Source organism: Subtercola sp. RTI3, assembly GCF_035018625.1.
Taxonomy (GTDB): Bacteria; Actinomycetota; Actinomycetes; order Actinomycetales; family Microbacteriaceae; genus Subtercola; species Subtercola vilae.
The window spans coordinates 1-45,927 of record NZ_JASJXO010000027.1 but is presented as its reverse complement, the minus strand read 5'-3'; the positions used below and the strand labels follow the sequence as shown (position 1 = coordinate 45,927).

The 45,927-nt window shown below is 66.8% G+C and carries 44 protein-coding genes, 2 tRNA genes and 1 pseudogene; 18 read left to right on the top strand and 29 right to left on the bottom strand.

Annotated elements, in window-relative coordinates:
* From QN358_RS11455 to QN358_RS11445, 3 genes are all read right to left on the bottom strand, one after another.
* Nucleotides 1-251, bottom strand: a 251-nt coding sequence (locus tag QN358_RS11455) for a hypothetical protein (RefSeq protein WP_323512423.1), incomplete at its 3' end; no start/stop codon positions are given.
* Nucleotides 252-748: 497 nt separating this feature from the next.
* On the bottom strand, nucleotides 749-1,408 hold the full coding sequence (locus QN358_RS11450) for a DUF305 domain-containing protein (RefSeq protein WP_136640801.1): 660 nt from the start codon (nucleotides 1,406-1,408) through the stop codon (nucleotides 749-751).
* Nucleotides 1,409-1,512: 104 nt separating this feature from the next.
* Nucleotides 1,513-2,037 carry a hypothetical protein gene (locus tag QN358_RS11445; protein ID WP_136640802.1) on the bottom strand — a complete coding sequence of 175 codons (525 nt, stop codon included), beginning with the start codon at nucleotides 2,035-2,037 and terminating at the stop codon, nucleotides 1,513-1,515.
* Between the two features lie 236 nt (nucleotides 2,038-2,273).
* On the opposite strand from QN358_RS11445, the gene QN358_RS11440 reads away from it, so the two are divergent.
* Complete coding sequence (locus QN358_RS11440) at nucleotides 2,274-3,644, top strand: hypothetical protein (RefSeq protein ID WP_323512422.1); 1,371 nt, start codon at nucleotides 2,274-2,276, stop codon at nucleotides 3,642-3,644.
* Nucleotides 3,645-3,705: 61 nt separating this feature from the next.
* On the opposite strand, the gene QN358_RS11435 is transcribed toward QN358_RS11440, so the two are convergent.
* Nucleotides 3,706-5,196 carry a polysaccharide deacetylase family protein gene (locus QN358_RS11435; RefSeq protein WP_323512421.1) on the bottom strand — a complete coding sequence of 497 codons (1,491 nt, stop codon included), beginning with the start codon at nucleotides 5,194-5,196 and terminating at the stop codon, nucleotides 3,706-3,708.
* Between the two features lie 400 nt (nucleotides 5,197-5,596).
* Here QN358_RS11435 and QN358_RS11430 point away from each other — a divergent pair.
* Nucleotides 5,597-6,513 (top strand): annotated as a pseudogene (locus QN358_RS11430) (IS3 family transposase); the annotation flags it as partial.
* A 180-nt stretch (nucleotides 6,514-6,693) separates the two neighbouring features.
* On the opposite strand, the gene QN358_RS11425 reads toward QN358_RS11430, so the two are convergent.
* Nucleotides 6,694-6,766: transfer RNA gene (locus QN358_RS11425), tRNA-Glu, on the bottom strand.
* 102 nt (nucleotides 6,767-6,868) lie between these two features.
* On the opposite strand from QN358_RS11425, the gene budA reads away from it, so the two are divergent.
* On the top strand, nucleotides 6,869-7,591 hold the full coding sequence (budA, locus tag QN358_RS11420) for an acetolactate decarboxylase (RefSeq protein WP_323512420.1): 723 nt from the start codon (nucleotides 6,869-6,871) through the stop codon (nucleotides 7,589-7,591).
* Nucleotides 7,592-7,625: 34 nt separating this feature from the next.
* Here the strand turns inward: budA and QN358_RS11415 are convergent, their stop codons facing one another.
* On the bottom strand, nucleotides 7,626-8,528 hold the full coding sequence (locus tag QN358_RS11415; RefSeq protein WP_136640808.1) for a diacylglycerol/lipid kinase family protein: 903 nt from the start codon (nucleotides 8,526-8,528) through the stop codon (nucleotides 7,626-7,628).
* Between the two features lie 120 nt (nucleotides 8,529-8,648).
* On the opposite strand from QN358_RS11415, the gene QN358_RS11410 reads away from it, so the two are divergent.
* From QN358_RS11410 to QN358_RS11400, 3 genes are all read left to right on the top strand, one after another.
* A complete protein-coding gene (locus tag QN358_RS11410) occupies nucleotides 8,649-9,287 on the top strand; it encodes an MBL fold metallo-hydrolase (protein WP_323512419.1) in 639 nt (212 codons plus the stop codon).
* Between the two features lie 8 nt (nucleotides 9,288-9,295).
* Nucleotides 9,296-9,628, top strand: coding sequence for a hypothetical protein (locus tag QN358_RS11405; RefSeq protein ID WP_323512418.1), 333 nt, complete (start codon nucleotides 9,296-9,298; stop codon nucleotides 9,626-9,628).
* Between the two features lie 77 nt (nucleotides 9,629-9,705).
* Nucleotides 9,706-10,557, top strand: a complete 852-nt coding sequence (locus tag QN358_RS11400; RefSeq protein WP_323512417.1) for an META domain-containing protein — start codon at nucleotides 9,706-9,708, stop codon at nucleotides 10,555-10,557.
* A gap of 12 nt (nucleotides 10,558-10,569) precedes the next feature.
* On the opposite strand, the gene QN358_RS11395 is transcribed toward QN358_RS11400, so the two are convergent.
* On the bottom strand, nucleotides 10,570-11,565 hold the full coding sequence (locus tag QN358_RS11395) for an NAD-dependent epimerase/dehydratase family protein (protein WP_323512416.1): 996 nt from the start codon (nucleotides 11,563-11,565) through the stop codon (nucleotides 10,570-10,572).
* Nucleotides 11,566-11,751: 186 nt separating this feature from the next.
* On the opposite strand from QN358_RS11395, the gene QN358_RS11390 reads away from it, so the two are divergent.
* The gene (locus QN358_RS11390; protein WP_323512415.1) at nucleotides 11,752-12,396 is read left to right on the top strand and encodes a lytic transglycosylase domain-containing protein; all 645 of its coding nucleotides are present in this window, start codon (nucleotides 11,752-11,754) and stop codon (nucleotides 12,394-12,396) included.
* Nucleotides 12,397-12,430: 34 nt separating this feature from the next.
* Here the strand turns inward: QN358_RS11390 and QN358_RS11385 are convergent, their stop codons facing one another.
* The 3 genes from QN358_RS11385 to QN358_RS11375 are packed head-to-tail and all read right to left on the bottom strand — an operon-like array spanning nucleotide 12,431 to nucleotide 16,061.
* Nucleotides 12,431-13,858 (bottom strand): glycosyltransferase, encoded by a 1,428-nt coding sequence (locus tag QN358_RS11385; RefSeq protein ID WP_323512414.1) that lies wholly within the window; start codon nucleotides 13,856-13,858, stop codon nucleotides 12,431-12,433.
* Complete coding sequence (locus QN358_RS11380) at nucleotides 13,855-15,072, bottom strand: hypothetical protein (protein WP_323512413.1); 1,218 nt, start codon at nucleotides 15,070-15,072, stop codon at nucleotides 13,855-13,857. The genes QN358_RS11385 and QN358_RS11380 overlap by 4 nt, the downstream gene beginning before the upstream one ends.
* The gene (locus tag QN358_RS11375; protein ID WP_323512412.1) at nucleotides 15,069-16,061 is read right to left on the bottom strand and encodes a WcbI family polysaccharide biosynthesis putative acetyltransferase; all 993 of its coding nucleotides are present in this window, start codon (nucleotides 16,059-16,061) and stop codon (nucleotides 15,069-15,071) included. Before QN358_RS11375 ends, QN358_RS11380 begins: the two co-directional genes overlap by 4 nt.
* A gap of 144 nt (nucleotides 16,062-16,205) precedes the next feature.
* Between QN358_RS11375 and QN358_RS11370 the strand changes: the two genes are divergently transcribed.
* The 5 genes from QN358_RS11370 (at nucleotide 16,206) to QN358_RS11350 (ending at nucleotide 20,771) form a co-directional block, all read left to right on the top strand.
* On the top strand, nucleotides 16,206-17,357 hold the full coding sequence (locus QN358_RS11370; RefSeq protein ID WP_323512411.1) for a hypothetical protein: 1,152 nt from the start codon (nucleotides 16,206-16,208) through the stop codon (nucleotides 17,355-17,357).
* Complete coding sequence (locus QN358_RS11365) at nucleotides 17,354-18,562, top strand: glycosyltransferase (protein WP_323512410.1); 1,209 nt, start codon at nucleotides 17,354-17,356, stop codon at nucleotides 18,560-18,562. Before QN358_RS11370 ends, QN358_RS11365 begins: the two co-directional genes overlap by 4 nt.
* A gap of 14 nt (nucleotides 18,563-18,576) precedes the next feature.
* Nucleotides 18,577-19,746 (top strand): glycosyltransferase, encoded by a 1,170-nt coding sequence (locus tag QN358_RS11360; protein WP_323512409.1) that lies wholly within the window; start codon nucleotides 18,577-18,579, stop codon nucleotides 19,744-19,746.
* Between the two features lie 41 nt (nucleotides 19,747-19,787).
* Nucleotides 19,788-20,660, top strand: a complete 873-nt coding sequence (locus QN358_RS11355; protein WP_323512408.1) for a glycosyltransferase family 2 protein — start codon at nucleotides 19,788-19,790, stop codon at nucleotides 20,658-20,660.
* Between the two features lie 39 nt (nucleotides 20,661-20,699).
* Nucleotides 20,700-20,771: transfer RNA gene (locus tag QN358_RS11350), tRNA-Gln, on the top strand.
* A gap of 139 nt (nucleotides 20,772-20,910) precedes the next feature.
* Here the strand turns inward: QN358_RS11350 and QN358_RS11345 are convergent.
* From QN358_RS11345 to QN358_RS11330, 4 genes are all read right to left on the bottom strand, one after another.
* The gene (locus tag QN358_RS11345) at nucleotides 20,911-21,357 is read right to left on the bottom strand and encodes a VOC family protein (RefSeq protein ID WP_136643261.1); all 447 of its coding nucleotides are present in this window, start codon (nucleotides 21,355-21,357) and stop codon (nucleotides 20,911-20,913) included.
* A gap of 63 nt (nucleotides 21,358-21,420) precedes the next feature.
* Nucleotides 21,421-22,341 carry an NAD(P)/FAD-dependent oxidoreductase gene (locus QN358_RS11340; RefSeq protein ID WP_323512425.1) on the bottom strand — a complete coding sequence of 307 codons (921 nt, stop codon included), beginning with the start codon at nucleotides 22,339-22,341 and terminating at the stop codon, nucleotides 21,421-21,423.
* Between the two features lie 149 nt (nucleotides 22,342-22,490).
* Complete coding sequence (gltX, locus tag QN358_RS11335; RefSeq protein ID WP_136643262.1) at nucleotides 22,491-24,056, bottom strand: glutamate--tRNA ligase; 1,566 nt, start codon at nucleotides 24,054-24,056, stop codon at nucleotides 22,491-22,493.
* 60 nt (nucleotides 24,057-24,116) lie between these two features.
* Entirely contained in the window at nucleotides 24,117-24,845 is a 729-nt protein-coding gene (locus QN358_RS11330) for a TetR/AcrR family transcriptional regulator (protein ID WP_136643263.1), read from the bottom strand.
* A 106-nt stretch (nucleotides 24,846-24,951) separates the two neighbouring features.
* Between QN358_RS11330 and QN358_RS11325 the strand changes: the two genes are divergently transcribed.
* Nucleotides 24,952-25,326: a VOC family protein gene (locus QN358_RS11325; RefSeq protein WP_136643264.1), complete on the top strand. Its 375-nt coding sequence runs from the start codon at nucleotides 24,952-24,954 to the stop codon at nucleotides 25,324-25,326.
* A gap of 67 nt (nucleotides 25,327-25,393) precedes the next feature.
* Here the strand turns inward: QN358_RS11325 and QN358_RS11320 are convergent, their stop codons facing one another.
* The 4 genes from QN358_RS11320 to QN358_RS11305 form a co-directional block, all read right to left on the bottom strand.
* A complete protein-coding gene (locus QN358_RS11320; protein ID WP_323512407.1) occupies nucleotides 25,394-26,155 on the bottom strand; it encodes a fumarylacetoacetate hydrolase family protein in 762 nt (253 codons plus the stop codon).
* 83 nt (nucleotides 26,156-26,238) lie between these two features.
* On the bottom strand, nucleotides 26,239-27,357 hold the full coding sequence (locus tag QN358_RS11315; protein ID WP_136643266.1) for a branched-chain amino acid aminotransferase: 1,119 nt from the start codon (nucleotides 27,355-27,357) through the stop codon (nucleotides 26,239-26,241).
* An 8-nt stretch (nucleotides 27,358-27,365) separates the two neighbouring features.
* Nucleotides 27,366-28,496, bottom strand: a complete 1,131-nt coding sequence (locus tag QN358_RS11310) for a 3-isopropylmalate dehydrogenase (protein ID WP_136643267.1) — start codon at nucleotides 28,494-28,496, stop codon at nucleotides 27,366-27,368.
* Nucleotides 28,497-28,550: 54 nt separating this feature from the next.
* Nucleotides 28,551-30,095: an MFS transporter gene (locus tag QN358_RS11305; protein ID WP_136643268.1), complete on the bottom strand. Its 1,545-nt coding sequence runs from the start codon at nucleotides 30,093-30,095 to the stop codon at nucleotides 28,551-28,553.
* 136 nt (nucleotides 30,096-30,231) lie between these two features.
* Here QN358_RS11305 and QN358_RS11300 point away from each other — a divergent pair, with 136 nt between their 5' ends.
* The gene (locus tag QN358_RS11300) at nucleotides 30,232-30,777 is read left to right on the top strand and encodes a TetR/AcrR family transcriptional regulator (protein WP_136643269.1); all 546 of its coding nucleotides are present in this window, start codon (nucleotides 30,232-30,234) and stop codon (nucleotides 30,775-30,777) included.
* A gap of 115 nt (nucleotides 30,778-30,892) precedes the next feature.
* Here the strand turns inward: QN358_RS11300 and serA are convergent, their stop codons facing one another.
* From serA to QN358_RS11285, 3 genes are all read right to left on the bottom strand, one after another.
* On the bottom strand, nucleotides 30,893-32,482 hold the full coding sequence (gene serA / locus QN358_RS11295) for a phosphoglycerate dehydrogenase (RefSeq protein ID WP_323512406.1): 1,590 nt from the start codon (nucleotides 32,480-32,482) through the stop codon (nucleotides 30,893-30,895).
* A gap of 76 nt (nucleotides 32,483-32,558) precedes the next feature.
* Entirely contained in the window at nucleotides 32,559-32,957 is a 399-nt protein-coding gene (locus tag QN358_RS11290; RefSeq protein WP_136643271.1) for a hypothetical protein, read from the bottom strand.
* Between the two features lie 6 nt (nucleotides 32,958-32,963).
* Nucleotides 32,964-33,623 (bottom strand): hypothetical protein, encoded by a 660-nt coding sequence (locus QN358_RS11285; protein WP_323512405.1) that lies wholly within the window; start codon nucleotides 33,621-33,623, stop codon nucleotides 32,964-32,966.
* Between the two features lie 42 nt (nucleotides 33,624-33,665).
* Here QN358_RS11285 and QN358_RS11280 point away from each other — a divergent pair, with 42 nt between their 5' ends.
* Nucleotides 33,666-34,043: a hypothetical protein gene (locus QN358_RS11280; protein WP_136643273.1), complete on the top strand. Its 378-nt coding sequence runs from the start codon at nucleotides 33,666-33,668 to the stop codon at nucleotides 34,041-34,043.
* 91 nt (nucleotides 34,044-34,134) lie between these two features.
* Here the strand turns inward: QN358_RS11280 and ilvC are convergent, their stop codons facing one another.
* The 4 genes from ilvC to ilvD are packed head-to-tail and all read right to left on the bottom strand — an operon-like array spanning nucleotide 34,135 to nucleotide 39,277.
* Nucleotides 34,135-35,160, bottom strand: coding sequence for a ketol-acid reductoisomerase (ilvC, locus tag QN358_RS11275; protein WP_136643274.1), 1,026 nt, complete (start codon nucleotides 35,158-35,160; stop codon nucleotides 34,135-34,137).
* Between the two features lie 59 nt (nucleotides 35,161-35,219).
* A complete protein-coding gene (gene ilvN / locus QN358_RS11270) occupies nucleotides 35,220-35,729 on the bottom strand; it encodes an acetolactate synthase small subunit (protein ID WP_136643275.1) in 510 nt (169 codons plus the stop codon).
* 3 nt (nucleotides 35,730-35,732) lie between these two features.
* The gene (locus tag QN358_RS11265) at nucleotides 35,733-37,550 is read right to left on the bottom strand and encodes an acetolactate synthase large subunit (RefSeq protein WP_136643276.1); all 1,818 of its coding nucleotides are present in this window, start codon (nucleotides 37,548-37,550) and stop codon (nucleotides 35,733-35,735) included.
* 32 nt (nucleotides 37,551-37,582) lie between these two features.
* Nucleotides 37,583-39,277, bottom strand: coding sequence for a dihydroxy-acid dehydratase (ilvD, locus tag QN358_RS11260; protein WP_136643277.1), 1,695 nt, complete (start codon nucleotides 39,275-39,277; stop codon nucleotides 37,583-37,585).
* A gap of 154 nt (nucleotides 39,278-39,431) precedes the next feature.
* Between ilvD and QN358_RS11255 the strand changes: the two genes are divergently transcribed.
* Entirely contained in the window at nucleotides 39,432-40,445 is a 1,014-nt protein-coding gene (locus QN358_RS11255; protein WP_161580471.1) for a GGDEF domain-containing protein, read from the top strand.
* 23 nt (nucleotides 40,446-40,468) lie between these two features.
* Here the strand turns inward: QN358_RS11255 and otsB are convergent, their stop codons facing one another.
* On the bottom strand, nucleotides 40,469-41,224 hold the full coding sequence (gene otsB, locus QN358_RS11250; RefSeq protein WP_237280493.1) for a trehalose-phosphatase: 756 nt from the start codon (nucleotides 41,222-41,224) through the stop codon (nucleotides 40,469-40,471).
* Nucleotides 41,225-41,301: 77 nt separating this feature from the next.
* Nucleotides 41,302-42,873 (bottom strand): alpha,alpha-trehalose-phosphate synthase (UDP-forming), encoded by a 1,572-nt coding sequence (locus QN358_RS11245; protein WP_237280494.1) that lies wholly within the window; start codon nucleotides 42,871-42,873, stop codon nucleotides 41,302-41,304.
* 103 nt (nucleotides 42,874-42,976) lie between these two features.
* Here QN358_RS11245 and QN358_RS11240 point away from each other — a divergent pair, with 103 nt between their 5' ends.
* Both QN358_RS11240 and QN358_RS11235 read left to right on the top strand, forming a co-directional pair.
* The gene (locus QN358_RS11240) at nucleotides 42,977-43,849 is read left to right on the top strand and encodes a sugar phosphate isomerase/epimerase family protein (RefSeq protein WP_136643279.1); all 873 of its coding nucleotides are present in this window, start codon (nucleotides 42,977-42,979) and stop codon (nucleotides 43,847-43,849) included.
* A gap of 68 nt (nucleotides 43,850-43,917) precedes the next feature.
* Nucleotides 43,918-44,109, top strand: a complete 192-nt coding sequence (locus QN358_RS11235) for a hypothetical protein (RefSeq protein ID WP_136643280.1) — start codon at nucleotides 43,918-43,920, stop codon at nucleotides 44,107-44,109.
* 124 nt (nucleotides 44,110-44,233) lie between these two features.
* Here QN358_RS11235 and QN358_RS11230 read toward each other — a convergent pair whose 3' ends face one another.
* A complete protein-coding gene (locus tag QN358_RS11230; RefSeq protein WP_323512404.1) occupies nucleotides 44,234-44,971 on the bottom strand; it encodes a FadR/GntR family transcriptional regulator in 738 nt (245 codons plus the stop codon).
* Between the two features lie 11 nt (nucleotides 44,972-44,982).
* On the bottom strand, nucleotides 44,983-45,756 hold the full coding sequence (locus QN358_RS11225; protein WP_323512424.1) for a 3-oxoacyl-ACP reductase: 774 nt from the start codon (nucleotides 45,754-45,756) through the stop codon (nucleotides 44,983-44,985).
* Nucleotides 45,757-45,927 lie beyond the last annotated feature (171 nt).

The following is a 45,927-nucleotide window of genomic DNA, read 5'->3' as shown; positions in this document are numbered from 1 at the left end:
TTATACCCCACAGTCAAAAACAAAACAACCGCACGGGGGGGCGGGGGGCGGGCGCGGGTGTAGCCGCCCCCCCCGACAGCGGCAGCCGTGCCACTTTCTGCCTGGAGGGTCTGCGCATTCCCCTCAGTCAAGGATCCAGCGTTGGCCCACTCGGTGGGGTGCTGGTTGATCGCAGCAGCAGGAATGGAAACGGCGATGGCAAGAAACGCAGCGAATGCCATCGCGACGACCGTCACGAGTCGGCGGGGCACGGAACGATGACCGTTGGTTGCAGACCGTTGAGCCAGAACTCGCGGAGCCGCTATGAGGGCTGGCGCGCCCTGTCGCGCCTTCGAACCAGGCTGATGCGGGATCACGACCGGAGCAGCTCCGAGATGCGGTGCAGGGTGGTGGTGTTCTGGCACCTGGCCTTGCTCGGGCTGGGTGCCAGTTTCGGGGACTGCTTCGTCTGCGCGTTCCTGGCTCCGGGCGGTCTCGGCAGCTCTCAGTTCGCGGCGGGTTAGAGAGCGTCGGCTGGGGGTCTCAGTCGTTGGCGTTTCTGCTCGTTGTCGTTCCGCGTCCCGGTCAGCACGACGCGTACCGGGTTTGGTATTCGTGGGGTGTTCGTTCTCTGTCAAGACTCTCGATCTCGTTCACTAGCCCTGAAGGGTGCTGGGGTGCGCACCGCGCGCAGCTGTTCTCAGTGAGGAGCCGGGTAGCCCAACTCGTTTTTCAGGTCAGGCTGCCCGGCTCGTCAGAGTTATGAGGGTTACAACGTCGCGAGCATGGTCTGCATTGTGCTGATCTCCGCGGTCTGGGAGCTGACGATGCTTTGCGCGAGGGCCTTCGCATCAGCGTTCTGCCCGGCAGTGAGTTCCGTTTTGGCCATATCGACCGCGCCGGTGTGATGCACGATCATCTGCTGCAAATACAGCTTCGCCGCATCGTTACCGGTCGCGGCGGCGAGCTGGTCCATGTCAGCCTGCGACATCATCCCGGTACCCATACTCATCCCCGACATGTCCGTGCTACCTGGTGTGCTCATGCCACTCATCTCTGTGCTGGTCGGGGTGCTGATGTCGGTGGCACCCCAAGCGGCGAGCCACCCGTTCAACTTCACAATCTCTGGGGATTGCTCTGACTTGATCGTGTTCGCCAGCTGCAAAACGGTCTCCGGGACGTTGCCTTTCGCGAGCAGGGTGTCACTCATCGAAACCGCCTGCTCATGATGGGGCACCATGTCCTGGGCGAAGGTGACGTCAGCAGCGTTGAAGTTCGCTGCCGCTCCCATGGTGGGTGCCGCGCTATTCATCGAGCTGCCCCCCATGTCCATGCCGGACATGCTTCCCGTTGAGCCCGCGCAGGCGCTGAGCGTGAGTGCTGCAGCGATCGCTGCCGCGGAAATGATACTGGTTCGTGAAATATTCATGGAGAATGTCCTATTCGTCATCGCAGAAAAAGCCAAAACTGGGTGGCGCATAAAAGCGCCACAGGTGTGTTCGGGGGTGAGCCCGGGCAGACAGTTTCGGTTCTTCAGGTGCGACTGATCGATAAGGCGATCAGCGAAGGTCTCAGTACGCACCTCCGTGCTGCGTGCAGAACATGCAGCAACACTGGTACGGCCAGCCGGCCTGCAGAGCCGGTCATCGGGAATCTGCCGAAGAGCACAAGCAGACTGAGCACGATCAGGATCACGCAATTCATGGCGTAAATCGCGCACTGCATCGCGCAACCGGGGCAGCCCTGCATATTCGCCATACTCATTTCCTGAAAGAGAGGCAAAGCCAAAGCCGCAGCAGCAGCCGCAACAGGAACGACAGCGCCGGCCGGGAGATGAGTAGTAATCGGAGCCGGGTCGGTCATCGCACCAGCTGGGTCAGCATGGCTGATCCCAGCTGACATGCTTCCGGAAGTCATGGTGTCGTGATCGGTCATCGCATGAAGGGCGAAGAGCCCCATCAGCGCGGCAGCGATGGCGAGAATGGCGAGCACGCGGGCAGAAAAGCTGCGGAATGTTCGCGCGGCAGAAGACGTGATAGCCACTTGCACGATTTCCACTCTTCTCCGCACCTTTCTCTGCGAGGCGTCGGGCCCACGGCAGATACCCCCTCAGGGTACGTGACGATCATCCGAATTCTCAAGGCCAGGGCATATCTTGGCCGGCCGACGGGAGTATGAGAGTCGGGTCCGCGTTCGGCGTGGTGATAGCCGGATCGGGTTTCCGCGGGTAGCGTCAGGCGGAGCACCCGTGATCCTGCCCCGTGGATCGAAGACCTACCCGATTCGGATTCCCTATGCCAGCCGCCGCTTCTTCGTTACCGGCTCACCGTCTGCCGGTGTGGCGACTCGTCACGACCTTCGTCGTGCTTGTCGGCCTGATCGCCGCCGGCGGCGCCACCGCCCCGGCCGCGTTCGCCGATGATTATCCGACCTGGAACGACGTGCAGGCTGCCCGACAGAGCGAGAGCGCAAAACAGACCGAGGTGGCCACGATCATCGCACTGATCGCGCAGCTACAAGCCCAGGTGCAGGCCGCTCAGGCCGCAGCGACGGCGGCGACCGCGCAGAACGCTGCAGCGCAGGAAGCTCTTCTAGCCGGTCAGGCCCACGCCGATCTGCTCACCAATCGTGCCGCTGCCCTACAAGCGCAGGCCGACAAATCGCACAAGCAGGCGGCGCAGCTCACCGCCCAGCAATACCGAGACGGCGGTCAGAACCTTACCGGGACGCTGCTGACCAGCAGCTCCGCTAATGTTCTCGATTTGTTGTCCCGGCTGAGCAGCATGGGCAAGCTCAGTTCCACGATCAACGGTGTGTACGTCAAAGCGGTACAGGACACCAACACAGCCAAAGCGGTCAGTGATCAAGCCGGTGTTGCTCGGGATGCTCTGGCCGGGCTCGCGGCCGCAGCGCAAGCCGCGCAAGATGCCGCCGTGCAGGCCCAAAAAGACATGGTCGCAGCCCTTGATGCGCAGACCACGCACGAAAACGAGCTCCAAGCCCAACTCGCCTCCTTGACCGCTGCGACAGCGACCACCGAACAGCAATACCAAGCCGGCGTCGCCGCACGCGCAGCCGCGGCAGCTGCTGCCGCAGCCGCCGCCCTTGCCGCCGCGCAGGCCGCAGCTGCGTCTGCAGCTGCTTCCGGGGCCCAGTATTCCGCCGGGCCGGTATCCTCGGACGCGCAGACCTTGGCGCAGCAACTGATGGTGTTCGTTGACGGCGGTCAACTTTCCGGGTCCACACCGGACCACATCAAAGAGATTCGGTGGATCGCGCAGGGTCAGTCGGTGCCGAACTGCGGTATCGACGTGAAAGTACTCCAAGCGATCCTGATCGCGGTGCAAACCTTCGGCAGCGCGGGCGTCAGCGACATCAACCGGCGCTGCACCGGCCAGATCGAGGGTGCCGGGATTTACTCCGCGCATTACCGAAACGGTGGCGGCCATGCGGTGGACTTCTACAGCCTCGGCGGGCGGGCAGCGACCGGCGCCGACAGCAACTCGCTCACCTTGATCGGTGTTCTAGACCCGATCATGCCGAACGGGTCAGGGCTTGGCCAAAACAATTGCCGCCGCGCCGCCGGCGACGAACCCCGATTGCGCAACTTTCAAGACTTCTACGACACCTGCGACCACCTCCACATCAACGACCCCATCACCTAACTCACCCCCGGCCAGGGTGGGGAGTTAGGCGACGGACCGCGCGGGCGACGGCCAGGGGTTCCTATTTCGGCGGTGTTGCGTCTCCGGGAGGTGCGACTTCAACTTTCCCGGAAACCGGCGGAGCGATTTGCGGTGTCGGCGCGGCAACGACGGGACCGGCGATCGCCGGCGCACCGACGGTGTCGTAGAGGGCGTAGTCGTCGGTGCTCAGGGTGCCGTTTCGGAACAGGTTCAACCCGAAGCTGATGCCCGTCATCCCGGTCGGGATCGCCGGTGTAGTCCAGAGCGCTTGGGTGTACGCGGCAGTTGCCGGGAACCACGGACTTGACGTCCAATAACGCCACGTTCCGAGGCTGCTTCTGAGATACACGGCGAACTGGGTGACTGCGGTGGAACTGTACCAGGTCCGAAGCGAATACGTGTGCCCGGCGACGACCGATGGCGCGCACGCCCCGAGATCGAGGGTGGGCAGCAGCTTGCCGTCACCGTCGACGTAATTGGTCATCGTGAGTTTCTCCGCTTTCACCCCGGAATGTGTTGGGGTAACAGGAGCGAAAGCGGCTGTGTTATTTCCGTACCCTCCTGTTGTCCAGCAGGACGGCACCCCCGTCGACGCTGTCATTTCCAGCCCCGGGTTCACGACACCGTTCTCACCCGGTCCGGCAGCGGCCACCGCGGGACCCATGACGAGGGGCTTCACCACCCCGCCGATGACCTGCCCGACAGTTTTCGTATGCGTGTTGCCGCTCGTAGCTCTGGCCGCCAACCACGAGGTGAATTGATCAAAGATGGTCGTACTCACGGAGAGGGAATCACAGTTGTTAGCACACACGTGATGGAACGTCAGCTGTACCCAACCGCCTGCGGTTTCGGCGTTTGTGACCGAGTCCTGCAGATCCTTCAACGTCCACGTGTTGTCGGCCTCATCCAACGCCGCCGTCGCGAACGGATCAGCCGGCGGCGTGGTCTCTGCGTAATCGCAGTCCGTGCAACCGAACCGAGACTTAATGTCACCGAGCATTCGCGCGCTGTTGTACCCGCAGCCGGCGGCGATCTGTTCGGTCTGAGCGTTGGAGCTCGCGAACGGGTACGCGAAACTGGTGAGTTTGAATCCCCAGTTCGTCAAATTCACACGGTCATTGCAGATCTGCCGTTTCTGCTCATCAACGCTCAACGTCGGCAGATCAGGATGACTGACGGTATGCCCACCGATCTCGTTACCTGCAGCGGCAATATTCTTCAAATCAGCAACCGTGAGGAACCCGTCCGCGCCAACACGGCCGGAGTTCATATAAAAGGTGCCTACCACCTTGTACTTCGACATGATTGCCAACGCGTTCAACTGATCCGAGAAAGTGTCATCGAACGTCAAACTCACCACCGTCAACGGCTTCGTCGTTGCCGCGATCGCCGACGGTGCCGCAACACCCATCACCGCGAAACCCGCCAGCAGACCGGTAGCGACCGCGATCGCAGCAAACCGAGGCGCACGGTGTCGCCCACCCCTTTGGGTCGTTCCTGCACCGTCCGTGACAACAACATTGTTGCGCATTTCGCACCCCATCAAGTGACAAACATTCACAAGGCTCCCGACACGCGTCTAGCCTCAGAACGTTCATCCACAGCGAAAACAGGATGCCGGTAGAAGCTTAGGCGGGTCACTCGGGACTGATCTGACCACTTTGTCGGTCAGACGAGCTCACGCGCAACGCATTTCGGTACCCCTCCGCATACACTGCGGGTTTCCGACCGACGACTGTGGAAAGCCGCCCAAGTATGCGGAACCGGGTCGGTCGTAATGGCCCAGCACTGACCGTTCAGTGCTATGTTGCGCACGTGTCGGATGGGACCATCGCGCACCCGTTACTGATACAGAACCGCCGCGCTTCGTCGGCACTTTTTCCGAGGGGGGTCTGTTGCACGGATAGATGACATCTGAGTTCGGCGACAAACCAGGTCAGACCAGAACCGACGCCGCGGAACTCCGTGAAGCACGCAAACGCATTCGGTGGCTCGAGCAGGAGAACGAAGTATTGCGGAGAGCGGCGGCGTACCTGTCGCAGGCGAACCTGCCGGGAAAAGGCTCTACCCGCTCGTGACTGAGCTCGCCGCCTCGAGGATTCCCGTGGCGGTGGCGTGTCGGGTACTCAAGCTCTCTCGCCAGCCGTACTACCGGTGGCTTCGTGGCCCTGGCTGACCGGACTGCGTGGCCGATCGTGTCAGAGAACGGCTGGTGGAGCGCGTTCGGGAAGAAGCGCGGCAAGAACGGCAAGAAGCCCGGCCCAGCCGTTCACGACGACCTCTGCACAGTCACCGACGAGAACGGTCGCACCCGACACGAATTCACCGCCGACGGCCCGAACCAGCTGTGGTTGACCGATATAACCGAGCACAAAACCACTTGGATCCCAGCCAGTGAGGGCAAGTTGTATCTCTGTGCTGTCAAAGACGTGTTCGGGAACAAGATCGTCGGCTACTCGATCGACTCGCGAATGAAGTCGGCGCTGGCCGTGAACGCACCGAATAACGCCGTCGCGATGCGCGGCGACGTTGCCGGCTGCGTCGTCCACAGCGACCGAGGCACGCAGGCCGGAAGTTCCTCCGGGCCTTGGCCACTCACCGAATGGTCGGATCCATGGGACGGGTAGCGTCCTGCGGGGACAACGCTGCGATGGAGAGCTTCTTCAGCCTGCTGCAAACGAACGTCCTCGATCGCCGGTCCTGGACCACCCGCGATCAGCTGCGCATCGCGATCGTGACCTGGATCGAACGCACCTACCACCGCAGACGACGCCAAGCCGCCCTGGGTCGTTTGACGCCCATCGAATACGAGACCTTCATGAACACGTCAGCCGCAATAGCGGCATGACGAGAAAGTGTCACCTACTCGTGCAGCAGACCCGCTCGTCAGTATCGGAAGTTGCTTTTCGGCCAGGTTGATAGAACAGACCCTGTTTCACGATGGTGCCGCTCGGCCGATTCGATAGCAACATTGAGCAGAAACGAAAATGCCCGGTTCCCCTTTGTTTGCAAGGGAACCGGGCTGTTGTGACCCCAACCGGATTCGAACCGGTGTTACCGCCGTGAGAGGGCGATGTCCTAGGCCGCTAAACGATGGGGCCGTGTAGACAACTAGACGAGTATGCCACACCATCAGCGGGTCTACCAATTCGAGCGGGGCCACCGGGGCAATACGCTGGGTCGTACCGAGCGAGAGGGTCGCCATGCCGCACGTCAGACACCGCGTTTTTCAGGCCAGTACGATGAGCGCGCTGCTCGACGGAGTGTACGACGGCGACCTCAGCGTGGGCGAGTTGTTAGAGCAGGGCGATTTCGGGTTGGGTACGTTCAACGCGCTTGACGGCGAGATGCTGGTACTCGACGGTGTGTGCTGGCGGCTGCAGGCCGACGGCACGGTGAGTGCTGCGGCACCGGATGCCCTCACCCCGTTCGCCGTCATCACTCGGTTCGAGGCGCAGCAGAGCATCCGGGTGCCTGCGCCCATGTCACGGGCCGAAGTGGTTGCAGCGATCAACGCGGCGGTGTCGTCGCAGAACTACCTGTTCGCGGTGAAGGTGAGCGGGCGGTTCGAGTGGGTGCGCACGCGCACGGTGCGGCGGCAGGAGAAGCCGTATGTTGCGCTGCGGGAGGCCGTGAAAGATGAGGCCGAGCTCGAGTTTCGTGACCTCGACGGAACGGTGGCGGGGTTTCGAACGCCGCTGTATGAGAGGGGTATCGGGGTTCCGGGCGGGCATGTGCATTTCATCGATGACGAGCTGAAGCAGGGCGGGCATGTGCTCGACTTCTCGATTGCGAGTGGTGTGATCGAGATCTGCCAGGGCACCGACCTCGAGCTGCGACTGCCGCTGACCGGGGCGTTCGAGCGGGCAGATCTCGACCCGGGCGACCTTGACGCGCAGGTCGAGGAGACCGAGAACCGGCACTGAGGGCTGGTCCGCAGCTGCGGCGACGGCTGCTGAGTTACGCCAGAACCTGTAGCGCCCCGGGCACCACGGTGACGGTGACGGGCAGAGGGCCCACCCGCTCGCCGTCGGCATAGGCCACGATGTCGCGGGCGTCGATGCTCACCTCGCGCACCTGCGTCAGGGTGACGATGGGCAGGCCAGAGTGGGTGCCTTTGAAGACCTTCGGAAAGATACGCAGAAACGTCAGGCGTTTCACGGGCGCGACGATGAAGAGGTCGAGAACGCCGTCGTCGAGCAGGGCGGCGGGGGCGATGAGCATGCCGCCGCCGATCGAACGGTTGTTGGCCACGGCGAGCAGTACCGAGGAGACCGTGCGCGGCTCGCCGTCGACCACGAGCGAATATGTTCGCGCTCGTAAGCCCAGCAGCTCGATGAGCAGGGCGATTGTGTAGCGGGAGGCTCCGCGCGGGCGCCGCATGAGGTTCGCGCGCTCGTTCACGAGGGCGTCGAAGCCGGCCGAGAGGGCGCAGGCGAACCAGAGGCTGCCGCCCTGGTGGGTGAGGCGGCCGAGGTCGATGGTGCGGGGCCCGCGCGCGAGAGCGGCGCGGAGGTGCGCGATGGCGGCCGCGAGATCGAACGGAATGCCGAGCCCGAGGGCAGCGTCGTTGCCCGTGCCGGTGGGAACGATGCCGAGCGGCACGCCCGACTCGGCCAGCAGGTTGACGCCGAGGCTGACCATTCCGTCTCCCCCGACTACGATGAGGGCATCCGGATGCCCGGCGAGCGCCGCCCGCGCCTCGGCCTTCAGCGTGTCGAAGTCGGCGGCCCGCAGTTCGTCGACGTGATGGCCGTCGGCCCGCAGCGCTTGCACCACCTGCTCGCCCGCAGCCGAGGTGCGCCCGAACGAGGCCGTCGGGTTGATGGCGACGACCAGCCGTCGCGGCGGAGTAGCCGTCACCCCCCTGATTATTCACCAAGCAGGGCCAGCCGTTCGCTCACAGGCCACTCTGTTCGCGGGTTCTGCACAGATTGGCCGAACCGATTTGCTGCCGGGGTCGGGCAGGTATTAGCTGAGAGCATGAAACTCACGAAGCGCGAACACGCCACCCTCATTCTCGAGAAGTCGGGAAAGAAGCTCATCGTCGACCCGGGTTCGTTCACCGAGCCGCTGCCCGACGCGTCGGAGGCGGTCGCCATCGTGCTGACCCACGCGCACGCCGACCACTGGACTCCCGAGCACCTGAGCAGCATTCTCGCGGCGTCTCCCGGCATTCCCATCTACGCGCCAGAGGGTGTGGCAGCGGCCGCCAGCGACTTCGACGTCACGGTGGTGAAGGCGGGCGACGAGATCGTTGTCGAACCGTTCACGCTGAAGTTCTTCGGCGAGAAGCACGCGGTCATCCACTCGTCGATTCCCGTGATCGACAACGTGGGCGTGCTGGTCGACGACACGCTGTACTACCCGGGCGACTCGTTCACGGTTCCCGAGGGGGTCGAGGTCGACGTTCTCGCCGTGCCGGTGGGGGCTCCGTGGCTGAAGATCGGCGAGGTCATCGACTACGTTCTCGAGGTGAAGCCCAAGCGCAGCTTCGCCACGCACGAAATGGTGTTGTCGCCGGCCGGCACGTCGATGGGCCGCGACCGCATCAAATGGGCGACCGAGCAGGGCGGCGGTGAGTCGTTCGTGATCGCGCCGGGCGACTCGATCGAGCTGTAGTCAGCGCTGTGAGCAACACCGTCGGCGCGATCGTCGTCTTCGTGCTGTGCCTGGCGATATTGGCGCCGTTGTTTCGGCTCGGGCTCGGGCAGGTAGGGCGAGCCAGGGCGGCGACCGACGACGATGTGAGCTCGAACTTCCTGGGCGGGGTGGCGTTCGTTTTCGCCTTTCTGGCGTCGCCGCTCGGCATACTCTTCTCGCACCTGTCGCTGCGGCAGATCGCGCGAGCGGGCGCATCCGGGGCCGGCCTCGCGGTCGCCGCATTCTTCATCGCCTATGCGCTCACAGTGATTCAGCTCGCACTGCTGCTCTGGGGTTCACTCACAGGCTACTTTCACTGACGCCGCTGTCAACCACAAGCGCGCACGCAGGTCGGGCCGCTATCGTGAAGTGTTATCACGCGAAATCGGAGAAGTCTGTGTCGACGCTACGAGTATTCGCGCTGGCCGTGCTGGGCGCTCTGGCCCTGGCACTGACAGCGTGCTCTGCCCCCGCGGTTCCGACCCCGGATGCCCCGCAGTTCACCCCCACGGCGGCGACCACGTTCGCGGGCGGCACCTGGGTGGTCTCGGCGACCTACAAGTCGCCCGACCAGCCCTTTCTCACGTTCGCCACCGACGGCACGTGGACGGGTTCTGACGGCTGCAACACGGCCGCGGGTACCTGGGTCATGGATTCGAACGGGGGGCTCACCACCACCTCTGGGCCGCAGACGCGCATCTACTGTGACGGCGCGCAGCTTCCGCTCAACCTCGTCGACGCGGTGTCGGCCAAGTTCGACGGCGCCACGCTCACGCTGGTGGGCCACGACGGCAGCGACCTCGTGAAACTCGAGAGGCGCACGGCGGCCGAGATTCCGGCGGCCGGCGGAACCGACGTGGTGGTTGGCCTCTGGACCAAAACCGAACCGGGCCGCAGCCGCCTGCTGCAGCTGAAGATGTTCGACGACGGAACCGTGGTGGGCAACGACGGCTGCAACGACTTCACCAGCACGTGGCGGTTCGCCGAAGACGGTTCGGTGTCGTTCGGCAAGCTCGTCAGTACGACGCGCACCTGCGAGGGTGTCGTCACGTGGCTGAGTGGGGCGTCGACGGCGGTGCTCGACGGCACCACCATGGTGATCCGCTCGCAGTACGCCGCGCAGCTCGGCACTCTGACCTACCACGGCACGGTCGCGTCACCGGCGCCCGGCACCTCGACCGCAGTGGGCGGCGCGAGCGGGTCGACAGCCACCCCGGCGCCGACAGCCACGACTACTCCGACCCCGTAGGTCGGCTCGAGTTCAGGCCCCGGCCGGTGCAACCCGCGCGATGAGGGCATCGACCCGGGCATCCAGTGCCGGGTCGTTCTGCCGACGCGACCCATCGGCATCGAACCACTCGACGATCTGCCTGGCGCCCTGCCAGAACGGAACCGTCGCCACCCAGCCGGGTACGAGCGCCTTCACCTTGCTGTTGTCGAAGATCACCGAATGCGCCTTGTCGCCGACGAGGCCCGGGCCCCACTCAGGAAAGTCGGCGGCGATGGTGTCGGAGGCCACGTGCACGAGTGTGGGAAGCGCACCGGCGGCGCGGCCGAGGGTGCGGTAGATCTCGTTCCAGGTCAGAACCTCGTCAGAGGTGATGTGCACCGTCTCGCCGACAGCGGCGGGATGACCCAGCAGCCCCACAAAGGCGCGGGCGAAGTCGGTGTGATGCGTGAGGGTCCAGAGACTGGTGCCGTCGCCGTGCACAAGCACGGGCATCCCGCGCCGCATGCGCTCGATGGTGGGCCAGCCGCCCTCGAGGGGAACGCTCGACTCGTCGTAAGTGTGCGATGGTCGAACGATTGTTGCCGGGAAACCTGACGAACGGTAAGCCGCCACCAACAGGTCTTCGCAGGCGATCTTGTCGCGGGCGTACTGCGAGTACGGGTTTCGTAGCGGCGTCGATTCGGTGATGGGCAGCCGCGACAGCGGTTTCTGGTACGCCGACGCCGAGCTGATGAACACGTACTGCCCGCAGCTGCCGCCGAACACGTCGATATCGGCCGCCACCTGCTCTGGCACGAAGGCGCGAAAGTTGACGACCACATCGAATTCGCGGCCCTGCAGTGCGGCGGCGATGGATGCCCGGTCGCGGGCGTCTGCCCGAACAGACTCTGCCCCGGCGATGGCTGGTCGCCCGCTGCTCACCCCTCTGTTCAGCAGCGTCAGGTCGATTCCGCGCTCAACCGCGAGCCTGCTGCATGCCGCGCTGATCGTGCCGTTTCCACCGATGAAGAGCGCCGAGAGTGCCATTTCACCAGCGTAGCCCGAGGCCAACTTCGGCGACAGCTTGCCTCTGGCGCGAATGATCAGTAGGTTTTCAGGTTGAAGGTGCATTATCGATGGTCACGTTTTTATAACATGTGGCCGAGAGAAACGGACTACCGGATGGGTTTGCAGAACGGAACAGCGCGTCGTCGTCTCATGCAGGGATTTGCAGTGATTGCAGCCCTGGGTCTGGCGGGAACCGTCGCTCTCCCCCTTGCAAACGCCGCAAGTCTCGATTCGGTACCCGTTCAGAAGTCCATGGCCGAGGGCCAGGTCTTCGCCGGAACACCCGCGGGGGCCATCGTCGCCCAGCGTGACGAGTACACGGCCACCGACCCCGCCGTCATCATTGCCCAGCGCGCAGCTGCCGCCGCTGCGGCTGCGGCCGCCGCGAAGGCTGCCGAGGCTGCGAAGACGGCCGCCCAGGCTGCCGCGAGCGCCGCCGCGAGCAACTCGAGCTCGTCGAGCTCGAGTTCGTCGAGCTACACCGTGCCGGCCGCCGCCGTGCCCGACCCCGGGTCAGCACAGGCCATCGGCTTGGCGCAGGTCACCGCGCGCGGCTGGGGTTCTGACCAGTACTCGTGCCTCGTCTCCCTGTGGAACCGTGAATCGGGCTGGCGCGTCAATGCCTACAACGCCGGTTCGGGTGCACAAGGCATTCCGCAGGCACTCCCCGGCAGCAAGATGGCCAGCGCCGGCGCCGACTGGGCCACGAACCCCGCCACCCAGATCACCTGGGGCCTGAACTACATCTCCGGCGTCTACGGCACCCCGTGTGGCGCGTGGGCGCACAGCGAGAACTCGGGCTGGTACTGATCCGGTCGGTCGTCTGACTGGGCGGCTGCGCGAGTTACGGGCGTAGTTCTTCGGGCTCCCACCCACCGAAGTACGCCGCAAGGCTCGGCTCCCCTGAAATGATGCGAGCCCGGATGCTCGTGCTCTCGCGCGCGAACAGATCGGTTCGGCCCCACCGGCCTTCTCGCCGGGCCGCGCGTTGCAGTGTGATGAGCGCGACAGGCTGAGGCGAGTCGCTCTCAGAGACATGCTCTAAGACAGGCCCTGCGACACGCTCTGAAACACCCGCCACCTCTCCCGCCACCTCGGAGACAGTGAGACTCAGCGATCCGAGCTGCTTCGTCGTGACCCGCAGCACGCTGGCGCGAAGTTCGTCGGCGTCGAACCGCACGGGCAACGGCAGCTCGACGACGAGTTGGGCAGGAGAAGGGCGAGACAGTGGTGTCGGGAGAAGGCTGATACGGGCATCCGGAGCCAACGAGTCGAAGAACTCGGCGGGAACAGCGACCGTAGCCAACGGCAATGCCGTCAGCAGCGAGTCGACGGCGATGAGGAGGGCGGCGAGCGAGTCTGCAGCCGCGATGCGAACCTCGACGGCCGGAGCCTGGGCGCCGAGACGCAGGGCGAAGGGCACCGCGCCGGCGACCGGGATGCGGGTGGCCAGGCTGAGCGTCTCGAGGTTCTTGGCGCGCTGACGCTCGTCGAGGTCTGCGGTGCGCGCCACCCACTCGGGGCCGTCGTGCCAGGCGATCGCGTCGGGAACATGTGCGAACAGAGCCCCCTCAGACCAGGCTCGGTGCGCCCACTCCCAGTCTTCGCCGCCGTACGAGGTGAACGACTCGTCGAATCCGCCGACCGTGGTGAAGAGGGAGCGGCTGCAGCAGACGACGGCTCCGATGACGAAGCGGTACGAACGGTCATCCGAGTGCAGCAGGTTCGCCGAGCGCACGTACTCGTCGATGAGCCAGGCCGGCGCGGGCAGCTCACGGGCGGGCGCGACCTCTTCGACCGGAGCCCCTGGCGGCAGACCCGTGAAATCGGCGTGACGGCGGGCGCCGACCGTCACCACGTCGGGCGCGAGGCCCGGCAGCCGGGTGATGGCGCGCAGGTAGTCGGGCTCGGGAGCGGTGTCGGCGTCAAGAAAGCAGAGCACGTCTCCGGTGGCGGATGCCGCACCGAGGTTACGCGCAGCCGACGCCCGAAATCCCGCGTCGGCCTGGCAGAGCACCAGCACGCCCTCGGGCACGCTCGGCGGCTCGGGCGACCCGTCGTCGACCACGATGATCTGGGTGCGGTCGGCGGGGTGCGTCTGGCGCGCGAGGGCGGCGAGAGTGCGGTCGAGCTCGTTCTGCTGGCGGTAGTGCACAACCACGACGCTCACCGTCGGCGCGGTGGCGGGCCAGACGCCCTCGAGGAGGTTCCAGGCATTGCCTGGTAGGGCAATGGGGGCGTGCGCGGTCTCGGCGGCGGGCTCGGAGCTCACGCGACCCTCCCCCACCAGTCGATGTACTGCGCCGCCACGTCGGCCAGGTCGGGTGCTGTTCGGGTGCCCGGCGCCAGCCACGTCGACTCCGGATGCTCGATCGCGAACCCGATCGCCTCGCTGAGTTCTGCGGGCTCGAACAGCGTCACGGTGCCGGGGCGGAGCTCCGCCATCTCGGCCGAGTAGCGGCTTGCGAGCACCAAGGGGCGGCGCCCCGCAGCGATCCACGTGTTGATCGAGGCCGACGCCGACAAGTGTTGGTGCGCGGCCACTGGCACTGCCGCCGCCCGGCACCGCGCGAGCAGTTCGTCGTCGTCGAGGTACCCCGTGGCGCCGAAGGTGACGCCGAGGGTCGCTGCCTCCGCGACGGCCGCCTCGAGTTCGGCTTCGTGCCCGGCTGAGGCGGCTCCGAGAGCGACGACCGCTGGCGCGACGGCACGAGGCGCGGTCGCGGCTGGCGCGGCGGCACGAGGCGCGGCCGCGGCTGGCGCGATGGCGGCTGGCGCGACGGGCCCCGGCACGGCCGCCTCCGGCACGTCGTCGTGAGTCGCGAGGCGGGCGTTCAGCTCCACCACTGCGCGCACGACCTCGGCGTGGCCCTTGCCGGGATAGAAGTAGCCGAGCAGCGCCACCTCCGGCCGCAGAACCGAGGGCTCGGCGGCTGCAGCTCCAAGCCGAGCGCCGAACACGGGCAGCGGAATCACCTCCACCGCGTGCCGAAGCCGCGGCCGGCAGAATTCCTCGAGCAGCAGCGCCTCGTGCCGGCTGTTGCACACCACGCCGACCGCCGCCTCCGCCACGAGCCGGTACGCCCGCGAGCGCCGCACCAGGTTTCGTGCCCCGTCAGACGGCTGCGGAAGATCGTGCAACGTCACCGTGACCCGCGTGCTGCGCGCGAGCTGCTGAACGAATTCGGCGGCCAGTTCGGGCGTCGTGCCGAACAGTCGGTCGGTGAACTGCAGGTGCAGGCTCCGGATGCCCGGGGCGGCGCCGAGCAGATTCCGGAGGTCGTTCGAGACCAGCCCGCGCGGGGCCGACGCGGTACCGAGCGTCTCGCATTCGGCGGCCAGTGCGCTGGCGTAGAACGCCACCGCGTGCTGCGGAGGGCCGACGATGAGCTGCCAGCCCCGGGCATCCGGAGCCAGCGGCAACGACGACAGGGGCGTTGGCAGTCGCGCGGGAACAGGAGCGGGCACGGGCACACGCGCGCTCACGGCAGCAACCCGAGGGTCGCGAGGGTGTGGGCGTGCCGGGTGAGGCCCACGTCGATGATGCCCGGGTTGGCGGCGTACCAGTCGAGGTGGGCGAGGCGCACGGCGGTGGCGGAGACGGGGGTGCCGGAGACGATCCAGTCGGGGCGGGGGTCATCGTTGAGGTCGAAGGCGGCGATGACGGCAGCCTCGCGGGGGGCATGCACGGCGTCGAGCAGGGGGCGTCCCGGGTCGACGTCGTGCTCGGCGAGGCCGAGTCGGTGGCGCACGCGGCGGGCTGCCGCGCTCCAGACGGCATTTCCGGGGTGGTTGATGGTGCGCATCAGGTCGAAGGTGGGGCGGGCGAACAGGTCGGAGACGACCACGGTGTCGTGGTGGGTCTCGCGCCGCTCGAGCTCGGCCACCGAGTCGGCCGCCACCTGCCGGATGCGTTCGACGAGGTCGCGGGTGGGTGCGGCGGGTTCGGCCGGCTCGGCAGGCGCGGCGGGCTCGGCGAAGTCGGCGGGTTCGGGCACGACCGAACCGTCACCCCGCCGCCGGTGCAGGCGGCGCAGCCGGTGCGCCTCGACCAGCGTGCGCAGGTCGTGGTACGGCACCACCGGCGGCACCGCGCCCGGATCGGCGGGCGGCCGCACGATGGCCTGAAACGGGTAGAGCCCTGCGAACCGGATGACCGGCATACGCACCACGCGAGCGCCACCGGGCAGCACAGCCGTCAGCTGCCGGGTGCCGAGGGGCAGGTCGTGGTAGTCGTCGCGCACGGGCTGGGTGATGAGCAGAGTGGTGCGGGCGAGCATCCGTTCGAGAAAAGGCAGGTCTGCGGCGACGAGTTCGAACACCGGCGGAACCCGCACCGTCTGAACGTCGGGCCCCTCGAGCATGATGCGCAGCGACTCGGCCTGGCAGTTGCCGAAGACCATGGCCAGCGGGCCGCGGTCGTCAACCGGCTTGAGCTCGTAGAACTCCCCGTAGTGCGCCCGCCGCGAATGCATTTGCGCCCTTCTGTTAGTCGAAATCTGCCAATAGTCAACCCTCGATTCGGGTTCGTTCGCACAGTCTATGTTGGAGATATTCAGCGGTTGTGCGTCGCACCCGCGTCTCTTCTCCCTGCCTCCTTTCGAAGGAATACCGCTGCAATGACCGTCGAATCCGTGCCCAAAACGTCGCCCGTGCGCGTCGCCGCGGTTCCGGCGGGGCACTCCTACGTGCAGAACATCGTCGACCGCGAGGCGGCCTGGCCTGCCGACGGCGTGACAGTTCTCGCCGACCCCGTGCGTGCGTCGACTCCAGCCGGCCAGTGGTGGCCGCCGGTCATGCTCGATCCGCGCTGGGTCGCCGAGAACGCCCACCGATTCGACCTCATGCACGTGCACTTCGGAACCGAGTCGTTCACCGTGAGCGAGCTGCAGGCGGTTCTGGATGCCCTCCGAACCGCCCAGCGACCCGTGGTGTTCACCGTGCACGATCTCACCAACCCGCAGCTCATCGACCAGGCTCCCCACCTCGCGCAGCTCGACCTGCTGATCGGTGCCGCCGACGAGGTGGTGACGCTCACGCCGGGCGCCGCGGCCGAGGTGCGCGCGCGGTGGGGCCGGGAGGCGACGGTGATCGCGCATCCGCGGATGCGGGGCGCCGGGCATGTCGTAGCTGCTGGTGCGGGAGCAGGGTCGTCGCACCTCGCGGTCGGCATGCACCTGCGCGACCTGCGCCCGAACATCGACGCGGCGCGAGCGGTCGCGACGCTGATCGGTGCCGCCGCGATGCTGCGCGCCGACGGGTTCGGGGTCGACGTGACGGTGGAGATCAACGAGAAGGTTCGCGACGAGAAGCTGCGCGAGGAACTGCGGGCGATGACCGCCGGGGTGGCGGGGCTGGTGCTGAGCGAGCATCCACGGCTCACCGACGTCGAGTTGGAGAGCGCCCTCGCGGCGACAGATATCGAGGTGCTGCCCTACGGCCACGGAACCCACTCGGGCTGGCTCGAACTCTGCTGGGATCTGGGGGTGTCGGTGGCGGCTCCGGCCGTGGGGTTCTACGGCGAGCAGCACACCGAGCCCGGAGCGGTGGCGACATTCACGCCCGGGTCGGTGGGGTCGCTGGCGGCGGCGCTTCGGCTGCTCGCCGAAACACGGCAGCCCGCGGTGGCACGGCAGCCCACGGAGGCGCAGGGCGACCCGGCGAGCGCACTGCGTGCCGAGCGAGCAGCCCTCCGGCGCGAACAGCAGAGCCAGATTCACACAGCCCATCTCGCGGTGTACCGACGCGCGCTCGCCGGTGCCGCCCGATGAGCGCAGCCCACCTGAACATCGTCGTGATCGCGCCGCTGCGCTACCCCATCACCGAACCGCATGCGGGCGGCCTCGAGTCGTCGATCTGGCACCAGGTGAACCAGCTGCGTCAGCGTGGGCACCGGGTGACACTGTGCGCAGTCGAGGGTTCGGATTTCATGCAGCTGAGTCCGCCCGAATTCGTCATGCCGCCCGTGGTGTGGGCGCCGGGCGAGCTGCCCAACGACGTGGACTACCCCGCGGGCTACCTCGACACCGCCCTGCCCGCGCTCGAACGGGCGCTCGCGTTCATCGCCGCGCATCCGGGCCGCTTCGATCTGGTGCACAACCACAGCCTGCACGGCACTCCCCTGGCCTGGGCCGGGCGACTGGGGGTGCCGATGGTCTCCACACTGCACACGCCCGTGCTGCCCGGCCTCGTGGCCGGCCACGCGCTGAGCGACGGCCCCGGCAGTCGGTTCGTCGCCGTGAGCTCGCACACGTCGGCTGAATGGATGCCCGCCGGAATCGTCTCAGACGTACTGCCGAACGCGGTCGACTCTGAGCTCTGGCCGGCCGGCGCGGGCGGTTCTGACCTGGTGTGGTTCGGGCGCATCGTGGTGGAGAAGGGTGCGCACCTGGCCATCGACGCGGCCCAGCTCCTCGGGCGCCGCATCGTGCTCGCCGGGCGCGTGGGCGACCCCGAATACTTCGAGAACGAGATTCGGCCCCGCCTGGGAACTGAGGCGGTGTACGTGGGTGAGCTGCGCCAGCCCGAGCTGGCCGCACTGGTCGGCCAGAGCGCCTGCGCCCTGGTGACGCCCGTGTGGCAGGAGCCGTTCGGGCTCATCATCGCCGAGACGCTGATGACCGGAACCCCGGTGGCGTGCTTCGAGACCGGCGGGGTGGCGGAGGTGGTGGCCGGCATGCGGGGAGCAGGGTTGGCGCCCGTCGGGGATGTGCCCTCGCTCGCGGCGGTGGCTGACGAGCTGATCGGGTCTGAGCTGCAGAGGCGGGGCATCCGGAGCCTGGTTCGAGCCGAGGCTATTGCGAAATATTCGTTGGCCGCGCGAGTGCTCGAACTCGAGGAGTTGTACGAACAGTTGGTCATGGAGTGGGCAGCCGTGGGGCCGGTCGCAGCTGCGAATGCAACGCCGTTGGCGAAAGCGCAGTGGGCTGCCGCCGGTACTGAGTTCGAAGCGGCGATCGCCGAGCGCGCGCTGTGAACCGGCGGCCGCTGGTGGGGTGGTACGTGCACCATCACGGCGCCGGGCATCGAACCAGGTTCGAGGCGATCAGGCGGCACCTCGACGCCGACGTGATGGTGTTTTCGACGCTGGAGGCTCCTGCGGTGATGGCCACGGGCACCGAGTGGGTGCGGCTCGACCGCGACGACCGTGTCGAGCGAACCGAGACCGGCGAGCTGCTCGACCCCGCCGCGCCAGACGCCGATGCGAGCGTTGGCGGACTGCTGCACTGGGCCCCGCTCGGGCACAGCGGGCACGCATCGCGGCTCGGGATGATCGCGGCGGCGCTCGCGTCACACCGGTTCGACGCGTTCGTGGTCGACGTGTCGGTCGAGGTGACGCTGCTGGTGCGGCTGTTCGGTGTGGCGACGGTGGTGATGACGCAGCCAGGCGAGCGGGTCGACCAGCCGCATCAGCTCGCGTTCGCTGCTGCGACGCGCATTGTGGCGCCGTGGCCGTCAGCGCTCATGCTGCCGCGGGCGCTTGAGGAGTTTCGGGAGAAGACGCGGTTCGTGGGGGGCATCAGCCGGTTCGATGGGCGGCTGGCGGCGGGGCAGGGTGTGGTGTGGGCGGGCAGCGGTAGCAGCAGCAGCGGCGGTAGCGATGGCGGTAGCGATGGCAGCAGCGAGAAGCGGGATGACCGAGGCGGGCTGTTTTCGGTGCTGGTGCTGGGCGGCGGAGGCGGTTCGGCGGTGGGGCCAGCGGAGGTACGGGCTGCTGAAGAGGCGACGCCCGGGGTGCGGTGGCGTGTGCTGGGTGTGGGCGGTGGCGAGTGGTGCGACGACCCGTTCGAGCTGATGTGTGACGCTGATGTGGTGGTGTCGTGGGCGGGGCAGAACGCCGTTGCCGACCTGGCTGCGGCCCGCGCGCGGGCAGTGGTGCTGCCGCAGGAGCGTCCGTTCGGGGAGCAGGATGCCACGGCTGGGGCACTCGAGGCCGCCGGGCTCGCGGTGGTGGTGCGGCAATGGCCGGAGCCGGCCGAATGGCCCGTGCTGCTCCGGGAAGCGGCCGAGCTGACGCCCGACTGGGGCAGCTGGCTCACGGCGGGCGCGGCGGCGCGGGCCGCAGCGGTTGTGGCTGAGGTGGCGGGTAGCACCGAACGCCAGAACGGCCTGGTGGCGGGCGATACGAGTGCGGTGGTCTCAGGGAGTGGGGCGCAGTGACGGGGGTGGGTGCGACAGGTGGGCACGATCCACTTGTGGGCGTGGTGACGCTCTTTTCGGCGGCGAGGCTGGGGCACGCGCTGAACCAGATGGCGGCGCTGAAGGGCAGCGGCGTGCGGCACGTGGGAGTGTGGCTCGATGAGGCGGAGGCGCCGACGATTGAGGGGGTGACGAGCATCCATGTGCCCCCAGGTGCAGCGGGAATGCGACTCGCGGCCGGGCGAAACGCGGGTGCCAGGGCCGCCATCGATGCGGGTGCCGAGCTGCTCGTGTTTCTTGACGCCGACTGTCTGCCCGGGCCGGAGCTGTTGCGCTTGTACGGCACGGCCGCGGCACAGCACCCGGGGGCGGTGCTCTGCGGGCCGGTGACCTATCTAGCCGAAGGCTTTCAGGGGCAGACGCCTGACGAACTCGCGGTGGCGACTGCGCCGCACCCTGCTCGCCCGAATCCGGCCGCGGGCGAGTGTGTTGTGGCGCCGGCCGGGCAGCATGCGCTGTTCTGGTCGCTCTCGTTCGCCGTGACGCCGGCAACGTGGATGCTCAGCGGTGGCTTCTCAGAACTCTACGAAGGCTACGGAGCAGAAGACACCGACTTCGCCGCACGCCTCGGCCCGGCGGGGCTCGACCTGGTGTGGGTGGGAGGGGCGCACGCGTACCACCAGTACCACCCCACATCGACTCCGCCGTGGCAGCACCTCGACGACATTCTGCGAAACGCCGGTATTTTTCGGCGGCGGTGGGGGTGGTGGCCCATGCAGGGGTGGCTTGACGCGTTCGCTGCGGCGGGGGCGATTGAGCTGGTCGACGGGGTGTGGCGGCAGGTGGTCGAAGACGCTTCGGATGCGCCGGAGTCGCCGGAGTCGTCAGCGGCAGGAACCCGACAAGGGCTCGGTTTGGGCATCGGGCCAACGTAGGCTAAAGTCAATACTCGGCCCGCACTTCGGTTTGGGCATTGGGGTATGGTGTAATTGGCAACACGGAAGATTCTGATTCTTTTGTTCTTGGTTCGAGTCCAGGTACCCCAGCTCAAAAAGCCCTCCGCTTCGCGGGGGGCTTTTTTCGCGTTCCTACGGCTTCGCCCGCCCCTGGCGGGCGAACGCGAATGAAGCTCCTACCTCCGTGAGACGTCGGGCCGAACAGGTGCGGCCGCCCGTTCAGTGAGGTTCAGGCAGCGGCGGGGGCAGCAGGGGCAGCGGGCGCCGCCGAGATGTTCACGAGCCAGTTGATGCCGAAACGGTCGATCAACATGCCGAAGGTGTCGCCCCAGGGCGCGACGTTCAGCGGCGCGGTGATGGTGGCGCCCTCGGTGAGGGCGTGCCAGAAGCCGGTCAGCTCGGCACTGTCGGGGGCGAAACCACTGAGCGAAACGGAGATGTTGTTGCCGGGGGTGTACTGCATTGTCGCGGGAGTGTCTGAGGCCATGAGGGTGAAACCTGAGGGCGTGGTGAGCTGCGAGTGCATGATCTTGTCGGCGTCAGCCGGGTCTTCGTTGGGGTTCATGTCGCCGAAGGTGCTGCGCACGATGTCGCCGCCGAAGACGCTCTGGTAGAAGTCGAGGGCCTCGCGCGCGGTGTCACTGAAGCTGATGTAGGGGTTGAGTGTGCTGGTCATGATGGTCTCCTCAGGTTCACGAAATCCCCCGGCACCCAGTATGGCGCGGCGGGCCCCGGCGCGCTACAGAATTCCGATGAGGTGACGGTTGACGGCGGCGGCGACTTTTGCGCCTTCTCCGGCTGCGACGATGAGCTGTTGGGCGCCCGGAGGTGTGGAATCCCCGGCCGCGAAGACCCCAGCCACCGAGGTACGACCGTGCAGGTCGGTGACGATGAGGGTTTCGGCGTCGATTTCGAGGCCGAGCAGGGCGTGGTAGTCGAGAGCCGTTGTCCACACCGGGCGCACGAAGCCGCCGCTTCGCAGAATGACGGTTCCGTCGGCCAGTGAGACACCGGTCATGCCGGTGCGGTCACCTTCGATGTCGGCGAGGGGCCTGCGTTCGACGCCGATTCCGCGGGCATCCAGAGCCTGTTCGTCGGACTCGGTGATCTGGCCGATGCCGTTCGTGAACACGATCAGGTCGTTCGACCACTGTGAGAGCAGCAGCGCGCGCTCGGCGAGGTCGTCGGTCTCGCCGATGAGGGCGAGGGGGGCATCCGACTTCTCGTAGCCGTCGCATTCGGTACAACTGTGCAGGCTGGTGCCGTAGTAGGCGCGCATGCTGGGCAGTTTCGGCAGGGTTTCGAGCAGGCCTGTTGCGATGAGAACCGTGCGCGCGGTCGCTGTGCGGTCGCCGCTGCCCCGGATGCCCTTCGCCTCAACCACGAACAGTTCGCCGCTCGGCTCGTCGATGCGCCGGATGCTCGCCACCATGCCTTGGTGAAAACTGGCCTCGGGGTAGCTCATGAACTCTTCGCGGCCGAGCCGGCGGAGGTCAAGCGGAGCGACGCCGTCGCGGGTGAGAAAGCCGTGCGAGAGCAGCGTGGCCGAGTGCCGCGGGCGATTGCTGTCGAGCATCAGCACCCGCCGCCGGGCGCGCACGAGGTTGAGGCCTGCGCTGAGGCCCGCGGGGCCCGCGCCGATGATGATGACGTCGAAGATCTCGTCAGGGTCAGGAGGCTGTACACCCTGAGGCGCGGTCGAGGGGTCGGCAGCGGCACCGGGGTTCTGGATGCCCGGGCCTCCGCCTGCCGTCGAGCGGATGATCACCGTGCGCGGCGTGTGCGGCGCCGCGAGGGGTGCTCCCACGGTTACACCTCCGAGCCGGAGGCGGAGGCGGAACCAGAACCGGAGCCGGGCTCGGCGCGGTGCTCGGCGAGCCGCACCAGGCGCGCCACGGTCTCGGGTTTGCCCAGAATCTGCATCGACTCGAACAGCGGCGGCGAGATCTTGCGCCCGCTGAGCGCGACCCGCAGCGGGCCGTATGCGATACGCGGCTTCAGCCCGAGCCCGCCGATCAGCGCGGCGGCGAGGTCGTCTTTGATGCGGTCGTGGGTGAAGTTCGTCTCCTCGATGAGCTCGAGGGCGCCGACCGCAGCAGCCAGGATGACGCCGGTGTTCTCGGGCAGGCTGGCCAGGGCATCCGGTTGGTAGTCGATCGCATGCGCCTGCTGAAACAGAAACCCGAGCATGGCGGGGGCCTCGCCGAGCAGCGCCATGCGCTCCTGCACGAGCGGGGCGGCTTCTCTGAGGGTGGCGAGCTGGGCATCCGGTACCGGCAGGCTCAGGATGCCCGCGTCGACCAGATACGGAACAACCCGCGCCGCGAAGTCGTCAACCGCCAGCAGCCTGATGTGGTCGCCGTTGATCGACTCGGCCTTCTTCAGGTCGAAGCGGGCCGGGTTCGGGTTCACGTCGACGATGTCGAACGCCGCCACCAACTCGTCGATCGAGAACACGTCGCGGTCGTGGGTGAGCGACCAGCCGAGCAGGGCCAGGTAGTTCACGAGCCCCTCGGGAATGAAGCCGCGGTCTCGGTGGTGAAAGAGGTTCGACTCGGGGTCGCGCTTCGACAGCTTCTTGTTGCCCTCACCCATCACGTAGGGCATGTGCCCGAAGCGCGGGATGAACGTGGTGACCCCGATGTCGACGAGCGCGTCGTACAGGGCGATCTGCCGCGGGGTCGAGCTCAGCAGGTCTTCGCCGCGCAACACGTGCGTGATACCCATGAGCGCATCGTCGACCGGATTCACGAAGGTGTAGAGCGGTGCCCCATTGGGGCGAACCACCACGAAGTCGACGAACGAGCCGGCGGGGAAGGTGATGGGCCCGCGCACGAGGTCATCGAAGCTCAGCTCGGAGTCGGGTACGCGGAGGCGGAGGGCCGGCAGCCGGCCTTCGCTGCGGTAACGCTCGCGGTCGGCGTCGGTGAGGCCGCGGTCGAAGTTGTCGTAGCCGAGCTGCTTGGCGCGGCCGTTGGCCTCGTTGCGCGCGTCGATCTCCTCGGCAGTCGAGAAGCTCTCGTAGAGGTGGCCGCTCGCCTTCAGCTTCTCGATGATCTCGAGGTAGATGTCGCCGCGCTGAGACTGCCGGTAGGGGGCGTGCGGGCCGCCCACGTTGACGCCCTCGTCCCAGTCGATGCGCAGCCAGGTGAGCGCATCGATGAGCTGCTCGTAGCTCTCTTCGGAGTCACGGGCCGCGTCGGTGTCTTCGATGCGGAAGACAAGTTTGCCGCCGGTGTGCCTGGCATATGCCCAGTTGAACAAGGCCGTGCGAATGAGGCCCACGTGCGGGGTGCCGGTGGGCGACGGGCAGAACCGAACGCGAACGTCGGCGCCGGTGGCAGTCGAGAAAGGAGGGAGCTGTGTAGTTGACATACTGTCGTCAATTGTACGCGCTGGTGCTGCAGTTGCCCGCCGAATCGGCGTGCGCCTGGGTTACAGGCCGCGTTCGACCATGTCGAGGAGGCGGGAGGTGGCCGCGGTGACCATGTCGGCGCTGAGGCCGCGGAGGGGGCCGTCGATGACAAGCATGCCGAGGCCGTGCACGGCTGACCATGCGTAGAGTTCGGCGTTGGCGCGGCGCTCGGGCGGGAGAATGCCGGCGGCGGCCCATGCGTCGAGGGCGGCGCCCAGAATCTGGAACGGTGTACGCCCCAGCGCTCCGGCCTTCACGGGGTCGGCGCTGTTCGCGAGGTGGTCGGGCACGCTGAATGCCGTGCGGAAGAGTCCGGGCTGTTCGCGGGCGAAGGCGATGTAGCCGGTTCCGACGCCGCGCAGCATTCGGCGGGCGTCGGCGGCGAGGCCCGCGGCCGGGTCGAAGGCGGTGTCGGCGGCCGGGTCTTTGGCGAGGCCGATGGTCGGGCCGGCCACCACGTCGGCGGCGGGGCCGGCCACGCGCGCCGCCGCCGCCACGGCCTGCTCCATACGGTCGGCCGCGAGCCCCTGCGCCGCATCGGCCACGGCCCGCAGCAGCGCGTCACGGTCAGCGAAGTGCCGATACGCCGCGTTGGGCGTCACACCCGCGCGCCGGGTCGCCTCCCGCAGCACGACGGCGGCGGGTCCACCGGCCTCCGCCATCTGCAGCCCGGCCGCCACGAGGGCTTCGCGCAGGTCTCCGTGCCGGTATGTCGCTCGCACGGCAGGCGGGGACGCGTCAGCGCTCATCGACATCTCCCCCACACCTGCAGCCGGCCATCCGGTACTGGACACCACCGCCGAAACGTGTGATTGTAAACATTGTACACTTAGCCATTTCGACTTCGGAGGCGCCATGTTCGACCCCACCAACGCGTTCAGCGGATTCTCGGTGAACGACATCGACGCCGCCCGAAAATTCTACGGCGAAACCCTCGGGCTGACCGTGACCGACAACGAGATGGGCTTTCTCGAGCTGCAGCTCGGCAGCGGCGCGAAGGTGCTCGTCTATCCGAAGCCCGACCACGAGCCGGCCACGTTCACGATCATGAACTTTGCGGTGCCCGACGTCGATGCGGCCGTGGATGATCTGCGGCAGCGCGGCGTCGACACCAACCCCTACGCCGCCAGCATGCCCACCGACGAGAAGGGCATCATGCGCAATATGGGCCCCACCATCGCGTGGTTTCTCGACCCCGCCGGAAACGTTCTCTCGGTGCTTCAGGGCTGACGCCCCGCTCCAAGGCTGCCGCCGTGGCGACCCTCGCCGCACGCCGCTCACCCCGCAGAGCCAGCGCTCAGCGCGCGAGGTTGCTCAGCGTGCCGATGCCGTCGACCGAGATCTCCACCGTCTGGCCCGAGACGAATGGCCCCACGCCCGCCGGCGTACCGGTGAGAATCACGTCTCCGGGCAGGAGCGTGAAGACCCGTGACACGAAGGCCACGATTTCGGGTATCGAGAAGATCATGTCTTTGATGTTGCCGAGCTGGGTGACGGTGCCGTCGACGCGAGCCTCGATGCGGGCATCCGACCAGTCGAATTCGGTCTCGATGATCGGGCCGAGGGGGCAGAAGGTGTCGTAGCCCTTCGCCCTCGTCCACTGCCCGTCGAGCTTCTGGATGTCGCGAGCCGTGACGTCGTTCGCCACCGTGTAGCCGAACACGACATCGGCGTAGTCTTCGGGCCGCACGTTCTTCGCCACGCTGCCGATGACGATGGCGAGCTCAGCCTCGTGCTCGACCTGGTTGCTGTCGGGCGGCAGCACGATGGTGTCGCCCGGCCCGATGACGCTCGTGTTCGGCTTCAGAAAGATGATGGGGTGATCGGGCGCTTCGCCGCCCATCTCGCGGGCGTGCTCGGTGTAGTTCTTGCCGATGCACACCACTTTCGAGCGCGGAATGACCGGGGCAAGCAGCTTCACTGCCCCGAGCGACACCCGCTCTTCGGTCGTCTCGAAGCCCTGGAACATCGGGTCGCCCGCCAGAACCACCAGCTCGGTGCCGTCGACGATGCCGAACCGCGGGTCGCCGCCCTCTGTGCTGAACCGTGCAATCTTCACGTGAGTGTCTTTCGTTGATGATGCGGCGAACGGGGGTCGGGCGCGGGCTCAGACGCACAGGCGGCGGGCCCGTGAAGCCCGGCTCAGGCGAGGCGCGTGAGCCAGTTGTGGCGGTCAGGCACGCGGCCGTACTGAATGTCGGTGAGCTCCTGGCGCAGCGACATGGTCAGTTCGCCGGCGGGCGCGCCCGCGGTGCCGAGCGCGAAGTCGTCGGCCAGCAGCTGGGCGACGGGCGTGATGACGGCAGCGGTTCCGCAGGCGAAGACTTCGACGATGTCACCGGATGCCGAGCCTTCCTTCCACTCCTCGATGCTGACGCGGCGGAGCTCCACGTTGTGACCACGGTCGCGGGCGAGCTGCATGATGCTGTCGCGGGTGATGCCCGCGAGAATGGAATCGCTCTCGGGCGTGACGAGCGTGCCGTCTTTGTAGACGAGGAAGAGGTTCATGCCGCCGAGCTCTTCGAGGTATTTGCCCTCCTGCGAGTCGAGGAAGAGCACCTGCGCGCAGCCCTTCTCATAGGCGAGCTCTTGCGGCAGCAGCGAGGAAGCGTAGTTGCCGCCGGTTTTGGCTGCACCCATTCCGCCGTGGCCGGCGCGGTTGAACTCGGTCGAGAGCCAGATGTTCACGGGGGTGACCCCACCCGTGAAGTAGGCGCCGGCGGGCGAGGCGATGAGGTAGTAGCCCACCTTCTGGGCCGACCGCACGCCGAGAAAGCTCTCGGTTGCCATCATGAACGGGCGGAGATAGAGGCTCGTCTCCGCGGCGTCGGGCACCCACGACGCATCGACCGCGACGAGCTGCTTGAGCGACTCGATGAAGTCTTCGGTCGAGAGCGGCGGCAACGCGAGGCGGGCGGCCGAGCGCTGCAGGCGGGCGGCGTTCGCCTCGGGCCGAAAAGTGTAAATGGCGCCGTCGGCGTGACGATAGGCCTTCAGGCCCTCGAAGATCTCTTGCGCGTAGTGGAAGACCGACGCGGCCGGGTCGAGCGAGATGGGCCCGTACGGCAGAACCTGGGCCTCGTGCCAGCCACCGGCGAGGGTCCACTCGATCGAGACCATGTGGTCGGTGAAGTGCTTGCCAAAACCGGGGTCGGCGAGGATGGCCTCGCGCTCGGCTGTGGCCCGGGCATCCGTCGACGGGGTCAGAGCGAATGAGAGCGGAAAACCGGTGGTGGCGGGGGTCGGTGCGGTCGTGGTCATCGTGTTCCTTACGAAACGAGGGCTGCCGAGGCAGCAAGCTGGGAGACGATGGCGTCGCCCACGGCGGCAGTGGTGCGGGCCGTGGGTGCGTCGACGTCGGCGGAGGGGGAATCGGCGGTGGCGGCAGCAACGCGTGCCGCCCGGTCGGCAAGATCGGTGGTCACCGCGGCGCGAACCCTCGTCGCCGCCTCTGCCATACCCTGCTGGTCGAGGAGAAGCGCTACCGAGAGAATCGCGGCCGTGGGGTCGGCGATCTGCTGGCCAGCAATGTCGGGAGCGGAACCGTGAACCGGCTCGAACATGCTGGGGAAGGCGCCAGACGGGTTGATGTTGCCCGAGGCTGCCAGACCGATGCCGCCGCTGATTGCGCCGGCCAGGTCGGTGAGAATGTCGCCGAAGAGGTTGTCTGTGACGATGGTGTCGAACTTAGCAGGGTTTGTGACGAAGAAGATCGTTGCAGCGTCGACGTGCAGGTAGTCGACCGCCACATCGGGGTAGTCGGCGGCGACCGCCGTGACCGTGCGCTGCCACAGGCTGCCCGAGAAAACGAGCACGTTGGTCTTGTGCACGAGGGTGAGCTTCTTGCGCGGGCGGCTGGCTGCCAGCTCGAAGGCAAACCGAACGACACGTTCGACACCGTACGCCGTGTTGACCGACACTTCGTTGGCGATTTCGTGCGGTGTTCCCGCGCGAATGACGCCGCCGTTGCCGACGTACGGGCCCTCGGTGCCTTCTCGCACAACCACGAAGTCGACTTCTCCGGGGTTGCTCAGCGGGCTCGTCACCCCGGGGTAGATGGTGGTGGGCCGCAGGTTCACGTAGTGGTCGAGCGAGAACCGCAGCTTCAGCAGCAGCCCACGCTCGATGTTGGCGTCTTTCAGGCGCGGGTCGCCGGGCACGCCGCCCACGGCGCCCAGCAGAATGGCGTCGTGTGAGGCGATGGATGCGAGGTCTGCGTCGGTCAGCACGTCGCCGGTCTCGAGAAAACGGGCCGCCCCGAGCGAGAAGTGTGTCTTCTCGACGGTGACGCCCGACGGGTCGGCGGCGACGACCGCGTCGAGAACCTTCAGCGCCTCGGCAATGACCTCGGGGCCGATGCCGTCTCCGGGAATGACGGCAAGGCGGATGACGCGAGACATAGGGGCTCCAACGCTGGACGAGTGTGTGCCTCCCAGATTACCAACTCGGGCGGGTCAGCCGCGGGCTTTGCGGAGGGTGACGAGCGCGAGGATGGTCGCCGCCACCATGAGCGCCGCCCCGATGGCCGACGTGGTGACCACTCCGCTGTCGAACGCGTTGCGCGCCGAGTGCAGCAGCACCTGGCCGAGGCTCCACGGGAGCTCGTTCGAGACGCTCACCGCTCCCCCGAGGGTCTCGCTGGCGGCCGTCGCCTGCGTGTCTGAGAGCCCGAGCGGCAGCACAACTCCCGACCGATAGAACGCGGTCAGAATACTGCCCAGCACCGCGGTGCCGAGCACGGCACCGAGTTCGTACGCCGTCTCGGAGACAGCCGAGGCGGCCCCGGCCTTGTTCTCGGGAACCACGGAGATGATCAGGTCGTTCGAGATCGTCTCGGCCGCGCCGATACCGAGGGCGAGCACCGCGAACGCGATCGACAGGGTCGCCGCGCTGGCGTGCTGCCCGGTGAGCATCACGATGATGTAGGCCACCGCTGACAACGCGAGCCCGAGAGCCACGACGATGCTGGGTTTCACCCGCCGAACGACGGGCACCACGGCGAGGCCGGCCACAACCATGACGATGAGGCCGGGCACCAGCGCGAGGGCGGCATCCAGTGGCGACAGCCCCAGCACCAGCTGGAGGTGCTGCGACACGAAGAATAGGAAGCCCACCAGCGCCACGACGCTGAGCAGGTTCACGAGCACCGCGCCCGTGAAGGCGCCCACGCGGAACAGGCGCATGTCGAGCATGGGGTTCTCGCGCCCCAGCTGGCGCCGCACGAAGGCGAAGCCGGCCGCGAGCCCGAGCGCCACCAGGCCGAGCGCTGCGAACGAGAAGCCCTCTGTGGCCACCTGCTTGATGGCGAACACGATGGGAACGATCATCACCAGCGAAAGGCCGATGCTGACGAGGTCGAGCGGGCCCGGGGTGGGGTCTTTCGACTCGGGAATGACGAGCGGGGCGAGAATCAGCAGCGGAATCAGTACCGGCACCGCGATGAGAAACACCGATCCCCACCAGAAGTGCTCGAGCAGCACACCGCCCACGATAGGGCCGAGGGCCGCGCCGGCGGCGAAACCGGCCGCCCAGATGGCGATGGCGAGGCGGCGCTGGCGGCGGTCGGCGAAGATCGTGCGGAGCAGGCTGAGGGTCGACGGCATGAGCATGGCGCCGAAGAAGGCGAGCCCCGCGCGGGCGGCGATCAGCAGCTCGGCGGTGGGGGCGAAGGCCGCGACCATTGAGAGCGCTCCGAAACCGACGGCGCCGATGAGCAGCAGCTTGCGACGGCCGACGCGGTCGCCGAGGTTGCCCATGGCCACGAGCAGGCCGGCGAGCACGAGGGGGTAGGTGTCGATCATCCAGAGCTGCGCGGCGGCGCTCGGGTGCAGCGTCTCGGAGATGACCGGCAGCGCGAAGCTCAGCACGGTGTTGTCGATCGACACGAGCAGAACCGGCAGCATGAGCACGGCGAGCGCGAGCCAGCCGCGAGCGCCGACGCGGAGGTCGGGCGTGCCGGTGCCGGTCGCTAGCGAACGGGTGGAGGTGGAGCTGGACATGACGTTTCCTGGCAGATTGTGGGTGAGACTTTAGTATACCGTCCAGTCGGTACAGTAGCAAGCTTCTGGATGCTCGGCCCGCGTCACCCGCACCCTCAGACGCCCGGGGGAGGCCGGCCCTCTGTACGATGAACTCATGCCTTCCGCGCCCTCCGCTCGTGATCGGGTGCTCGACGCATTCGAGAACATCCTCATCACGCAGGGCGAACGTACGGCCACTCTCGATGCCGTCGCAGCCGAAGCGGGCGTCAGTAAGGGCGGCCTGCTCTACCATTTCGGGTCGAAAGACGCGCTCGTCGAGGGCCTGATCGACCGGCTCGGGGCACTCGTGGTCGACGACCTCACGAACATCCGCACTGCCCCGGCCGGCGTGGTCGACTACTTCCTTCGCAGCTCGGTCAACACCGAGAGCCCGCTCGACCGGGCCATCATCGCGGCAACGCGCCTCGCGCAGGGCTCACAGCCCAAGGCGCAGGAGGCGCTCAAGTCGATGCAGCGGGCCTGGTTCGATGTCGTGAACGAGGCCGTCGGCGACGAAGCGGTCGCCCGCACCATCATGCTCGTGAGCGACGGCCTCTACTACAACTCGGCCCTGCTGCCCACGGCCCTCAGCGAAACCTCGAACCGCGCCCTCGCAAACATGGACGAGCTCGTCGCGATGGTCTCCCGCCTCACCCGCTGACGGCGCTCACCTCGCCGCTTCAGGGTCGTTCGCCCCTCTCGCTGGCGCCCTGCAGCCACACCACCGCAGAGGGCCAACCACCGCGGCCAGCTGCAGTTCGGCGAAGCCGCAACCGCTACGCGGTGACGTCGATCTCGGTCAGCACGTCGGCGTCGATGGCCACGCGCACCCGCTCGAGCAGGCTCTCGGGCGCCGGCGAGTCGATGGTGAGAACGCTGAGCGCCTTGCCACCAGCGGTGGTACGGGCGATCTGCATACCGGCGATGTTGATCGACGCGTCGCCGAACTCTTTGCCGTAGACCGCAACGATGCCGGGGCGGTCGTCGTAGATCATCACGAGCAGGTGCTCGGCGATGGGAACCTCGACGTCGTACCCGTTGATCTCGACGATCTTCTCGATCTGCTTGGTGCCCGTGAGGGTACCCGAGACCGAGATCTGCGTGCCGTCGGCCAGCGCGCCGGTGAGGGTGAGGATGTTGCGGTACTCCTCCGACACCGGGTCGGTGATGAGGCGCACGGTGACACCGCGCTGCTCGGCGAGCAGGGGCGCATTGACGTACGACACGGTCTCAGAGACCACGTTCGTGAAGATGCCCTTGAGAGCGGCCAGCTTCAGCACGCTCACGTCGTAGTTCGCGAGCTCGCCGCGCACGGTGACATCGACGCTCGTGAGGGGGCTCGACGCGAGGCCGGAGAACACCTGGCCGAGCTTCTCGAGCAACGGGATGCCCGGCCGCACGTACGGGTCGATGATGCCGCCCGCCACATTCACGGCGTCGGGAACCAGTTCGCCCGAGAGCGCGAGGCGCACCGACTTCGCAACCGACACACCCGCCTTCTCCTGCGCTTCGTCGGTCGACGCGCCGAGGTGCGGCGTGACCACGACGTTCTCGAGCGCGAGCAGCTTCTCGTCTTTCGGCGGCTCGCTCACGAACACGTCGAGCCCGGCGCCCGCGATGACGTTGGTGCTGAGGGCACGGTAGAGGGCATCTTCGTCGATGAGCCCGCCGCGGGCCACGTTCACGATGAAGGCCGTCGGCTTCATGAGCGCGAGCTGGGCGTCGCTGATCATGCCCGTGGTCTCGGGGGTCTTCGGCATGTGAATGGTGATGAAGTCGCTCTGGGCGAGCAGTTCATCCAGTGTCAGAAGGGTCACGCCGAGCTGCTGGGCGCGCGCCGACGTCACGTAGGGGTCATACGCCACCACGTTGGTGCCGAACGCCTGCATGCGGGCTGTGATGAGCGCACCGATGCGACCGAGGCCGATGATGCCCACGGTCTTCTCGTAGATCTCGACGCCGGTGTACTTCGACCGCTTCCACTGCCCCTGCGCGAGCGCGTTGTGCGCCGCGGGAATGTGGCGCGCCAGGCTCAGGATGTGGCCGACCGTCAGCTCGGCGGCCGAGATGATGTTCGACGTGGGAGCGTTGACGACCATGACGCCGGCGGTCGTTGCAGCCTTGATGTCGACGTTGTCGAGGCCGACGCCGGCGCGCGCTATGACCTTCAGGTTCGGCGCTGCCGCGATGGCTTCAGCGTCGACCTTTGTAGCCGAACGCACCAGGATGGCGTCGGCGGTGGCGAGCGCTGCCAGCAGCGCCGGGCGGTCGGTACCGTCGACGTTGACCACGTCGAAGTCGGGGCCGAGAGCCTCGACGGTGGCAGGAGAAAGTTCTTCGGCGATCAACACGACCGGTTTAGACACGAAAGTGATTCCTTACGATGAGGCGCCGGCGGCGGGCTCGCGGGCGAGGTAGCCCCTCAACTTTAGCGCCAATGACCTACGACGGAATGACGAACGGCACGATGCCGCGGTAGACGCTCTGCAGGTCGAGTGTGATGACCGCCGCGACCGCGAACCCCACGAGGAAGACGAGAAGGGCCGAGCCTGTGCGCATCCGTCGGGTCGCCCACAGAATGAGGGCGTAGACGACGATGGGCGCCGCGACAAGACCGATCAGGGCGCCGAGTGCGTTTGCGGGCATCGCAACGTCGACCGAGGCGAACGACTGGGTGAGCCCGATGAGGTTCGACAGGGCCTCGAACACGTCGACCGCGAACAGGAACGCGAAGACGGTCGCGACGATCCAGCCGGCCCGCCCGCGCACGCGCTTCGTCGGCGCCGCCGGAGCAGACGCGGGCAGCACGGGCTCAGGCGCCGCTGCAGATTCTGACGTCACAATCGCCTACTTTCCGGTGAGAAACGGCCAGGGAACCAGCACGACAACCCCCAGGATGAGCCAGATCAGCCGCACCGCCACCCGCCGCCGGGCCGCCAACAGCAGCGTGACGATGAACCACAGCGCCGGCGCCGCGATGGCAAGCACACCCTGCAGGTTCTGCACGATCTCCGCGAGCCCGGTGGGCGCGAGAGGGTTGCGAATGAACACGACGAGCCAACCCACCGTGTAGAGCAGAAGGATTCCGCCGATGATGCCGAACGTGATGAGAGCAGCCGAGCTCAGCTGCCGGCCGTCGGCTTCTGCGGCAGCGAGTTCATCGTCGGCGGCAGCGAGGTCGTCGTCGGCGGCAGCATCTCGCTCGGCCTCGACCTGCGTGGCCCGCGCGCTCGCCACGGCCTCGGCGTTGGCGGCGCTGGCTTTCTCGTCGGGTACGGCTCTGGATGCCCAGCGGGGGCCCTTTCGGCTCTCATGCTGCAGCCCCACGCCCGACACCGCGGCCCCCGTCGACGAGATGAACGGGTCTTCACCCGGCCCCGAACGCGTGCCCGACTTCTCGGCCTCCGACAGCTCGTCATCGTCGATGCCCGACGGTTCGCCCTCGACGTAGGTCGGGTCGTTCTGGTCACCCCAACTGAGTGCGTCGTCGAAGGGATCACGGGCCATGTCACCAGAATACCGCTCCCCAACGATCACTACGATTGACGCATGGCAGCTGTCGACTATTTCATCACCGGCGACCACGAGGCGGCCCGCGGTCTCCTCGCGCAGATCATGCAGGGTCAGGGCTTCGAGGTCACCGCCTCACCGCTCGGCGGCTGGAATGTGACCCGTGGCAGCGTGGGCGCGACGGTCTGGCTCGGCGCCTTCGCCGGCCGCGACAAGCAACGCCTCGAGTACACCATGCAGTTCTTCGACAGCGACGGGATGCTCGTGGCTCGCCTCGCCCGCACGAGTGGTGCCGGCGCGCTCGGCGGTGCCATCGGTGTCTCGCGTTCGGCGTCTGTCTTCACCGAACTCGATCAGGCCATCGGACAAGACCTCACAAACCGCGGCCTCCTCGCCAACGCCCTGCACCACCCCTGACCCGCTCGCCCGAACTGCGAGCGGTGCGGAGACAGCGATAGCCGGCACTCCGAAGGAGTACCGGCTATCGACGAGACGGGAGAGCTGAGGATCAGCGGGCGGCTGAACCCTCGGTGTAGTCGGCGTCGGTCTGCTTCCAGGCGAACAGCGCGCGGAGCTCGCGGCCGGTCTCCTCGATGGGGTGCGCGGCACCTTTCTCGCGGAGGGCGAGGAACTCGGGAGCTCCCGCATCCTGGTCGTTGATGAAGCGGGTCGCGAAAGCGCCCGACTGGATGTCGGCCAGAACGGCCTTCATGTTCTCTTTCACGTCGGGCGAGATGACGCGAGGGCCGGAGACGTAGTCGCCGTACTCGGCGGTGTCGGAGATGCTCCAACGCTGCTTGGCGATGCCACCCTCCCACATGAGGTCGACGATGAGCTTCAGCTCGTGCAGAACCTCGAAGTACGCGATCTGCGGCTGGTAGCCGGCCTCGGTGAGAACCTCGAACCCGTACTGAACGAGCTGCGAGGTACCACCGCAGAGAACGGCCTGCTCACCGAACAGGTCGGTCTCGGTCTCTTCGGTGAACGTGGTCTTGATGCCGCCGGCACGGAGGCCACCGATGGCACGGGCGTACGACCAGGCGAGAGCCCAGGCTGAACCCGAAGCGTCTTCTTCGACAGCGACGATGACGGGAACCCCGCGGCCGGCCTCGAACTCGCGGCGAACGGTGTGGCCCGGGCCCTTGGGGGCGACGAGGATGACGTCGGTGCCTTCGGGGGCCTGAATGTAGCCGAAGCGAATGTTGAACCCGTGGCCGAACACCAGCGTCGAGCCGGGCTTCAGGTTGGGAGCGATCTCGTCTTTGTAGATGCCGCGCTGGTGCTGGTCGGGCGCGAGGATGACGATGACGTCGGCCCAGGCGGTGGCCTCAGCGACCGAGAGAACGGTGAAGCCGGCCTCTTCGGCCTTGGCCTTCGATGACGAGCCCTCTTTGAGGGCGACAACGACCTCGACACCGGAGTCACGGAGGTTCAGCGAGTGCGCGTGGCCCTGCGAACCGTAGCCGACAACGGCGACTTTCTTCGCCTGGATGAGCGACAGATCGGCGTCTGCGTCGTAAAAGATTTCAGTCACGTGAGTTCTTGCTCCTTGTATTTATTTTCTGCGGGTGGAGAACGAAAAGAGGTAAAAGATCAGTTCTTGAAGATGCGCTCGGTGATCGACTTGCTGCCACGCCCGATGGCGAGCAGACCCGATTGGGCGATCTCTTTGATGCCGTATGGTTCGACGACCCGGAGGAACGCGTTCGTCTTACCGGTGTCGCCCGTCACTTCAATGACCAGGGCATCCGACGAGACATCGACGACGCGCGCCCGAAAGAGGTTCACAGCCTCGAGCACGTGCGAGCGGGTCGAGTTGTCGACCCGCACCTTCACGAGCAGGTGTTCACGCTGCACCGACTGGGTTGTGTCGAGTTCGACGATCTTGATGACGTTGACCAGCTTGTTGAGCTGCTTCGTCACTTGCTCGAGCGGCAACTCTTCGACATCGACGACCACAGTGATGCGCGACAGGCCGTCGATCTCGCTCTTGCCGACGGCGAGCGACTCGATGTTGAAGCCGCGACGGGCGAACAGCCCGGCAACGCGGGTCAGAAGGCCCGGTTTGTCTTCGACAAGCAGGGAAAGAACGTGGTGACTCATGGTCTACTCCTCTTCCCACTCGGGGGCGTGTTCGCGGGCGTACTGCACAGACGAGTTGCCGACACCCTGCGGCACCATGGGCCACACCATCGAGTCTCGGCTCACCACGAAGTCGATGACCACGGGGCGATCGTTCGTCTCGTTTGCCAGCTTGATGGCGGCGTCAACGTCTTCTTTCTTGGTGACTCGGATGCCCAGCGCACCGTATGCGTCGGCGAGCTTCACGAAGTCAGGAATCATGATCGTGCCGTCGCCGGTGTTCAGATCGGTGAACGAGTGGCGACCGTCGTAGAACAGGGTCTGCCACTGGCGAACCATGCCGAGCGACGAGTTGTTGATGATCGCCACCTTGATCGGGATCTTGTTGATCGTGCAGGTGGCGAGTTCCTGATTCGTCATCTGGAAGCAGCCGTCGCCGTCGATCGCCCAGACCGTGCGGTCGGGGTTCGCGACTTTGGCGCCCATGGCGGCAGGAACGCCGTAGCCCATGGTGCCGGCGCCGCCGGAGTTCAGCCACGCGTTGGGGCGCTCGTACTTGATGAACTGCGCGGCCCACATCTGATGCTGGCCTACGCCCGAGGCATAGATGCCCTCTGGCCCGGTGATCTGGCCGATGCGCTCGATGACGTACTGCGGCGAGATGAGCCCGTCGACCGGTTCGGCATAGCCGAGGGGAAAGTCGGTCTTCAGCTGGTTGAGCCGCAGCCACCACTCGGCGAGGTCGGGAGCAGTGCCGTGCGAGACCTCGGTGAACGCCGCGATGAGATCGATGATCACGTCTTTGGCGTCACCCACGATGGGCACGTCGGCGACGCGGATCTTCGAGATCTCAGCCGGGTCGATGTCGACGTGCACAACCTTGGCGTCGGGCGCGAACTCGCTGACCTTGCCCGTGACCCGGTCGTCGAATCGGGCGCCGAGCGAGATGAGCAGGTCGCTCTCCTGCAGTGCCAGCACGGCCGGAACCGTACCGTGCATGCCGGGCATGCCGAGCGCCTGCGGGTGCGAGTCGGGGAAGGCGCCGCGCGCCATGAGTGTGGTGACGACAGGCACACCGGTGAGCTCGGCGAGCTTCAGCAGCTCGGCCGAGGCCTCGGCGCGAATGACGCCGCCACCCACGTAGAACACCGGGCGCTTGGCTTCGGCGAGCAGGGCGGCAGCGGCCTGGATCTGCTTGCCGTGCGCCTTGATCACGGGGCGGTAGCCGGGCAGGTCGATCTTCGGCGGCCAGATGAAGGGCGCCGAGTTCTGCTGCGCGTCTTTCGTCACGTCGACGAGCACCGGGCCGGGGCGGCCGGTGGATGCGAGAAGATAGGCGGCCGCAAGGGTCGCCGGCACGTCGGCCGGGTCGGTGACCAGGAACGAGTGCTTCGTGATGGGCATGGTGATGCCCACGATGTCGACCTCCTGAAAAGCGTCGGTGCCCATCAGCGTGGAGAACACCTGGCCGGTGATGCACAGGAGCGGCACCGAATCCATGTAGGCGTCGGCGATGGCCGTGACGAGGTTCGTTGCGCCGGGGCCCGACGTCGCGATGGCGACACCGACCTTGCCGGTCGACGAGGCGTACCCCTCGGCGGCGTGGCCGGCGCCCTGCTCGTGGCGCACCAGAATGTGCCGGATGGCCGTCGATGACATCAGCTCGTCGTAGAACGGCATGATGGCACCGCCCGGCAGGCCGAAGACATCTTTCACGCCGAGCATCTCGAGCGAGCGCAGAATGGCGCCCGACCCGGTGAGAATGTCGGGCTGGTTCTTGAGGGCGGTTGGTTTCGCCGCAGCACTGGTGGCTGTCGGCACGGGAGTTGATTCCGCGGACATGATGACTGATCCTTTGAGAAGTGTCGGGGCCACTACCCCGTTATCGCGCCTTCTGCAGCAGAGTGCACGAGCTTGGAGTATTTGGCCAGAACGCCACGGGTATAGCGCGGAGGGAGTGGAGCCCAGCCTTCGCGGCGGGCTGCAAGCTCAGAAGACTCGACAAGTAGGTCAAGCGAGCGAGCTGCGATATCGACCCGTATTAGATCACCATCGCGCACGAAGGCGATCGGACCTGCGTCGACCGCTTCGGGTGCTATGTGGCCGATACACAGTCCGGTTGTGCCGCCTGAGAATCTGCCGTCTGTCAAGAGTAGTACATCTTTGCCGAGCCCCGCACCCTTGATGGCGGCCGTGATGGCCAGCATCTCGCGCATGCCCGGGCCACCCTTGGGGCCTTCGTAGCGGATGATGACCACGTCGCCGTGCTCGATGAGACCCTCGGTGAGGGCATCCATCGCCGCACGCTCGCGCTCGAACACCTTTGCCGGGCCCTCGAAGACGGAGCCGTCGAAGCCCGCCGTCTTCACCACAGCGCCCTCGGGAGCAAGCGAGCCCTTCAGCACGGTGAGGCCACCGGTGGGGTGGATGGGGTTGTCCATGGTGCGCAGCACTGTGCCGTCGAGCGCGGGCGGGTCGATCTCGGCGAGGTTCTCGGCGAGGGTCTTGCCCGTGACAGTGAGTGCGTCGCCGTGCATGAGCCCAGCATCCAGGAGCGCCTTCATCAGAACGGGAAGCCCGCCCTGGCGATCGAGGTCGTTCATGACGTATTTACCGAACGGCTTCATGTCGGCGAGATGCGGGATCTGGTCGCCGATGCGGTTGAAGTCGTCGATGGTGAGGTCGACCTCGGCCTCGTACGCGATGGCGAGCAGGTGCAGGATGACGTTGGTCGACCCTCCCAGCGCCATGGCGACGGCGATGGCGTTCTCGAAGGCGTCTTTCGTGAGAATCTGGCGCGTGGTGATGCCGAGGCGCAGCAGGTTGACCACGGCCTCGCCCGAGCGGTGCGCGAAGTAGTCGCGGCGGCGGTCGGCACTGGCCGGGGATGCACTGCCCGGCAGGCTCATACCGAGTGCTTCGGCCACACTGGCCATGGTGTTCGCGGTGTACATGCCACCACAGGCACCCTCACCCGGAGCGAAGGCGCATTCGATGCGCTTCGCATCGGCCTCGCTCATGGTGCCGGCCTTGACGCCGCCGACGGCCTCGAACGAGTCGATGATGGTGATGTCTTTCTCGGTGCCGTCGCTCAGCTTGACCCAGCCGGGTGCGATGGAGCCGGCGTACAGAAAGACGCTCGCGAGGTCGAGCCGGGCGGCTGCCATGAGCATGCCGGGCAGCGACTTGTCGCAGCCCGCGAGCAGCACAGAGCCGTCGAGGCGCTCGGCCTGCATGACGGTCTCGACCGAGTCGGCGATCACTTCACGCGAGACGAGCGAGAAGTGCATACCCTCGTGGCCCATGGAGATGCCGTCAGAGACCGAGATGGTGCCGAACTGCAGCGGGTACCCGCCACCCGAGTGCACGCCCTCTTTCGATGCCTGCGCGAGGCGGTCGAGCGAGAGGTTGCACGGGGTGATCTCGTTCCATGAACTCGCGATGCCGATCTGGGGCTTCTCCCAGTCGGCGTCGCCCATGCCCACTGCGCGCAGCATTCCGCGCGAGGTGGTGGCTTCGATTCCATCGGTGACGACGCGGCTTCGCGGCTTCATGTCTATTTCGGGCATGGTAAGAGTTTAGAACCTCTACGTGCGTGATTCTGCTCGGCGGCACCTCCGAGCGCAAGAGCAGTGCATGCATTGGGCGACCCCCGTTCAGGGCGATACGGTAGCAGCACAGGCGCTGTGCAGACCGCTGGCCGCCACGAGAAACGAGCCCGATATGAGCCCTTTCGCGCATCGAACGCCGAGTGAACTGCGCTCCCTTGCGCTGCAGGTGGTTTCGCTGCCCGGTGCCGCATTCCTCGCCGTGCTGGCCGCGGTGGGCGACTTCACGCCGGGGGCGGCGCGCTGGGTGGTGGTTCTCGGCGTGGTGGTCGGGCTCGCCGTGTGCGCGATAGCGCGGTTCACCCGGCTGGCGACGGCGCGATTCACCATCGGGGTCATCGTGCTGACGATGGCACTGACGACACTGATCGGGCTGAGCATCCAGCCTCCCGCCATCGGCACGCTGCTCGCGTTTGTTCTGCTCGGTGTGGCCGTAGGGGCCTCCGCCTTCGTGCCGATTCGACTGGCCATCGCGTTCAGCGCGGTGTGTCTGGCGCTGGGCATCGGGCTCATTGTGGCGCGCTCATCGATTCCGCTGGTGGCGTGCATCATCTTCGTGGCCTTGATGTCGATCACCGTGTTGGTCGTTGTGGTGCTCCGGCAGTCGCTGCAGGCCGCGCGCGACGAGGCGGTGGCACTGTCGTTGGCTGACGCACTCACGGGGCTGGCGAATCGTCGCAGCATGGAGGTGAATGTTCCGCTGATGACCGCCCTCGCCGAACGAACCGACCGTCAACTCGGGTGCCTGGTTCTCGACCTCGACCATTTCAAGCAGATCAACGACACGTACGGTCACCTGGTGGGCGATGGGGTTCTTCAGGTCACCGCGGATGCCCTGATCCAGTTCACCCGTTCGAGCGACCTCTGCGTGCGGGTCGGCGGCGACGAGTTCTCGGTGTTCACCATCGTGCGCGGAAACGACGAGCTGGCCGAGGTGGCGGAGCGACTGCGCGCGGCCATCGAGGGGCTCGACGCAACGCCGAAGACCACTGTGAGCGTGGGCGGGGCACTGCGGCCGTTCCCCTCCGAGACAGTGCCCGCCCTCAGCCTCGAGGCACTCATGATGTCGGCCGATCAAGCGCTGTACCGGGCGAAGACCGAGGGGCGCAACGCCGTTCAGATCGCCTGAGGTGGTGGCCGTCAGGCTGTCAGCTACGGGCGGGCCGCGCGCAGATCGGCCAGCAGGGCCAGCACACCCGCAACCTCGCGCGGGTCGTGCACGCGAAACTCGGCGATGGTCTTGCCCGGGCCGCTCTTCAGCCCGAAGTCGCGCGGCCGCAGCACCGCGAAGGCGTCTTCGTCGGTCACATCGTCGCCCGCGTAGAGCACGGCGGTGGCCTTGGTGTACTCCTTCAGGTGCAGCAGGGCCTCGCCCTTCGTGGCACTGCGAACCGAGAACTCGATGACGTTCTTGCCCTCCCGCACCGTGAGCCCGGCGATCTCCGCCTGGGTCTCACTGAGCGCCTGCAGGTGGGCGATGCGCGAGTCTTTCTCGGTGGCGAGGCGCGTGTGCAGCGCGAAACCGGCCGGCTTGGTCTCGACCCAGACATGGGCCAGGCCCGCGGCCACGTCTTCGAGCACCTCGCTCAGCACCTCGACCTGTTCGAGTTCGACGGTGTCGAGGTTCAGGTGGATGTCGGGGCTGTCGAGCCGGAATTCGACCCCGTGCGACCCCACCAGCAGCACCGAATCGGGCACGTTGGCCACGTGTTCGAGGCTCGCCATCGCTCGCCCCGAGATGAGGGCCACGCGGGTGTTCGGCAGGTCGAGCAGTCGAAGCACCGCCGCCCGGGCTTCGGGCAGGGCGCGGGCGCGCTGCGGATCATCCACTTCAGGAGCCAGTGTGCCGTCGAAGTCGAGCGCGACCAGCAGCCGCTCGGTCGAGGCGAGCTGCGTCAGCTTCGCCACGAGACTTTGTGTGTCGTCTGCCAACTCACCCGGCTCATACGGGCGCTGGATGTTCGCTTGGGACCCCGGCGCACCTGTCACTTGCTCTGCCCACCCCCGTGCAGTTCATCGGCCGCGGCTCGTGCGTCGGCTCGTGCTTCCCGCTTCTCCGTTGCCGTCGTTGCTTCGTCGTCGGCCCGCGCCGCCGCATCGGCCGCATCAGAACTCGACTGCGCAGACGTCTGATCGGCGAGCGCGCCCAGAAAATTCTTCGACCAGCGCGCGACGTCGTATTCGATGACCCGTTTGCGCAGGCTCCGCATGCGCCTCGACTTTTCGTGCTTCGGCATGCCGATGGCCTTCATGATGGCCTCTTTCAGCCCGCCGATGTCGTGTGGGTTCACCAGTAACGCGGCCTTCAACTCATCGGCCGCACCCGCGAATTCACTCAATACGAGCACTCCGTCGTTGTCAAATCGGGTGGCGACGTACTCTTTTGCAACGAGGTTCATGCCATCGCGCAGGGCCGTGACGAGCATGACATCGGCAGCCAGATACAGCGCCACCATCTCCTCGCGGGGCTGGCCCTGGTGAAGGTAGCTGATGGCCGTGTGGCTGATAGTACTGAAGTCACCGTTCAGTCGACCGACGGTCAGTTCGATCTCGTCGCGCAGCGTCATGTAGGTCTGAACCCGCTCGCGGCTCGGGCTCGCCACCTGCACGAGGCTGGCGTCGGCCACGCTGATCTTGCCGTCGGCGAGCAGTTCGCCGTAAGCCTTCAGGCGGTGGCCGATGCCCTTGGTGTAGTCGAGCCTGTCGACGCCGAGCATCACCACGGCTGGATCGCCCAGTTCGTGGCGGAGTTCCCTGGCACGGGCCTGTATCGCGGGGGTACGAGCCAGCTCTTCGAAGCTCGCGGCATCGATGGAGATGGGAAAGGCGCGGGCCGTGACGGTGCGCACCTGGTGGCCCCGGCGCGAGGTCTTCGCCCGGTGCGGGGCGCCCTGCACCTCGGAGACGTCGGTTATGGGCACCTCGATGGTGGAGCCTTTGGTGGTGTAGCCGAGCAGGCGACGCACCGCGCGACTGAAGTTGCCGGCGTCAGCCACTCTCTGAAAGCCGATGACGTCGGCGCCGAGAAGGCCTTCGATCACCTGGGTACGCCAGGGCAGCTGCGAGAAGATGCCATATGCCGGAAATGGAATGTGATTGAAGAAACCGATGACGAGGTCGGGGCGAATCTCCCGCAGCATCTTCGGTACGAGCTGCAACTGGTAGTCCTGCACCCACACCGTGGCACCGCTGGCGGCGACCGACGCGGCGGCATCGGCGAAGCGCTGGTTCACGGACACGTAAGACTCCCACCAGTCGCGGTGGTATGTGGGCGGGGCAATGACGTCGTGGTAGAGCGGCCACAGCGTGTCGTTCGAGAATCCCTCGTAGTAGAGCTCGATCTCCTCCGCCGACAGCGTGACGGGAACGATCGAGATGTTGTCATGCTCGAACGGCTCGCTGTGGTCGTCAGCGATACCCGCCCAGCCCACCCACGCGCCGTCGCTCGCCGACATGATGGGCTCGAGCGCAGTGACCAATCCCCCCGGCGATACACGCCATTCGCTCGATCCGTCAGCTTCGACGACTTTGTCGACCGGAAGACGGTTCGACACCACGACGAGCTTGTACGAGCCGTCAGCGGTACCGGATGTGCGTTCAGAAGTGATGGTGTTTCCTTTCCCTACCCACTACTCAGGTTACGGGTTTAGGCTCAGAAAGATGATTCGAATAGGTATGAGCACCTCGTGCGTCTACCCGCTGGGGGTCGAAGAGGGCTTTCGTCACGCCAAGCTGGCCGGGTACGACGGGGTCGAAGTCATGGTCACGCGCGACGAGGTGACGCAGGCGCCTGAGACCCTTCGTGCGCTGTCGGAACGATACGAGATACCGATTCTGTCGATCCACGCGCCGGTACTTCTTCTCACGCACTTCGTCTGGGGCCGCGACCCGCAGGTCAAGCTCGAGAAGTCGGCCGAACTCGCTCGCGAGGTCGGGGCCACGACGGTGGTGGTGCATCCGCCATTCCGATGGCAGTCGGGCTACGCCGAGAACTTCTTGCGCATCGTGCGGGAGACCACGGCCACGCACGGGGTCGAGATCGCCGTCGAGAACATGTTTCCGTGGAAGGTGAAGGGGTCGAGCCTGAAGGCGTACTCGCCCGGCTGGGATCCGGTGGTGATGGACTGCGACGCTGTCACCCTCGACTTCTCGCACGCCGCGCTTTCGGGGCGAGACTCGCTGGAGATGGCATTGGCGCTCGGCCCGCGGCTGCGGCACGTTCACCTCTGCGACGGCTCGGGATCGCTCGACGAAGGGCGTGTGTTCGACGAGCACCTGTTGCCCGGGTACGGTGGCCAGCCGGTTCGCGAGGTGCTGGCGCTGCTGGCAGCGAACGACTGGAACGGCAGCGTCGTGGCCGAGGTGAACACTCGCAAGGCCAAGACCGAAGGCGAACGACTGCACCTGCTGCGGGAGACCCTGGCATTCGGCAGGCAGAGCGAGTGGGCACAGACTCCCAAGGCGCTCGGCAAGCGCAAGCAGAAGAAAGCCGACAAGGCCGAACTGAAGTCACGGCAGTCTGCCGCAGAATAGCGCAGCCCGAAAGCCCTCTCTGCGGTGGCGGCCAATGGCCTAACGTTGAACAAAACTGAAAGGCTGCCATGCGCAAGTTCATCTTCAACAGCAGTGTCATCGGTGCGATCGCCAGCGGGTTCGCCGTGATCCAGACCAGCCGCCGCGGCCCCCGTGACTGGCGCCTCGCGCTCATGTGGGTGAGCTGGGCGTTGACCGTGGCACTCGCCGTGGGAAGCGTGCTTCAGGATGACCGTGAGGCGCGGGAGCTCGGAGAGTAGTAGGTCGGGCGATCGCGGGTTCGGGCGGTAGTGGGTTCGGGCGGTAGTGGGTTCGGTCGGTAGTGGGTTCGGGCGGTAGTGGGTTCGGTCGGTCATAGCCGGTTCGCCGGTTGGTCTGATCGATTCAGGCCAGAAAGCCGTGGAGCAGGGCAGCGGTGCCGGCAAGGTGCTCGCGCATCGCCTGGCCGGCGGCCTCGGGGTCACCGGCGAGAACGGCCGCGACGATGCGCTCGTGCTGATCGTTCGAGTGGCTGATGTTGCGGGCGAGCAACGGGATGCCGTCGAGTAGCGAGTTGACCAGCATCCGGTTCTCGGCCAGAAGTGTGACGAGTGACGAGGAGCCGGCGAGCTCGCCGAATGCCAGGTGCAGTCGCGAGTCGAGGCGGCGGTAGTCGTCGGGTGCAGCCGAGCTGACGGCGAGCAGGTGCTGTCTCAGTTCGGTTGACTCTGCCGGGCCCACAGGGCGTTCGGCGGCGGCGCGGGCGGCACCGACCTCGAGAACCTCGCGCACGATCAGCACATCGGTGATCTGAGTGCCAACGTGGGCGGGGTCGGTGGTGGTCGCGGTGGTGCTGGCGGCGGCTCGCGCGCGGTCGGCCGCGGCCGAGGGCAGCGGCTCGCAGACGAAGGTGCCGCCGTAGCGGCCGCGCTTGGCGAGGAGAAACCCGGCGCCGGTGAGCGAGGCGATCGCCTCGCGAACGGTGTCGCGACTCACCTCGAAGAGGGTCGCCAGTTCGCGCTCAGGGGGCAGCACGCCGCCAGGCGCGACGATTCCGAGGCGGATGATCTGCAGCAGGCGCGCGACGGTCTCCTCGAACACGTTGCCGCCGCGCACCGGGCGAAAGTGGGTGATGTCAGGCATCCGGTGCCCCGTTAGATCGGGGTGACATAGGCCGCACTGATGCCGCCGTCGACCATGAACGTCGAGGCGGTGATGAACGAGGCGTCGTCGCTGGCGAGAAACGCCACCGCCGCCGCGAGCTCGGCGGGTTCGGCGAACCGGCCCGTGGGGATGTGCACCAAGCGCCGGGCGGCGCGCTCGGGGTCTTTTGCGAAGAGTTCCTGCAGCAGCGGAGTGTTGACAGGGCCGGGGCAGAGCGCGTTCACCCGGATGCCTTGGCGCGCGAACTGCACGCCGAGCTCGCGGGTCATTGCCAGCACGCCGCCCTTCGACGCCGTGTACGAGATCTGCGACGTGGCAGAGCCCAGCACGGCGACGAACGAGGCGGTGTTGATGATCGATCCGCGCTGCTGGCGCACCATGTGGCGAAGCGCCGCGCGGGAGCAGAGGTACACCGACTTCAGGTTCACGTCTTGCACCTTCTCCCATGCCGGCAGCTCGGTGGTCTCGATGGAGTCGTCGTCGGGCGGCGAGATGCCGGCGTTGTTGAAGGCGATGTCGACCGAGCCGTAGGTGTCGTTCGTGAGGTCGAACAGGTGGTTGACCTGGGCTTCGTCGGTGACGTCGACTGGGACGAAGAGGCCGCCGACCTCGGTGGCGGCCAGGGTGCCCGCGGTCTCGTCGAGGTCGGCGATGACCACGGTGGCGCCCTCGGCGGCGAAACGGCGGGCGGTGGCGAGGCCGATGCCACTGGCTCCCCCGGTGATGACGGCGACCTTGCCGGCGAGGCGCTGGGTGAGGTCGATGCGGGCGGGTGCGGTCACGGGGTTCCTTCGGTTCGTGCGTGTGTGCGTGTGGGCTGGCGGGCGGCGGGCGGGCGCTTCGTGCCTGTCTCTTATACACATCGCGTTTTCCGTCTTGTGGGTGAAAAAAAAAATGGGGGGGGGGGGGGGGGGGGGGGGGGGGGGGGGGGGGGG

Coding starts and splice junctions, on each gene's coding strand:
- QN358_RS11265 (WP_136643276.1), bottom strand. CDS start 37,550: ATGTCCGCGGAATCAACTCCCGTGCCGACAGCCACCAGTGCTGCGGCG.
- QN358_RS11370 (WP_323512411.1), top strand. CDS start 16,206: ATGACCGTCGAATCCGTGCCCAAAACGTCGCCCGTGCGCGTCGCCGCG.
- QN358_RS11345 (WP_136643261.1), bottom strand. CDS start 21,357: ATGACCAGCACACTCAACCCCTACATCAGCTTCAGTGACACCGCGCGC.
- QN358_RS11230 (WP_323512404.1), bottom strand. CDS start 44,971: ATGCCTGACATCACCCACTTTCGCCCGGTGCGCGGCGGCAACGTGTTC.
- ilvD (WP_136643277.1), bottom strand. CDS start 39,277: ATGCCCGAAATAGACATGAAGCCGCGAAGCCGCGTCGTCACCGATGGA.
- QN358_RS11300 (WP_136643269.1), top strand. CDS start 30,232: ATGCCTTCCGCGCCCTCCGCTCGTGATCGGGTGCTCGACGCATTCGAG.
- QN358_RS11410 (WP_323512419.1), top strand. CDS start 8,649: ATGAAACTCACGAAGCGCGAACACGCCACCCTCATTCTCGAGAAGTCG.
- ilvN (WP_136643275.1), bottom strand. CDS start 35,729: ATGAGTCACCACGTTCTTTCCCTGCTTGTCGAAGACAAACCGGGCCTT.
- QN358_RS11375 (WP_323512412.1), bottom strand. CDS start 16,061: ATGCATTCGCGGCGGGCGCACTACGGGGAGTTCTACGAGCTCAAGCCG.
- QN358_RS11305 (WP_136643268.1), bottom strand. CDS start 30,095: ATGTCCAGCTCCACCTCCACCCGTTCGCTAGCGACCGGCACCGGCACG.
- QN358_RS11440 (WP_323512422.1), top strand. CDS start 2,274: ATGCCAGCCGCCGCTTCTTCGTTACCGGCTCACCGTCTGCCGGTGTGG.
- QN358_RS11395 (WP_323512416.1), bottom strand. CDS start 11,565: ATGGCACTCTCGGCGCTCTTCATCGGTGGAAACGGCACGATCAGCGCG.
- gltX (WP_136643262.1), bottom strand. CDS start 24,056: ATGTCAACTACACAGCTCCCTCCTTTCTCGACTGCCACCGGCGCCGAC.
- QN358_RS11285 (WP_323512405.1), bottom strand. CDS start 33,623: ATGGCCCGTGATCCCTTCGACGACGCACTCAGTTGGGGTGACCAGAAC.
- QN358_RS11280 (WP_136643273.1), top strand. CDS start 33,666: ATGGCAGCTGTCGACTATTTCATCACCGGCGACCACGAGGCGGCCCGC.
- QN358_RS11330 (WP_136643263.1), bottom strand. CDS start 24,845: ATGAGCGCTGACGCGTCCCCGCCTGCCGTGCGAGCGACATACCGGCAC.
- QN358_RS11365 (WP_323512410.1), top strand. CDS start 17,354: ATGAGCGCAGCCCACCTGAACATCGTCGTGATCGCGCCGCTGCGCTAC.
- QN358_RS11315 (WP_136643266.1), bottom strand. CDS start 27,357: ATGACCACGACCGCACCGACCCCCGCCACCACCGGTTTTCCGCTCTCA.
- budA (WP_323512420.1), top strand. CDS start 6,869: ATGCCGCACGTCAGACACCGCGTTTTTCAGGCCAGTACGATGAGCGCG.
- QN358_RS11450 (WP_136640801.1), bottom strand. CDS start 1,408: ATGAATATTTCACGAACCAGTATCATTTCCGCGGCAGCGATCGCTGCA.
- QN358_RS11255 (WP_161580471.1), top strand. CDS start 39,432: ATGAGCCCTTTCGCGCATCGAACGCCGAGTGAACTGCGCTCCCTTGCG.
- QN358_RS11310 (WP_136643267.1), bottom strand. CDS start 28,496: ATGTCTCGCGTCATCCGCCTTGCCGTCATTCCCGGAGACGGCATCGGC.
- QN358_RS11240 (WP_136643279.1), top strand. CDS start 42,977: ATGATTCGAATAGGTATGAGCACCTCGTGCGTCTACCCGCTGGGGGTC.
- QN358_RS11235 (WP_136643280.1), top strand. CDS start 43,918: ATGCGCAAGTTCATCTTCAACAGCAGTGTCATCGGTGCGATCGCCAGC.
- QN358_RS11435 (WP_323512421.1), bottom strand. CDS start 5,196: ATGCGCAACAATGTTGTTGTCACGGACGGTGCAGGAACGACCCAAAGG.
- QN358_RS11325 (WP_136643264.1), top strand. CDS start 24,952: ATGTTCGACCCCACCAACGCGTTCAGCGGATTCTCGGTGAACGACATC.